Origin of the sequence: Methylocystis sp. H62 (genome assembly GCF_015709515.1) — a bacterium.
Lineage (GTDB): Bacteria > Pseudomonadota > Alphaproteobacteria > Rhizobiales > Beijerinckiaceae > Methylocystis.
Genome location: NZ_JADNQZ010000052.1, coordinates 133964 through 188341, shown reverse-complemented (window position 1 = coordinate 188341; position 54378 = coordinate 133964). Strand labels below are relative to the sequence as shown.

The window sequence follows — 54378 nt, the reverse complement described above, 5'->3', positions numbered from 1 at the left end:
TGGACGCCAGGGCGGTCGAAACCGCGCGCAAGAGCGAAGACGCCGCGAAGCGCAGCCTTGATATCGTGCGCATGCAATTGAAGTATGGCCAGGTCTCGCAGATCGCGGTGTTTACCGCACAGCGGATCTACTTCAGCGCCTCGTTGTTGCGCGTGCAGGCCGAGGCGACGCGTCTCGCCGACACCGCGGCGCTTTTCATGGCGCTCGGCGGCGGTTGGCGGAATCGCGATCCGGATATGCGTCACTAGGGTGACCGGCGCCGCGCATCGCCAGCGAGCAAAACGAACGCGCTAGATGCGAACCCATAGCTGGAGTTGCGTTGGCGTCATCGAACGTCACGCCCGACGACCGCGCCGCGCGCGCCTGCGAGTGTGAAACCGACGACTGTCAGTCGTCGGGCGCGCGCTGGGTCACCGTCGCTTCTGACGAAATTGTAGAGCTCACGGCGTATCAAAATTGCGGCGCGGCCCCTACCACAACTGAGTGACAGAAATATAACTCACCGCATGCGCTCACGTCGTGACGGCGCTGCTGGGAGAGTAAGATGTCGAAAGCAATCTTGGCCGCACTTTTTGTCGTGCTGTTTGGTTCAGGTTCGGCTCTCGCGAAGAGCCCCAGATGTTTTGAAGGTTACGTCAGGGCGCCCTGCGGTCCACCCCCGCCGTACTACGTCGAGGGCATGACGTATTGGGGGTATGCGCTGCCCCATGCCGAGCCGCAGGATCCCACCGGCCGAATAGTGCTTGAAGGCGCGGCAGGGGGAGGGGCGCCGGACGGCGATTAGCCGCCATACTCGGGTGACGGTAGGCGCAGCGCGAGTCGCTGCGCCTACGCACATCGGAAACTCGCACGGTTCTTCCTTTGGCTCACCCGCGTGACCGACCGACGGCGTCGCCATGCAGATGCCCCGGCGCATCGTCGAAAGCGCCGAGCGATGCGCGCTTAAGTCGGACTATTTGCGGCATAGGCTTTAAGCCTTACATTACGCTGAGCGACGACCGCCCCCAAATCGTCGTCGCCCATAGAACGCCCCGACCGTGGATGTAACTGCGGGGCGTTCTTGTTTTGCTTGGGCTACTTGAATTCAATCAACACGCCGTCTGCCCCCAGCGCAGTCTGCAATCCTTGGCGTGTTGCGCTTAATTTCATGGTGACGCCATTCCCATTCGTTAGCCACATCGTCCCTCGCCCGCGCTCAGCAATAGCCCAACCCCGTCGCACCTGAACGTAAGCCCCAGGGAAATCCGAAAGCCTCGTAAGGCCATAAACGGCGCCAGAGGCCGTCAATTTGGAAGCTCCTATACCGCCAATTCCCAATCCCCCAACAGTGATGGGATAGGATTTTCCAGCGTATTCTAGTGTCCCACCGCCAAGCGAGCCGGAGCCAATGAACGCGACCTGGATTTGCTCGATCGTCACTGTGGCGGACGGCTTTCCAGCGGGAGCATCTTGGGCAGACGCAGGGGCGCCAAATGGCGCGAAGGCCGAGGCGAACATTAGAAAGAAGCAGACAGCGCCGGAAGGCAGTGCACAACTATTGAACATTAATTTTCCTCTCTCGAAACACGATGCGCCAGCATCCGCCGACTGGCCACGTCGATTGTCGCCGCCAGATACACGAAGCCGCGCCGCATGGGAATGTCGCTGATGTCCATCGTCTGCATGCTTGGCGCAATCTAGCTGGAAGCTAGATACGGCGGCCAGTCCGGCATGACCTGCACCTCACGGGCGCCGCATTCCCGGCGACGAAGCGTCGCGTCTGGCAGTCGCGATTAAGCACCATACCCGCGCGCCTTGGACGCTCTCGGCGCGAAGGTCGGCGATCGTCGGCGGGGCGGGGCGCTGCATCCGGGGAGCATAGACGACGACCGGGCTTTTTTTGAGAGGGAGGGGGCGCCCGATAATGCCCCGAGCACGGATGAACTGGCGAGGCGTTTTTTCGATTGAACAAGAGGGGTAGGCAGCATCTCTCACGCAGGTCCCATATCTATTTCGGAGGGGGAACCAATCCTAAGCTTTGGCGTTCCTCTTTCGCTGCTTCAGATAAAAGCTGGGTGGGAGACATGCGCAGAACTTCGATTGCCTTAGCCGCCTCTATTCTTTGCTTCGCCGTCACGAGCACCGGAGCGAGCGCCATGACCGGTCCGGGACCATCAAGATCCCTTCCGGCAACCAATTATACCCCTAAGCAGGAAGCCGCGTGCAATGGCACGTGGGGGCGCTATGGATGTGGACCGGGATTTGTCCGTCGATGCAACGGGTGGCGTTGCTGGTGCGGTCCATGCTGGTAAACGTCATCCCTTGGCGTCGGCGCCGGAGAGCCGATTGACGAGCCTTTGCCGGCTCGGATCTTCCGCGAAATAGACATAGACGAGCGCCAAGCCGCCGGCGTCCTCAACAACGAAGGACTCGGCGGCCTTGCGGATCCGTAGCGGCAGGGGTAGCCGTGCTGGCGCATGCTCGACTCGGGTGGCGTTTTTCGAGAATTTGTTCTGCAGGCGCGCCAAGAGCGCTCGAAGTTGGGTGGCTCGCCAAGTCGATCTCAAACTTATCGAAGCGAAGATGTGGGCGGGTAAGATGTTCGAAGGCTTGGGCAAGCCGTTCCCCGCAGAACTCGCAGACGAGGCGAACGTACAATTAATTAGTATCGCCCCCCGCTTTCAGTGACCATGCAAATACGAGGAGCGTGCGGCCATATGTCGCCTGCTAACGTTGGAATAGCAGCACGCCATCCCGTGCTACTCCGCCTCCGACACGCTCTAGCCCGGCATCTTCGTTGAACCACTCAAGGTGTACCGGCGAAGAAAGGTGCAGGTCTGGCTCTCGCCGGAATGCATCAATGAAGTCGAACCAGTCCAAAAATTCCATTACGACAGCTAAGTCGATGTCACTGTCAGGTCTATAATCGCCTCGGGCTCGGCTGCCGTAAAGGTAGACCTCCTGTATCTCAGGGTGGCGATACGCCCACTCGACGATTGCCTTCCGATCCTCCTCGGAAAGGCCTCTCGGGTCTTCAATCGTGGCGCTATCCAACTAATTTTCTCAAAGTTGCGCTTAAGCGTGCCAAACCGTGCAAAATCACATAAGTATTTGGTGCCGGTTAGAGGATTCGAACCCCTGACCTACTGATTACAAATCAGTTGCTCTACCAGCTGAGCTAAACCGGCCCGTGGCGTCATCGAGGCGCATCGCGCGACTTCTCTATGCGTCCAAGCCGGCGGAGAGGTCAATCCCACGCGGGGCGCTCACCCGAACCTCATCCCCAGCCCCCACCTCACCCGAGCCGCGTCGTCACGACGCTCAGCGCGGCGGCGCAGGCGTTCGACACATTGAGGCTCTTGATCGGGCCCGGAAGATCGAGCCGCGCCACGGCGTCACAGCGTTCGCGCGTGAGGCGGCGCAATCCCTTGCCCTCTGCGCCGAGCACAAGCGCCAGCGGCTTTGACAGCGTAATGGTCGAAAGTGATTCGGCGCCGTCCGAGTCGAGTCCGACGCGCGCATAGCCGCGCGCGGCGAGGTCGTCGAGGGCGCGCGCAAGATTGACGACGGAGACGATCGTCGTGAACTCCAGCGCGCCCGAGGCCGCTTTGGCGAGGACGCCGGAAAACTCCGGACTATGCCGTTCCGTGACAATCACCGCGTCGACGTTGAAGGCGCAGGCCGTGCGCAGGATCGCGCCGACATTATGCGGATCGGTGATCTGGTCGAGCGCAAGCACCACGCCGCTGACGCTGACAATGTCGGAAATGTCCGCCTCCGGCAGCGGCCGCGCTTCGAGCAGCAAGCCCTGATGCACCGCCTCCGGGCCGAGCCGCCGCTCGAGATCGCGCGAATCAACGAGGCGCGGCTCGAGTCCCGCCGCCTGCGCAAGCTCGTTGATGCGCGGCAGCGCGGTTTCGGTCGCATAAAGCGTCAGCAGCTTGCGTTTGCGCGCCGTCAGCGCGGCGCGCACGGCATGAGCGCCGTAAAGCGTCACGAGGTCGGGCGAGGCGGCGCGGAAGAGGCTGCGCGTCTCGGACTGTGCGACCGTCGTGCGGCGGCCCCGCTCATGCGCGCTGCGGTCCTTTGGCGGCGGCCGGCGGGTCATCTCAGCACGGCCGTCTTGACCCACCATCCCGGATGCTGGGCGCGAATGACGCTGGCGGCGCGCACAGCCTCGCGCCGCGTCGAAAACAATGCAAAGCACGTCGCGCCCGAGCCCGACATCCGCGCGAGCCGGCTGCCCCGGGCGCCGCGCAACATGGCGAGCGCGTCGACGATCACGGGCGCCTGCAGACAGGCGGCGTCTTCGAGGTCGTTGCGCCCCTTCGCCAGCGCTGCAAGGAGTTCGTCCGCGCTTGGCCGCGCGGCGATGTCGGCATGCGCGGCGCCTGCGCGCAACGCGCCGGGTTGCAATCCGAGCGCAGCGAAGACCGGTCCGGTTGCGACCGGCGCCCCGGGGTTGAGCAGCACGGCCGGCAGGAGCGGCAGGCGAATCGGTTGGCCGAGAGTCTCGCCGGCGCCGCGCATCATTCGCGCTCGCGGGTCGAGGCAGACCGGCACGTCCGAGCCAACCGCGCGCGCGACCTCGACGATGCGCGGGTCGTCCGGCGCGAGATGATTCGCTTTGGCCAAAAGGCGCAGCGCCGCGGCGGCGTCCGACGAACCGCCGCCAACGCCAGCCGCGACAGGCAGGCGCTTCTCGAGTCGAAATCGGCCGAGTCGCAGGCCGCTTATCTCTTCGGCGAGCCGTCGTGCGGCGCGCAGCACGAGATTGTCGTCGCCGGCCCCTGCGGCGGAGGAGGTCGGCCCCGAAATTTCGAGCGACAGCGCGTCGCCTGGCGTGAAGGACAATGTGTCTCCTGCGCCGGAAAAGGCCACGAGGCTTTCGAGCGCGTGGTAGCCGTCTTCCCGACGGCCGAGCACATGAAGCGTAAGATTGATTTTCGCGGGGGCGCGCGTCGTCAGCATCTGACCCCGGTCTCCGCAGTGGGGGATTCGCGGAGCGTTGAATTGGAGCGGGCGAAGGGATTCGAACCCTCGACCCCAACCTTGGCAAGGTTGTGCTCTACCCCTGAGCTACACCCGCATCCGTCGCGCCGGCAAAGCAAGTCGCGCAGCCGTCGCGGCGTCGTTATGCCGGAAACGAATTTGCTTTGCAACTGGCGCGACGCGCCTGCGTCGACGCTCCGGAAGGGACGGCTCCCGGAGCGTCGCGACGTCACTGGATCATGCGCGCCGTGTTGCCGGTCTCTACCGTGATATTCGCGCTGTCCGGCGAGATCCAATGCGGAACCCAGGTAAGCGCGACGATGACGAAAGCGGTGAAGCCGATCAGATACACGAGGATCTTGCCGACCTCGCCGTCGTGAACATTAACGGCCATTTGCCTCTCCCATTCTATTGTTGTTCGGCTTTCGCCGGAAGGACAGGGACGGCGGCGGATGATGCAGCGATGAAAACCGCCGCCGTCCACCAGGACAGCTACAGGGGGACTGCCATGGCTGGGCGCAGTCTGCGGAAACGGCTCGCGGAAACAAGGACCACAGACAGTATTTCTGTTGGTCAAATACTTGGTATCATGAAACTTATACTTTCTGGATCCAGGCGTCGCGCGAGAGGCTGCAAGCCCTGCCGTTCGGCTTATCCGCGTGCTATCGACTTTTCAGCCATCGCCATTCGTTCAAACCGAAGGGGCCGTCATGTCCGAAGCTCTGAGCCATGAAGACATTGTCGATCTGCTCGCGCTCGAGCCCAATGCGACGTGCGGCTTCGTCCGGCTCACCTATACGAGCAAGCTGTCCTTCGGCGCGGACGCCTTACCGCCGCCCTTCGCGCGCAGCGGGCCAGTGGGTTCGGCGCTCTACTTTTTGGTGACGCCGCACGCGCCGGTTCGGCTGCACCGAATCCGCAACGATCAGCTCTATCATTATTACCTCGGCGATCCGCTGGAGCTGTTCCTGCTCCATCGCGACGGCTCAACCGAGCGCGTGGTGGTCGGACCGGATCTGCGCGCCGGCCAGCGCGTTCAGCTGCTTATTCCCGGCGACACATTTCACACGGCGCGGCTTCTGGGCGGCGGACGCTGGTTTTTTGGCGCCAGCACCGAATGGCCGGGCGTGATGCCGCAGGACGTTGAAATCGGCGATCTCGATCAGCTGGCGTCGAAATATCCAGGCGTGGCGCCCGAGATCCGCTCAATCGCGGCTTCGGTCAAAAGCGCTCCGACACCGGCAGGCCAGCCGCGGTAGGAGCTACTTGCATTCCTGGACGGCGCGGGCCAGCGCATCCGACAATCCCTTGAGCGAATAGCTGTCGGTGGTGCTTGTCCCTTTCGACGAAGCGGCCTTCACGGTGAGCTTGGCGCCGCCGCGCAACGCGCCGACGAATTCCTTCTCCCGCGACTGATCCTTCACCCAGGCGTTCGTTCCCTTGGTGATGAGTTCGTAGCTGTCGCCGTCGATGTCGGCGACAGCGGCGGAGCCGTCCTTTGTCGCATAGCCGAGATTGATCGCGACCTCATTGTGGATATTTTCCGCCGGTCGCGTCGAGATAAAGATATAGGCGGATGCGTCTTTGAGCTTCGCTTTCGGCGTACGCTCCTTGGGCTGGCCGAGCGCATAGCAGGTCCTGTTGCGGCCGCTTTGGGCGGCGTAGGCGCCCCATTCTCCGAAGTTTCCGAGTTGTTCCGGCTTGTCGGAGCCTTTGTCCGCCGGTTTCTCGGCTTTCTCGTTTTTTGCCGGCTTTCGCTTTTTGGCGTTGGCGTCCTCTGCCGGGGCGTCTTCAGCGCCCGGCTTGGGCTTCGCTTCCGCAGCGTTGAAAGCGAAGGCGATCGCCAGTCCGGCGGCGACAGCGACGAGAAGACGGGAGCGCGTGCGAGAATCTCTATGCATAGGCTCAGATTTTACCGGCGACGGCGGGTGCGAACAAGAGCTTCAGCGCATTCTCGCAACCCGACCGGCCCGAGCCTAGCCTTCTTTTCGAGCCGCCATCAGGTAATTGACGTCTGTGTCGTGGCTTTTTCGCCAGCTTCTGGTCAGCGGCTGGAAGCTCATCCCGACGCGATCGATTTCCCGCATGCCGCCATGACGCACCCATGACGAGAGTTCGTCCGGGCGGATGAATTTGTCATGGTTGTGGGTGCCTTTCGGCACCCAGCCCAGCACATATTCGGCGGCGACGATGGCCAGCAGATAGCTTTTCGTCGTCCGGTCGATCGTCGCCAGAAAGAGCAGCCCGCCGGGCTTCAGCAGCCGCCCCAGCATGGCGACGAATTCCCGCGGCCCTTCCACATGCTCGATGACTTCGAGCGCCGCCACCGCGTCGAACTGCTCGCCGGCCGCCGCGAGGTCTTCGGCGGTGATATTGCGGTAATCGATGTCCAGACCGGACGTTTCGGCATGCCGTTTGGCGATGGCGATGTTGTTGGTCGCAGGGTCGACCCCGGTCACATGAGCGCCGAGCTGCGCCAGCGACTCGCTCAATATGCCGCCGCCGCAGCCGATATCGGCGATGCGCACGCCCTCGAGCGGCCGGTCCGCCGGCGCGTTGAGCGCGCTGGCGTCATGTCGGATGAGCCGGCGCACGTGATCGCGGATATAGGCGACTCGAATGGGATTGATCTCGTGGAGAATCCCCATCTTGCCATTCTTGTCCCACCAGAGCTCGGCCAGGCGGTTGAAACGCGCGACGTCTTCGGGATCGACGCTGGCGGAGTGGGGAGCGGACTGTTGGGGCAAGAGGAACCTCGTGAAGATGCCGAGAATTATGCGCAAGCTCCTCGTCCTGAGGAGCGTGCAAAGCGCGCGCCTCGAAGGACAAGGAACTTGCGCCTGATTTCCTAGACGGGGCGCTCCCGTTGACAGGTCCGCCGACGCGGACACATATAGCGCCGCTTCCCGTAAGACGCGAGCGTCTCGCCCATTTTCGGTCTTCATGTCACGCCTGGTTATGAAATTCGGCGGCACCTCCGTCGCCACTGTCGAACGCATCCACAATGTCGCGCGCCATGTGAAGCGCGAGGTGGATGCTGGGCGTGAGGTCGCTGTGGTGGTCTCGGCGATGGCCGGCAAGACCAACGAGCTTGTCGCCTGGTGCAGGGAGGCGGCGCCGCTTTGCGATCAACGCGAATATGACGCCGTCGTCGCCTCGGGCGAACAGGTGACGGCCGGGCTTCTCGCCATGGCGTTGCAGAAGGCGGGGATGCCCGCCCGCTCTTGGCTCGGCTGGCAGACGCCGATCTACACCAACTCAACGCATGGCGCGGCGCGGATCGAATCGATCGACGGCTCGGGCATCCTCGAAGGCTTCAGCCACGGTGAAGTCGCCGTCATCGCGGGCTTTCAGGGCGTGCACCGTGAAACCGGGCGGATCACGACGCTTGGACGTGGCGGCTCGGACACGAGCGCCGTCGCCATCGCGGCGGCGATCAAGGCCAGCCGCTGCGACATCTATACGGACGTAGACGGCGTTTACACCACCGATCCGCGTGTCGTGCCGAAGGCGCGGCGCATGGACAAGATCGCTTTTGAAGAGATGCTGGAAATGGCGTCGCTGGGCGCGAAGGTCCTGCAGGTGCGCTCGGTCGAGGTCGCCATGGTGCACGGCGTGCCGACCTACGTGCGCTCGTCCTTCGACGATCCGGAAAATCCGGGGCAGGGGACGTTAATCTGCAACGAGGAGGACATTGTGGAAGCGCAAGTCGTCACAGGCATCGCCTTCTCGCGCGACGAAGCGCAGATCACGCTTCGCGGCGTCGCCGACAAGCCGGGGGTCGCGGCGGCGGTGTTCATGCCCTTGGCCGAGGCCGGAATCAACGTCGACATGATTGTGCAGGTCGTCTCCGAGGAGGGCATGACCGACATGACCTTCACCGTAGGAACCGCTGATTACGAGCGCGCCTTTGCGATCATCGAGAAGGTGAAGGATGCGATCGGCTTCGCGAGCATAACGGGCGAAAAAGACGTCGCCAAGATTTCCGCGATCGGAATTGGCATGCGCAGCCACGCCGGCGTCGCCGCCGAGGCGTTTCGCGCCCTGTCGCAGAAGGGCGTCAATATTCGCGCCATCACCACGTCGGAGATCAAGTTTTCCGTGTTGATCGACGAGGCCTATACGGAACTCGCCGTTCGCACGTTGCACTCGCTCTACGGCCTCGACGCCGCTTAGTCGGGCGGTATAGCGACGCTTGAAGGCGAGCGTTGCCGCGACATCTAGCGCAACCACAATGGTTCGCGTAGAGGATGTCCAATGGAAAAGCTTACCAGTAGCGTCGTCTCCGAGACGAAGCTTGATCCGACAGTCGCCAAAGCGGCTCTCGGCCTTGTGCTCAGTTTTCTTCGCGACAAGGATACGACCGGCAATATGCAGGTCATGATCGCCAAGATGCCGCGCGCGCAAGAGGCGATTGACACAGCTCAGTACACCGGCGACGGCGGGGTCACGCAGGTCATCGAAGGCATGACGAGCTTTATCGGACGCGGCCGCGCCGATGTAAATATTCTCGCCGGACAGCTCGAAAAGCTCGGGATCAGTGAAGCGCAGACCGACGCCTTGGTTCGCCAAGTGATCAATCGCGCAGAAGAAATTCTTGGTCCCGAGGGCGCCGAGAAGATCAGGAACATTCTGCCGGCGCTGCGTGAGCGTAGCGACTCGCCGACGGATCTGCGTCACTCGGCGTAACGATCTGGCTGACGCGCGCCGCGCGCGTCAGCCATCCGGCGCGTGTATAAACGCAATCGGAACGCTTGATTTTCCTTTCTGTCGCGGCGACAGTCCGGCGTCTTTCGGTTTGCGAAGGGGAGCCTGCAATGGATGAACTGGTGGCGCGCGTCTCGGCGGCCCTTGGCGTTGACGCAGAGGTCGCCAGGACGGCGGTGGGGCTCGTTCTGGGCTTCCTTCAAAAGGAATCGCGCGACGGCGCCGTCTCGGAGTTACTCGCTCAGGTGCCCGGCGCCCCTGAGGCGATCCAGTCCGCCGAATCCGCTGGCGGCGGCGGAGGCGGGCTTGCAGGCTTGATGGGGGGCATGGGCGGGCTGATGGGCCTTGCCGCCAAGCTGAACGGCGCGGGCGTCGACATGAGCCAGATTCCAAAACTGGGTCATGAGATTTTCGGCTATGCCGAAGAGAAAGTCGGGCCGGAGAAGCTGCGGGCGATCGTCGATTCGATCCCGGGCATCGCGCAGTTCGTTTGATCCCTATCGTCTAAGGCTTGCGATCGTCACCCCGCTCGCGCGCAGCGCGCCGAGAAGGGCGCCGGCGTAGACGAGCGCGCCGACGAGCGCGAGCGCGGTGAGCGCGACGAGGTTGGCGAGAGCGCCGAAATGCGCGCCGAGCGCCAAGGCGGATGAACGGCCGAAAATGGCGACCGCGGCGAGAAAGGCGCAGGCGACAAACGTCGCGCCGAGCGTCTTCACGAAAACGGCGTCGAATCGCATTCCTTCCTGGGCGAGCGCGAGTCCGACGAGCGCGGCGAGGTTGATCCACAATCCGACCGACGTCGCCGTCGCGAGCCCGACTGCCCCGAGCGGTCGAAACAGCACGATCTTCAACGCGACATTCGCGGCGAGCGCCGCCAGCGCGATGAGCATTGGCGTACGTGTGTCGCCGCGCGCCTGAAAACTCGCGCGCGCCGAGGCGATCAGCACGAGCGCCATCAGACCGGCGCCATAGGCGGCGAGCACGTCCCCGGCGGCGTAGGCGTCGGCCGCCGAGAATTTGCCGCGCTGGAAGAGCCCCGCGACGATCAACTCCGGGATCGTGTCGAAGGCGATAAAAAATGGCGCCGCCAGCGCGACGGTAAGCGCCATTGTCCGGCTCTGCGCGTGAAGCGCGCCCGCCTCATCGCCCGTCGCCAGACGGCGGCTCATCTCCGGCAGCAGCACCGTGCCGGCGGCGATGCCAATGACGCCGACCGGAAGCTGGTACAACCGCTCCGCGTAAGAAATCGACGACACGCCACCGTCGGGAAGCATCGATGAGAGAATTGTGTCGGCGAGCACGGCGATCTGCGGACTGGCCGAACCGATGATCGCCGGCCCCAGGCGAATGAAGAAATCGCGCACGCGCGACCAATGCGGCCTGCGCAAGCGCTGCAGGACGCCAATGCGCCGCGCTTGCCACATCAACAGTCCGAGTTCCAGAACGCCCGAGACGGTGACGCCCCAACTCGCCGCATAGCCGGCGTTTGGAAAAAGGAAGGCGACGGCGAGCGCCGCCATTACCGTAAGATTCATCAGAACGGGGGCGAAGGACGGAAGCGCGAAACGCCCATGAGCGTTCAACGCGCCTTGGTGCAAGACGAAAAGGGTGATGAAGAGCAGATAGGGAAAGGTGATGCGCGTCAGATTGACGGCCAGCGCGAATTTTTCTGGCCGGTCGTCGAGTCCCGGCGCGAGCAGCGAGACGAATTGCGGCGTCAGCGTCCAGACGATGGCGAGCAAGATGATCTGCGAGGCAAGGAGCAGCGTGTAGACTTCGCCGGCAAATTCTTCGGCCGCCTCGTCGCCCTGCTGCTCGATCGCCATCGAATAAGATGGGACGAAAGCCGCGTTGAACGCGCCTTCGCCGAAGATCGCGCGAAAACTGTTGGGTAGCCGCTGGGCGATGAAGAAAGCGTCCGAGACGGCCCCCGCGCCCATGATCGCCGACTGCATGGCCAGCGACAGAAAGCCCGTCACGCGCGAGAGCAGGGTGAAGCCGCCAACCGAGAGCAGATTGCGAATCATCGCAATCGTCCTAGCAGGATTCGGTCAAGCCTGCGCTCCCGTCAGTGCTGCGGGCAGTGCAGGTAGTATCCGCCGGTGATCGTGGCAAGCTCGTCGCCTTCGCCACGAGACCAACGAATGTTGGCGCTGCGTCGGCATTTGTCGGAAATGTCGGCTCGGCGCTCGTATGTGGCGACATCCTGATCCGCATCGACCGTGAACCCGTCGTCGCGCAGTTCATCTATGAGATCGTCGACCTCCGTCGAACCCACGTGAAAGCGTTGGGCGAGCCGCGCCTGGAAGACCCGCTGATCGGCCTCGGTTTTCGATTCGGGGAGGCCGTCGAGAAGGGTCGGCAGGGCGGGGGCCGCCACGAAGCGCCACATGCGGACGCCGAAGGCGGCGAAGAGCGCAATCAAGGCCGCGGCGATCAAGAGGTTTCTGCCGCGCAATGGCGAACGGCGCTCGGTGTTCATGGATTCACGCCTCGTCCCCTTTGTGCCGCTGCCGCGCGTGACGCATCTGCGAAAGCCCGCCCGTATTCGGTTGTCGACCTAGTCGCCCGCTTTGCCGTTGGCTAAGTCGTTCTCGCCCAGCCTCTCGGCGACGAGATAGAGCGGCCTTCCCTTTACCTCATTGAAGATGCGGGCGACATACTCGCCGAGCACGCCCAGCGAAATCAGCTGAACGCCGGAAAAGAAGGCGATTGAGACCACCAGAGTGGGAAAGCCCGGCGTATCCACGCCAAAAACCATGGTGCGGGCCCAATAGTAGCCGGCCATCGCGATCGCGAAGGCGGAAATCGCTAGGCCTACATAGGTCCACACCTTGAGCGGAATCGACGAAAAGGACATCAGCCCGTCGAGCGCAAATCGCGCAAGCCGAAAGAAATTAAATTTTGACGTTCCGCCGGCGCGGCCTTCGACGTCGAAGGGCACGCCGATTGATTTGAATCCGATCCAGGCGAAGAGGCCCTTATTGAAGCGCGCGCGCTCGCGCATCGTCAGCAGCGCGTCGACCGCCTGCCGGTCGAGAAGGCGGAAGTCGCCGGCGCCTGGCGGCAGGCGCACGTCGCCAAAGTCCTCCAGCAAACGGTAAAAAACATGCGTGAACGCTGCGCGCAGCTTGGGGTCGCTCGCTCGGTCGATGCGCTCGCCGTAGACGTTCTTGTAGCCTTCCCGCCACTTTTCGATGAAGAGCGGGATGACTTCCGGCGGGTGTTGCAGGTCGGCGTCCATGATGACGACCGCGCGTCCCAGCGTATCGTCAAGCCCGGCGACGATCGCCACCTCCTTGCCGAAGTTGCGGGAAAGCGACAGGGCGCGAAAGCGCGGCTCCTCGACGCAGAGGTCGCGTAAGATCTCCAGACTCTCGTCGCTGGAGCCGTCGTCGACGAAGATTGCCTCATAGGAGACGTCGCATGCGTCAACGGCCGGGGCGAGTCTGGCCGCGAGAGCGCGAAGATTTTGCGCTTCGTTGAAGACGGGGATCACGATCGATACATCAGGCCTGTTCATGGCGGCGTTTAAACCAATATTTATAGGCAGAGCATAGGATTAACGGGCGCAGCATAGGCGCAGTCGCCTGGGCGGCGCAGAGGAGCGGGCGATGGTTGATAACCAGATTGTTGCGGTATGCGCGGACGATTACAGCCTGTCTTATGGGGTGAGCGCCGGCATTTTGGAAGCGCTCGACGCGGGGAGGCTCACGGCGGTTTCGGCTTTGGTGAATGGTCCCCGCTGGCCTGCCATGGGGCTGGAGCTGTCTCGGCGCGGCCGAAACGCAGACATCGGCCTGCATTTCAATCTCACCCTCGGGCGGCCTCTTTCGTCCATGCCGCAGTTCGCGCCCAATGGCGAGTTTCCCCCGCTTTCCAAAGTTGTCCAGATGGCTTTCGGCCGGCGGCTGCCAATGGACGAGATTCGCAACGAGATCGATCGTCAGTTCGACCGCTTCGAGGCGGTGATCGACCGCCCGCCGGACCATGTCGACGGCCACCAGCATATCCACGTCCTTCCCGGCATCAGGACGGCGCTGCTTGACGCGATGGAGGAGCGAAAGCTCGGCGGCCGGGCCTGGGTTCGCGACGCCGGGGATGGCTTACATCGCATTCTCTTGCGCGGCATCAACGCCCGCAAGGCGCTCTCTGCGCTCACGCTGGCCAGCGGCTTTCGCCGGGAGGTGCGCCAGCGCGGCTTCGGCCTCAACGACGGCTTCGCCGGATTCTCGGATTTTCATCCAAGCTTCGATTACGCGAAGATTTTTCAGAGTTATCTTCGAGCGCCCGGCAGCAGACATCTCATCATGTGCCATCCTGGCCATGTGGACGAAGAGCTGCGAAGGCTCGATCCGGTGACGATCACCCGCGAGCAGGAGCTCGCTTTCCTGCTGTCGACTCGACTGCCGGAGATGCTGGAGAAGCGCGGCCTGCGTTTGGGTCGTCTGTCGCAGGCGGACCGGAACCTAAGCGCCGAGCAATCGGCGGCTCAGTAGATCCCTTCAAAAGAGATCGGCGCCCGTTTCTTGCCATCCTCCAAATAGATGTCTTTCGAGAACGACGCGCGTCGGCGGTTGAAGGCCTGCAGCCACCATCCGTCGCCCAGCGGATCGAAGACCGGGGCGTCGGTTCGGCGGAAGATCGCGGTCGAGCCGACAAACTCCACCTTTTCGAACATCTGGTCTTCGCTCAGGAAGTCCGCGAGCCGGCTGATCGTTGGGATATGAATATCGTCGACGACGAGCAGCCCATCCGTCTTCAGGTGCGGATAGAAGTAGTAATATTCGAGTTCGGGGAACGGAAAGCCGTGCGGACCGTCGATCAGGACAAGGTCGTAACGAGAATGGTCGTCATGTCGCGGCAGCGTCAGTTGAGTCGGGCCAAAGACAAGGTCGAGGCGGTCCGAACGGGTCGCGGGACAGTTCATGAAATAGTCGACGCTTGACGCCTTCTGTCCGCGGTCGTCAAAGCAGAAAACCTTGTGCCGTTCGGCGATGCGCGAAAAAAAGATCGTGGATTTTCCGCAGCCCGTTTCGGCTGAGAAGATCTCCGTTCCGGTCAGCAGGCGCTCGATGCGCAGCAAGGTGCGTAGGGGCATCGATCCCGCGCTATGGGCGTAGCCGAAGGCGCGCTCATAGTCCCCGATTTCGGCGGCGAGGCTTTTGTCGCGCGTCGCCTCGGCCCGCAGGGGCGACGGCATCGATGAGAGCGGTGAGCTCCAAAGCCTTCGCCGCACTCGATTGATCAACTTTCGGGCGAAGAACGAGGGCATGGCTCCTGATGTTTCTCAAGGGTCCGCGAAAGGTTGACGGCTTATAGCAGCGCCAGCTTCGACAAGGAAGCGATCGGCGGCATCGAGCGGCTTAAGTCTCTCTGACGAATAAACTCATACGAATTCAACATCTAAACCGAAATCGAAGACCGGGGCGGAGTGCGTCAGCGCGCCAACGGAAATAAAGTCGACGCCGGTTTTCGCTATTTCCGTCACGCTCGCGAGCGTGACGCCGCCCGAGGCTTCACAGATCATGCGGCCGCCGACGAGGGCCACGGCGCTGCGCAGATCGTCGAGCGTCATATTGTCGAGCAGCACGGCGTCCGCCCCCTCGTCGAGGGCCTCGCGCAACTGGTCGAGCGTATCGACTTCGATCTCGATTTTGACGAGATGGCCGATATTCCGCTTGGCGGCTCTGAGCGCCGGGATAACGCCGCCAGCGATGGCGACGTGATTATCCTTGATGAGCACGGCGTCATCGAGGCCGAAGCGGTGATTGACGCCGCCGCCGCATCGCACAGCGTATTTTTCCAAGGCGCGCAACAAGGGCGTCGTTTTGCGCGTGTCGCAGATTCGCGCGGACGTGCCGGCGATGGCGCTGACGTAGCGCGCCGTGAGCGTGGCGACGCCGGACAGCCGGCCAAGAAAATTGAGCGCCACCCGCTCAGCCGAGAGAATGGGCTGGGCAGGCCCGGAAATTATCGCTGCGAGCGTTCCCGGCTCGACGCGGGCGCCATCGGCCGCCTGCGCTTCGAAGATGATTTGAGGGTCCATGAGCGAGAAGGCGGCGCGCGCCGCCTGAAGTCCGGCGACCACGCCCGAATCGCGCGCGACAATTCCCGCCCGGGCTTGCGCGCTCGGGGGGATTGTCGCCTGCGTCGTGACGTCGCCGGCGCGGCCCAAATCTTCGGCGAGCGCGGCGCGAACCGCCGCCTCGATCAGCATCGGGGGCAAATCGGGGATCATGACTCGACCTCGTCGGCGATGCGCAGGACGGCGTCGAGCGTCGTGAGCGAGCGGCGCGCGAGGGCGGGAGCCGGCTGCGGAAAGTCAGAGCGGAAATGCGCGCCGCGACTCTCGCGCCGTTGGAGCGCGGCCGCCGCAATGAACAGACCCGTCGTCAACATGTTGCGCGCCTCAATGTCGCTCGTTCGCGAGATCATGCGCCGGATCGACCGAACCGCCACGGCGAGCCCGGCGCCGTTGCGGATGACGCCCACATTCGCCGACATCAGATCGCGCAGTTCTTCGATGACCGCGAAATCACGATCGCGCGGCGCTGGCTCCATGCGCTCCGCTTTCGGACGCCAGTCGACCGGCGAGAGGGGCGTCGCGCGCACGTCCGCAGCGACGCGGGCGCCGAAAACGATCGCCTCGAGAAGAGAATTGGACGCGAGCCGGTTCGCGCCGTGAACGCCGGTCGAAGCGACTTCGCCGACCGCCCAGAGGCCATCGAGGTTCGTCCGCCCGCGGCCGTCGGTCCAGACTCCGCCCATATGGTAATGCGCCGCCGGCGCGATCGGAATAAGTTCGCGCGAGGGATCGATCCCGGCGCTCATGCAACTTGCGTAAACGGTCGGAAAGCGCGTCGGGAATTCGGCGCCGATGGCCGAACGGGCGTCGAGAAACGCGCCCTTTCCTGCCTTGACGCTGGCGAAAACGCCGCGGGCGACAATGTCGCGCGGCGCAAGCTCCCCATGTGGATCGATGTCGAGCATGAAGCGTCGGCCATCCCGATCCACGATCGTCGCGCCCTCGCCGCGCAGAGCCTCGGTCGCGAGCGGCGCCGGATCGGCGTCAATGTCGATCGCCGTGGGGTGAAACTGAACAAACTCCGCGTCAGCGATTAACGCGCCCGCCCGCGCCGCCATAGCGACGCCGATGCCGCGCGCCTCCAACGGGTTGGTCGTGACCCGGTACAGATGTCCAACCCCGCCCGTCGCGAGGATGAGCGCCGAACAGGGCGTCTCGTGGATCATGCCGGCGTTGTCGCGGGCGCGCACGCCAACCGCGCGACCTTCGCGCACCATGATCTCCTGCGCCGAATAGCCTTCGACGATCTGGATCGATGGGGTCCTGGCGACTTCCTTGGCCAGAATGTCCATGATCGCCCGCCCGGCGACATCGCCTTGGACGCGCACGATGCGCCGACGCGAATGCGCCGCCTCCTGCGAGGGGAGAAAGGCGCCGAAGGCCGACCGATCGAAGGGGGTTCCCATCGCCGCGAGGTCTTCGACGCGGGCGCGCGCTTCTTGCGCCATGCCGAGCGCGATGTCGCGGTCGACGAGACCGCCGCCCGCCGCCACCGTGTCGTCGGCGTGGCTTTCCGGCGTGTCGCCTTCTTCGACGGCCGCGGCGATGCCGCCCTGCGCCCAAAAGGACGAGCCGCTGTAGCCGACGGGCGTCGGCGCGAAGATCGCCACCGGCGTCGGCGCCATTTTGAGCGCGCAGAACACGCCGGCGAGCCCGCCGCCGATGATGAGGATGGGAGGCAAATTCTCGCGCATCGACCGTCTAGTCGACCGCGACTGCGGCGAGCCGCGCGAGCGCGGCGGCCTCACGGGCGATCGCCGCCTCGACCAGGCTGCGCGCGCGCGGCGGCAAGGGCAGGGCGAGAGCCGCCGCATGACCCTTGGGCGACATTTTGCACAATGTCTTGCCGAGAATGTCGACGAGCTTGTCGTCCTCATAATCCCGGTGCTTTTCGATGAATTCATCGAAGTAGTGCTCGAGAAAGACAATCGCGGCGATGTTTTCGAGCGCCTGCGACTCCGGGTCTTTCTTGAGCTGTTCCTTACGGATCAGCGCGCCGACATGCGCGACCGCCGCTTCGTCGTAGCCATGCGCGCGCATGATATCGGCGGCAAGATCGGCGTGGTGGATGCGGCAGGCGCGCCGCCAATCGTTGTAGCCGCGACGGCCTTCCTCATAATTGCCGCGCGCGATCTCCCAGCGCCGCAAATGTTGCGCGCGCGTCGCAATCTTCAGCAGATCCGTGGCGTCGGGGTAGAGCGCGGCAAGCCGCGCGCTCATGCGCTCGGCGTAGACCAGCTCAAAGGCTCGGCCCTCGAGCCGGCGCGGATCGTCGGCATTGGCGGCGTCGATGGCCGCAATCGTCGCATCGAGCGCCAGCATTGTCCGCCCTGTTCAAGTCAGGCCACAGCCTAGCCCAGATCGATCATACGTTGCACGCTGCGGCGCGCGCGCTCGGCCACTGCGGGGTCAACGGTCACTTCTTCGCGGACGTACAGCAGGCTGTCGAGGATTTTCGGCAGGGTGATGCGCTTCATATGTGGGCAGAAGTTGCACGGCCGCACGAATTCGACGTCCGGCGTTTCGGCGGCGACATTGTCGGCCATCGAGCATTCGGTGACGAGCAGCACGCGGGCCGGCTTCCTGCTGCGCACAAAATCGATCATCGCCGCCGTCGAGCCGGCGAAATCGGAGACTTCCACAACTTCGCGCGGACATTCCGGATGCGCGAGCACCTGCACGCCGGGATGATCGGCGCGATAGTTCTCGATCTCTTCGGCGGTGAACCGCTCATGCACCTCGCAGGCGCCGCTCCAGGCGATGATTTCCACCTTCGTCTGCGCGGCGACGTTCTGCGCCAAATAGCGGTCGGGAACCATGATCACGCGATCGGCGCCGAGGCTCTCGACGACCTTGACCGCGTTCGACGAGGTGCAGCAGATGTCGACCTCCGCCTTCACATCGGCCGAGGTGTTGACATAGGCGACGATGGGAACGCCGGGATATTGTTTGCGGAGGGCGCGCACGTCGGCGCCGGTGATCGACTCGGCAAGCGAGCAGCCCGCCTTCATGTCCGGAGTGAGCACAACCTTGTTCGGATTGAGCAGCTTTGAGGTTTCGGCCATGAAATGCACGCCGCCCTGAACGATGATGTCGGCGTCGGATTTCGCGGCAAGCTTGGCGAGCTGCAGGCTGTCGCCGATGTGATCGGCGACGCAGTGGTAGATCTCCGGCGTCATGTAATTATGCGCGAGGATGGTCGCGTTGCGCACATGTTTGAGATCGTTGATCGCCTTCACGTAACGGGCGTGGAACGGCCATTCGACGGGCGGAATGACTCTCGCCACGCGCTCGTAGAGATGCGCGGTCGCGGCCTGAACCTCCGGCGTCCATTCCAGATCAGGGCGCGGCAGCACGGGAAAGCGGCTCGAGGGGCCAACGCCAACGGCGTTTCCGGGACGCTCGCGTCTTGCGCTCGGCGCGCTTCGAACGTCGCTGGTCAGGAGTGTCATTGTTTGGCGCCTCACGCTTATACTCAGAGTGAGTATAAGTAGCCCCCAATAAATCTCCGAGACGGATCCCCGCTCGGAGCGCTCAAGCTTTCAAGACTAAGCCGCGAACGAGGATCTCGCAACTTCGTCGCGCCAGACATGTGCTCGGCACGAGTATATGTCAAGGGAAAGACGGGATGGGGACCGCTCGGCGCTTCGGCGGATGGCGCTTTCGGCGCTGGTCAAAGCTGCTATAGACGGCGCATGCAATCAGGGGCGACGCCAGCTTCTTTCCCGCACCGCCACCTTCTTGGCATTGAAGGATTGACCCGTCCTGACATCGTCACGCTCCTCGACATGGCCGAGGAGGCGATCGAAGTGTCGCGACGGGTCGACAAGAAGCGTTCGAGTTTGCGCGGGCGGACGCAAATCAATCTGTTTTACGAATCGTCAACGCGCACGCAGGCGTCCTTCGAGATCGCCGGCAAGCGTCTGGGCGCCGACGTGATGAACATGTCGGTCGCGCGCTCCTCGGAGTCGAAAGGCGAGACGCTGATCGACACGGCGGTGACGCTGAACGCGATGCGGCCGGATATCATCGTGGTTCGCCATGCGCATGCCGGCGCGGCGCATCTTCTGGCGCGCAAGGTCGACTGTTCCGTCGTCAACGCCGGCGACGGCGCGCATGAACATCCGACGCAGGCGCTGCTCGACGCGCTGACGATCAGACGGAACAAGGGCCGCATCGAAGGGCTGACGATCGCGATTTGCGGCGACATTCTCCATTCGCGCGTCGCGCGCTCAAACATTCTGCTGCTTGGCGCGCTTGGCGCGCGGGTGCGCGTCGTCGGGCCTTCGACGCTTGCGCCGGACAGTCTGTCGCGGCTGGGGGTCGAGGTGTTTCACGACATGAGACGCGGACTTGAGGCCGCTGACATCGTTATGATGCTGCGCCTTCAGCGCGAGCGCATGGCCGGCGCGCTGACGCCGAGCGCCCGCGAATATTTCCACTTCTTTGGGCTGGACGAAGAGAAGCTGGCCTATGCGGCGCCCGATGCGCTGGTCATGCATCCCGGGCCGATGAATCGCGGCGTGGAAATCGACACCGCCGTCGCCGACAGCCCGCGCTCGCTTATCCGCGAACAGGTCGAGATGGGCGTTGCGGTGCGCATGGCGGTGCTCGAAGCGCTCGCGCAGCATCTGCCAAATGTGTAAGCTTCTCCAAAATCAATGATCGTAGGGGAGTAGAAATGATCAAGCTCATCCGCTTTGTTGGGCTCATCATCCAGTCAATCTTGATCGAGTTTTTGCACGTCTTCGGCCTCGTGGCGTTCGTGCTCGCCGCTGCGCTCGGCTATTTCCGGGCGCCGTCCTGGCTCGTGCCAATCGTCGGCATTGTCTGCGGAATCGTCGCCGACAAATTCATAGACCAGACGGAAGTCATCGCCCTTCTCGAACGGGCGGCGTCCGCCAATCAGCGCGGCGGATTCCTGGTGATCGTCTACATTATCATTGTCGCGGTCGGCTATGTCGCAGGCGCTTATGCGCGCGGGGCGGTCCATCGCCGCAAGATCGCGCAGGCGACGCCGAGCCCCGTGGCGAAGCAGCCGCAGGCGGCGAACCTCGCGGCCAAGCAGTCACAAAAGCGCAAGCGCAGCTGACCGCCAAGGCTTGAGGTATGCGCGCCGATTTCGGCGCGTTTCGGTCACAGCCCTTCGAACAGCGCCGTCGAAAGATAGCGTTCGGCGAAAGAGGGAGGCTTGCGGCGTCGACGCTTCGCTTTGTAAGCTGTTGTCGACGCCGACCCTGACGCGCTCAATTTCCGTCTCGGCTTGCGTCGGACGTTTTGGGCGGCGCCATGACGTATTTTTTAAGAGCTTTCGCATTTCTCCTCGTATTGCTGGCGACGCCCTCGGCGCGCGCCTGTTCCTGCCCGTCGCCGGTCGTGAAGGACTGGGCGGGGAATCTGCGCCAAGCGGATGTCGTCGCCGATTACGTCGTCGAGAAGCTGCGGCCGGGCTCCGACCGTATGTACATAGTCGCGACTGTCAGAGTTACACGGGGCTGGAAAGGCGTGAAAACCGGCGCGCGTCTCGATGTCGAATTCGGCGGCGAAGACACCCATTCCCCAAATCGGCGAGACGGCCCAAAAGGCGCGCTTAATTCTGCTGAAACGCGCTCGCGTGGCCCTCTATTTGTCGCCCATCTGTCTTGGCGGCATGTCGGCGTCGGTTGTCGAGCAATTCGCCGCCGAGCGCGAAGCGCTGGAGGCGAAAGCGCGCGCCGCGCCGGACGACGCCGACGCGCAGCTCGCGCTCCTCGCGCATTTTCTCTATTGGCAGGAGCCTGCGCTGGCCCTTCCCCTCGCGAAAGTGGTTGCGCGTCGATGGCCCGATAATCCGTTGGCTCAGCTGCATCTTGCCGAAGCGCTCACGGCGACTGGAAAGCCCGACGAAGCGTACGCCGCGAAACGCAAACTGTGGGGGTCGCGCGGGCTGCGAGCGCGTGTGGAATTGCTCGCAATAAAGCTGGAGCAGGCGTATAAAAGGACGTCTGAAGCCGCCAGAACCAGCATTTTCCCGCTCAATGGTCGGAACGATTTCAGCCGCTCCGATCTAGCGAACAGTATTTTGAGCCATGCGCTGTTTAGTCCTAATTTCGATGCGCGCGGATCAGATTTCACCGGCGCACGGTTTACCGATGTCGGCTTCAAGGGCGGTGATTTCGTCGGCGCTCGATTGAACAAGGCGTTCTTCGAGTTCGTCGAATTCAACGCCGCCGATCTATCAGGCGTCGAAGCTTTAGAGTTCACTTGCGTTGTATGCGCCTTCGCCGGCGCCGATCTTCGCGATTTCGTCGCGCCGCAGGCGTCTCTCTTCCGCGCCGAGCTCACGCGCGCCGATCTCTCCCGCGCCAACTTGGAAGACGCGGATCTGCGCTATGCCGATCTGCGCGCCGCGCGGCTGGTCGGGACGAAGCTCGATGGAGCCAATATTTCCGAAGCAAATTTGCGGGAGGCGACGTTAGACGGAACGTCGCTTCACGGCGCCAATCTTCGCAACGCCGATTTGCGCGGCGCAGATTTGCGTGGCGCCGATCTGTCGCGCGCGGACCTGTCCGGCGCCAATTTGAAAAACGCGTCGGTGGATTGCGCAACAAAGTTTCCCGAGGGGTTCGATGGCTCGAGGTTTGCGCTCATTCGCACGCAGGCATGCCCGTAGGAAAGCCGCTCATCGCCAGAGTGCGCGTAGCGGTCGGAATCCACATCCTGCTTTTTCGCGAAAGTTCGCCTCGCTCGGAGCCTCGAACAAACTCGAGGACGATTGCGCCAGCGCGATCGAGCTTTATCTCTCCGACTCCTGCAAACCCGGCAGGGCGAAGGCGGGCTTCGCCTATGAATGCCCGCCCGCGCCGTGACTGTCACAGCCCTTCGAACAGCGCCGTCGAAAGATAGCGCTCGGCGAAGGACGGGATGATCAGGACGATATTCTTGCCCTCGGCCTCAGGGCGCCCGGCGATCTCCAAGGCGGCGGCGACGGCGGCGCCCGACGAGATGCCGCCGGGAATTCCCTCCACCCTGGCGAGCAGCCGCGCCGTCTCGAACGCCGTCTGATTGCCGATGGTGATGATCTCGTCGATGACGCTGCGATCGAGAATGGGCGGCACGAAGCCCGCGCCGATTCCCTGAATCTTGTGGGGACCGGGCGGACGTCCGGAAAGCACGGCGGAATCTTCGGGCTCCACAGCCACGACTCTCAAGCCGGGCCGGCGCGCCTTCAGCGTCTGGCCGACGCCCGTGATCGTGCCGCCCGTGCCGACGCCCGACACGAAATAGTCGACCTCGCCATTGGTGTCGTTCCAGATTTCCTCCGCCGTCGTCACGCGGTGAATATCGGGGTTGGCCGGGTTCTCGAACTGTTGGGGAATAACGGCGTCGGGATTTTGGGCGGCGAGTTCACTGGCCTTGGCGAGGGCCCCTTTCATCCCCTGCGAGGCGGGGGTGAGCACAAGCTCGGCGCCGAGCAGCGCCAGCATCTTGCGCCGCTCGATCGACATCGATTCCGGCATGATGAGAATGAGTCGATAGCCGCGCGCGGCGGCGACAAAGGCAAGCGCGATGCCGGTGTTGCCCGACGTCGGTTCGATCAGCACCGTTTTCCCCGGCGTGATCTTGCCGCTCGCCTCGAGCGATTCGATCATGCTCACGCCGATGCGGTCTTTGACGCTCGCGATCGGGTTGAAGAATTCGAGCTTGGCGAGGAGATTCGCCTTTACGCCGCGCTCTCGCGCGAACCGATCGAGCCGGACGAGCGGCGTATCGCCGATCGTCTGTGTGATGGAATCATAGATTCGGCCTCGGCCAGGTTTGGCCGGCGGCGTGAAGCTTGGTGCTGCCTGCGACATGTTTCGCCCCCAGGGAAAGAAGAATGAGGTCTAGATTGAGAGTTTGATTCCGACCAGAGCCATGACGCTCGCAAGAGCCGGCCGCAAATAGCGGTCGGGAACCCGAGCAGCGAAATGGGCGCCAATGGCGATGCCTGGAAGAGATCCGATGAGGAGCGAAAGCAGCAGCAACCAGTCGACGCCGCCCATCAGCCAGTGCCCGAAGCCGGCGATCAGCGTCAGCGGCACGGCATGGGCGATGTCGGAGCCGACAAGACGCGCCGTCGGCGTGTGCGAATACAGCGCCAGCAGCACGGTCATGCCGATCGCCCCGGCGCCGACCGAAGAGATCGAGACCAGCACGCCGAGAAGAACGCCGAGAATCGCCGTCAGCCACAGCAGGCGCCGATCGCTCATGTCGTTCGTGTGTTTCGCGATGTGATCGAGGATCCACCGCCGGAAGAGAATCGAGAAGGCGGTCAGCAGCAGCGCGAATCCAAGCGCCGAGGTGATGAGCCCATTCGCCGCATGGCCGCCGGACTTGCCGAGCCAAGAGAGGACGAGAAGACTCGCGACGCTCGCAGGCACGCTGCCGTAGGCCAGCCGGCGGGTGATGCGCCAGTCGACGGTGCCGTGCAGGGCGTGAACGAGCGTGCCATTCGTCTTGGTGACGGCGGCGTAAAGCAGGTCGGTGCCAACGGCGGTCGTCGGGGGCACGCCGAAAACCAGCATCAGGATCGGGGTCATCAGCGAGCCGCCGCCGACGCCCGTGAAGCCGACAAGCGCGCCAACGAAGAAGCCAGAAGCGGAATAAAGGAGATTGATCGCGCTGAGCGCGTCCAAAAAGGCGGGCATTTCTTTCTTTCGTCGGCAGTGCTAATTCTACTCTATAAATCTAGTCAACTTTGTCAAATCTGACGCGCCACATTTGGGAAAAGATGAACATGCCGGTCGACTGCAGTAGTATGACGGCGCAAAAGGGCGTCCGGTCCGGACCTAGGCCCTAAAGGTCAAAACGGGAAATGCTGACAAAAAAAGCCAAATACGGACTCAAGGCCATGGTTCACTTGGCGGGGGTGCGGCCGGGAGAAACCGCATTGGTCGCGGAGATCGCCGCCTCCAACCAGATCCCGAAGAAGTTTCTCGACGCAATTTTGGGCGAACTGCGCAATGCCGGCTTCGTCCATTCGAAAAAAGGCAAGGGCGGGGGCTATATGTTGGCGCGGCCGCCTTCAGAGATAGGCGTCGGCAATATTGTGCGGGCGCTCGACGGACCGCTGGCGCCCATCCAATGCGCCAGTAAGACCGTGTATCGTCGTTGCGACGACTGCACGGACGAGACGCGATGCGCGGTTCGCCTGGTCATGCTGCGCGCGAGAGAGGCGATCGCCGAAGTGCTCGACAAGACATCGCTTGAGCAGATGCGCGGATTGGGCGAGAGCGGCGACGGCGTCCGTCTGCTCGTCGGTGGGGAAGCTGCGCGCCAAGCCATGGACATGGCGTGAGCCGGCGCCTATAAAACGCCGGCGCGGTTCCGCGCCGCAGCATCTCCTCCAAGGGGCCGGCTAAGGCCGGAAAGCGAATGTTGGACAGGGTGGCGCAAGTGACGAAGACGGGCGAGGCGACAGCGATTTTGCGCCACACCATGGTCGAACGCCAGCTTCGTCCGTTCGATGTGACCGATGTGCCTTTGCTTGAGCGCTTCCTCGAGACGCCGCGCGAGATTTTCCTGCCGGACTCACGCGCCTCGCTCGCCTATTCGGATATGGCGATTTCCCTTAAGGGCGACAACGGACTCATACGCAACCTGCTGCCGCCGCTCGTGTTGGCCCGGATGCTTCAAAGCGCCGATGTCAAAGCGACGGATAGGGTGCTCGATATCGGGGGCGTGGGATACTCGTCCGCATTGCTCTCTGGCCTCGCCGACAAGGTTGTCGCGCTGGAATGCGATTCCGGTCTGGCCGCCCGCGCCAAGGCTGGCCTGGCGGCTCTGGGCTGCGAAAACGTGCAATTTGAGCTGGGGCCTATGGAAAAGGGCTTCGCAGGCGGCGCCCCTTACGACGTCATCATCATTCAAGGCCGTGTTCAGGCGGGACTCGAGGCGTTGTTCGAACAGCTGACGCCCGATGGTCGGCTGCTGGCGATCGTCACGCCGGAGACGCGCGCCGGCCAGCAGGTCGTACGCTTCGAGCGCCAGGACGGCCGTTCGGCGGGCGACTTGCCGTTGTTCTCGGCGACGGCGCCGGTGCTCGATGGCTTCGAACAGGCTCCCGCCTTCAACCTCTAGCGCCGCCATTTCGCCTTAATCGCGTTCCTAGCGTAGCGTTCGGGTGTCATCGTCGAGACTGATCGCTGCCGTAGATTGGCGTGCACGTCGACGCGCGAAGATAGGTTGAGGACATGAGAATCGACGGGTTTGGCCTCGGGTGGCGGCGGTCGGCCAGCGTCCTGTCCTGCACCGCGGCATTTGCGCTTGCAGCCGTCGCTCTTTCGCCGGGTCGGGCCTCAGCGGAGAGCCTTCTGTCGGCTCTGGCGCGGGCCTATTACGGCAACCCGGATCTCAACCAGAGCCGCGCCAATGTGCGGGTGCGCGACGAAGACGCGCCGAAAGCAAAATCGGGCCTTCGACCGAAAGCCAGCATCACCGCACAGGCTGGCGCGCAATATGCGGCGATCAAGATTCCCTTTGGCGGCAGCAGCAGCCAGCAGGCCGGCGCCGCGGCCGGCGCGAGCGGCGATTTTCAGGACACCTACGTGGGTTACCCACGCGGCGCGACTCTGAACATGTCGCAGACGCTGTTCGACGGCTTCCGCACGGAAAACTCCGTGCGCCAGGCGGAGTCGGGCGTCTTCGCGGCGCGCTCGACGATGCGCCTGACCGAGCAGGCGACCCTTCAGAACGGCGCAACCGCCTATATGAACGTGCTGCGCGACACGGCGGTGGTGTCGCTGCGCAAAAACAACATTTCGGTGCTTGAGGAACAGCTCAAGCAGAGCCGCGACCGTTTCCAGGTCGGCGAAGTGACTCGAACCGACGTCTCCCAGGCGGAAGCCTCGGTCGCGCTGGCGCGTTCGGAATTCTATGCCGCGCAGGCGCAGCTCAAGAACAGCATGGCGAACTACCGCCAAATCATCGGCGCCGAGCCAAAGCACCTTGAGCCGGGGCGCAGCCTCGAACCGTTATTGCCCAGGTCTCTGGAGCAGGCGATCTCCATTGCATTGGTGGAGCATCCCGGCGTGACCGCGGCCTTTCATCAGGTTGACGCGGCGGCGCTCGCGGTCAAGGTCGCGGAAGGCGCGCTGGCGCCCAATCTCTCCGTCAACGGCCAGGTATCAAATCAATACGACTCGTTTCTCGGATTGCCGGGATCGAAGCAGTTCACTGCATCAGCGACAGCGCAGTTGAATGTCCCGCTCTATCAGGGCGGCGTCGAATATGCCTCGATTCGCCAAGCCAAGGAGCAACTCGGCCAGGCGCGGCTTAATGCCGACGTTCAGCGCGAGAGCGTTCGCGCCAGCGTCGTTTCGAGCTACGGGCTCCTCGACACCGCCAGGGCGTCGATTATCTCTGGGCAGGCGGCGGTGAAGGCGGCGGAGACCGCGCTCGCCGGGGTGCGCGAAGAGGCCAAAGTCGGGCAACGCACCACCCTCGATGTGTTGAACGCGCAGCAGTCGCTGCTCAACGCCAGGGTCAACCTCGTGACGTCGCAGCGCGATCGGGTCGTCGCCTCTTATGCGGCGCTGGGGTCGATCGGACGCTTGTCGGCGCAGGAACTCGACCTCGCGGTCGCGCTCTATGACCCGAGCGTTCATCTCAATCAGGTGCACGACCTGTGGTTCGGTCTCGACACGCCCGACGGCCGATAAGAATTTCGCGAATGCGGGTGACATCATAGCGCGAAAAGTGTGGAATTCGTTCGGACCGAGTTGATTCGCGGGTTTCGCGCGGTCAGAGATCCAGTCCACCCTCATGCGCGGCCTTTCCCCGCAAAGCGGCAGAACTCCATGAGCGCAGCGAACGCATCCGCCCCGTCGCACTCGTTGCAGGACGAGGCGCGCGCGAACGAGCCGTCGATGGAGGAAATTCTCGCGTCCATCCGTCGTATCATCGCCGACGACGACAGCCTGCCCGACGCGCGTCGCGAAGACCGCCGGCGTGCGCGCGACATCGAGGGGGCGCGCAGCGCCTATCCGGCGCCCGTGCTTGAGCGACGCGAGGACGAACCGCCGTTGTCGCTCCTCGATGACGACCTGGACGACGACCTGGACGACGACTTGCACGACGACCTGCACGACGGGATCGACGACGCAGGAGAGGTGCGGCTGGTGTATGTCGCCGGCGAGGCTGCTGGGCAGGAGACGGGAGCTGAACTGTCGGAGCGCCAAGAATCCTCGGAGTTTGAACGCGTGACTGAGCACCAAGAGGCGGGCAAGGAGATCGGCGATGTTACGCCGGTTGTCGAGCAGGCGTTGCTGTCGGATGAGTCCGCTGCGACGGTCGCGTCAAAATTTCAAGCTCTCGCCGCTGGCGTGGCGTTCAGCGAGAGCGACGTTCTCGACAGATGCGCAAAAGAATTGCTGCAGCCGATACTGCAGCAATGGCTCGAGGCGAATCTGCCGTCGCTCGTGGAGCAGCTGGTGCGCGCTGAAATCGAACGGATCGCGCGGCCTGCAAACCGTCTGGCGGCCTCGGCGCGCAAATCGAGTCAGCCTTAACGACGCTTTAAACGGGTCGAAGCTATCCTCACGGTCATGCATCGGCTCCGAGTCCTGATCCATACGCTCGTCCTCCCGCTAAGCCTCTACACGGTGGCTGGCGTGATGGCCGCCTATTTCGTCTGGCACGGCGTTAACGGTCAGCGCGGGCTGAAGATCGGCGAGGAATACGAGCAGAAGCTCGACCAGCTGCGTCTGGAGCGCAACCTGCTCAAGCTTCAGCGCATGCACTGGGAAAGCCGCCTGGCTCTTATCAAGGGCGAGACCGTCGACGCCGACATCCTCGACGAGGAGGCGCGCAAGCGACTGGGGCGGGCGCACAAGAACGACGTCGTGATCTTTTTGCCGGCGCCCGGCGCGCCCTAACCTCGGCGCGGCGAGAAACGCGCCTGCAAGCCTGGCGATCCAGCGCAGTCGACAAGGTTCCGCGAGATCAGATCTTCAAGATGGGCGAGGGCGGTCATCGCCGCCGCGACGTGGAGACGTTTGTCGACGCCTTCGTAAATGTGGGTGACGATCTCCGCGATCGTTTCGTCCCCCAATTCGAGACGCTGAAGAATGGCGGCCTCGCGCGCGCGCCGGTGATGAAGCAGGGCGCGCAGAAAACGCTGGGGATCGTGCACCGGTTCGCCGTGCCCTGGCCAATAGATGCGGTCACTGCGCCCGCGCAGCCGTTCGAGCGACGCCATATAGGCGCCCATGGAGCCGTCCGGCGGCGCGATCACGGTGGTCGCCCAGGCCATCACATGGTCGCCGGTGAAGAGCGCCTGCTCCTTCGCGAGCGCGAAGCAAAGATGATTCGCCGTATGACCCGGCGTCGCCAGGGCCACAAGTGAAGCGTCGCCGATTTCGAGCGCGTCGCCGTCGCTCAGCACGATATCCGGCGCGTAGGTCCGATCGTGGGCTGCGTCGAGGTTTGGGCCGCCGACGCGTCCCGCCTCGCTGGGCAGGTAGGGAGCGCAGCCGGCGATTATTGCGCCCGTCGCCTCCTTCAGGGCGCGCGCCGCCGGCGAGTGATCGCGATGCGTATGGGTCACCAGCACGTAGCGCAGTCTTTCGCCGCCAATGCTTGCAAGCAGCGCCCCGATGTGACGCGGGTCGTCAGGTCCGGGGTCGATGATCGCCACATCGCCGTTTCCGACGAGATAGCTGCATGTTCCCGTGTAGGTGAACGGACCGGGATTTGGCGCCAGCGCGCGTCGCGTCAGCGCCGAGACGCGCGCCGAAACGGCTGGGTGTGTTCCGGCTTGAATGACGGCGCCCTCATCGCGACCGAGGGGCCGCACGGCATCATAAGGCGTCGGAGGCGCGCTCGAAAGAGCGGCGCGGCGGTGGGACGTTCCAGCGCCGCGCCGCGCAGATCACATCGGGAAAAGGGAGTTCTGACGCTGCAGCTCGGATTGCAGAGCGTAGCCCTTTTTTCCGCCGTAGTTCACCTTGCACCAGGTCGTCTCGCCCCAGCCATAAACGCAGGAGCCGATGTTGACCGTCGTGTTCTCGGGGATGCTGCCGAGGATCTTGTAATTGACCCCAGGGCCTTTGTAGATGGCGACGTCGTTGTTGGTGGTCACCGGCGCGATGTCGACGGTGTTGCCCTGTGTGCCGAGCACGCCCGCAGCCACGAAGCCTTTCACGTTCCCCGCCTGAATCTGGCACCAGTCGCGTTTCCAGCCACCGCCACAATCGAGCACCGTCACGTCGACGCCGGCGGGCAACTGGCCGATGACCGGCCATTTGGGGCTGGGGCCGGACCGGACGTTCGCGGCGCTGGTCAGCGGGCTGGCGAAAGCGGAAGCGCCGAATAGTACGGCTGCCGCTGCAGCGAATCCGATAATTTTCTTCATTTCTATCCTCCCAGATGAAAACTGGGCCGATTTAGCAAGGCCCGTTTCCGAAGACGAACGAAACCGGAGCGAAACGCTTCCGCCCAAGACCGTAGTCCCCGGAATACACATATTCCTACGCCTGGCTTTAGCAAAGCGAAAGGCCGAGCTGTCGCCGACCAAATTCCATTAGAGTTATCGATCGCGCTCGGGGGCAGGGCGAAAGATCGTGGCGAGCCAAAAAAGAAGCGGCTTCGCCTGCCGGTTAAGGAAGACTCAGCCGCCAAGTTTCTCACGCGCGAACTCGAACGCACGCTCCCGAGCCAGACGCGCACGCACGCGACGCCCGGCGCGAAATTCTTTAGAGCGCGGCTCGCGAAAAAGTGGGAACCGGTTTTTCGCGTAGAGCGCGCTCTAAACTTTGGCAATCGATCAATTTATCTGCATTTGGGCGATTTCGCCCAAATGCAGCGTGATCTAGTCGAACACCGCGCCCAGCGCGACGCCAAGCAGGCCGACGACGACCGCCGCCGGCAAGATGGCGTAACTGCCCATCAGCAGCGCGCCGATCGTGCCGCCGATCGCCGCGGCGATTGCGCCGCCGACGATCTTGCCGGTGTTGCTCTCAGGTTTTTCCGTCGCCGAACCGCCGGCGTTCTGCATCGCCTCTTTCGACATGGCATCCTCGCGAGACATCACTGATCGCCGCATCCATGCGTCGGTAGCAAAGTCGTGTGAGAGCGTGATGAGAGTTTCGTGAAGGCCGCGTCACCGAGGCGCCACTTTAGGTTCACACGCGCGGGCGTCGCGGCGGCCGCCATTGCGGACCCGACCAAGGCTGCCGAAGTTTTAGCGACCTTAGGATACGCGCCCGCGCACCACCAGAACCGAGCATTGCGCGTGATTGACGATGGTCGTTGCGTTGGAGCCGATGAGAAAACGGTCCATGCCCGGCCGATGCGAGCACATCACGATGAGATCGGCGCCCCAGTCCTCGGCCTCGGCCAGGACTTTCTGATAGACCGGACCAAACAGCAGCGTCGTCGACACGCGTTCGGGCGCGCAGTCGATCTTGGCGGCGATCGCCGCTATTTCCTTCTCCAAGCCGCGACGCACCTGAACGTTAAAATTTTCAGGCACGTAGTCGAGAAAAGAGATGGGCAGGAGCGACTGAACGTTGACGACGCGCATCTCGCTGTCGAACGTCTTCGCCAGCGCCTGCGCGACGGAGATCGCCCGGTCGGTCATCTCAGATTCGGTGAGATCGATCGGCAGCAGAATTTTGCGATACATCGGCGCGCTCCGGGAGATTCTCACCGGATATGGCGCGGGACCCGCTCGAAACAATGATGAGGCGGCGCGGGTTTTGCGGACCGCGCCCGTTGTCCGGGGCGATCGCATGACGTGCGCCATCCGTCGATCGGGTGGTGGAGCTGCGGGGAATCGAACCCCGGACCTCTGCAGTGCGATTGCAGCGCTCTCCCATCTGAGCTACAGCCCCGTTCCGGCGCGTGGGGTACACGGGGGGCGATATCCTGTCAATTGGCTTGGCGCGCCGACACGCCTCCAAGCGCTTGCCATCGCGAATTCTTGTATCGTCGGGTTCATCATCATTTTTGACTGCGCGATGGCGCTTTGCTTCAGCGCTGAAAAGGCGCGAGAGACGTCAAAGTCTCGGCTGACGAAGCGGCTTGTTGCGGTTAAGGCCGCGGACAATTCCGAAAAGAAGGTCTCTCAGCTCGAGACTCTCCTCAAACTGGTCGATGGATTACGCCAAGGCTCGTTCGTGCCGCTTTCGCAGCAGCCGCCCATTCGCGCGCTGCTTCTGCCGATCGGCGGGCTCGGCTGGACGGCGCTGCTCGACTATCGGCTGCTGCCGGGACTGTAGCGGGGCAGGCTTGTGGGGAGGGGCCGGCCAAGGATTGCCGCGACGGGGCAGGGAGGCTAGACAGGGCGGAACCTCATCCGCTGGAAGCCGGTCATGTCCTACGCTATGGTCAAACTTCTTCTCACGATCATCGATATTTACTGGTGGATTCTGCTGGCCACGGTGGTCGTGTCCTGGCTCACCGCCTTCGACGTCATCAATATGCGCTCGAACGTCGCCTATTCGATCTGGAAATGGCTGAACGCCATGACCGAGCCGCTGCTGGGTCCAATCCGCTCGGTGCTGCCCAGCGTCGGCGGCCTCGACATCTCTCCGCTCATCCTGCTGCTGCTTATGCAGTTCCTGCGCGATCTCATCGCCAACAGCGCCAGCGCCTACGCGCTTGGGTGAAGGAGGCGCGGAGAAAGCATCCTCCGCCTGGGCGATCGAATCGGGGGGCGTCGCGCTTTACGTGCGCCTGACGCCAAAGGGCGGGCGCGACGCCGTCGACGGCGTGGAGACTCTCGCCGACGGACGCAGCGTCCTGAAGGCGCGGGTGCGCGCCGCGCCGGAGAACGGCCGGGCGAATACGGCGCTGATCGCGCTGATCGCCGCGACGCTAAGAACCCCTAAAAGCGCGGTTTCGATCCGCGCCGGCGCGACCAGCCGCGTCAAAACAGTTTTCGTTGCGGGCGCGCCCGCGATTTATCTCGATGCGCTGGCGAAGCTGGCGCCAACAAGCGGTTAGGACATGAGCAAGTCGAAGATCAACGTCGGCAATTTCTTCGAGGACTTCAAAATCGGTCAGATCATTCGCCACGCGGCGCCGCGGACGGTCACGGTCGGCGAGGTCGCACTGTATACGGCGCTGTATTTGCCGCGCTTCGCTGTGCAGTCCTCGACCGCTTTCGCGCAGGCGATCGGCTATGAGCACGCGCCGATCGACGATCTGCTCGTCTTTCATCTCGTGCTCGGCAAGACCGTGCCCGACGTCTCGCTCAACGCCATCGCCAATCTCGGCTACGCCGATTTCAAATTTCTGATCCCCGTCTATCCCGGCGACACGCTGTCGGCGACCTCAGAGGTCATCGGCCTGAAGGAAAACTCCAACAAGGAGACGGGCGTCGTCTATGTGCGCACGACAGGCGCCAATCAGCGCGGCGAGACCGTGCTGAGCTATGCGCGCTGGGTGATGGTGAAAAAGCGCGACAGGGACGCCCCAGTGGGACCGGAGGTCGTGCCCGATCTGCCGAAGTCCGTCGCCCCTTCCGAACTTGGCAAAGCCGCGCCGCCGATCAATGTCGGCGCCTATGACAAGGCGCTCGCCGGCTCCCGCTATTTTTGGGGGGATTATGACCAGGGCGAGAAAATCGACCATATCGACGGCATGACGGTCGAGGAGGCGGAGCACCAACTTGCGACCCGGCTCTACCAGAACAACTCGAAGGTCCATTTTAATCAATACTATGAGGCGCAGGGCCGTTTCGGCAAGCGCATCATCTACGGCGGCCATGTGATTTCCCTCGCCCGGGCGCTGTCCTTCAACGGCCTCGAGAATGTCTTCCATATCTCGGCCGTGAACGGCGGACGCCACGTCAACCCGCTGTTCGCCGGGGGCACGGTCTTCGCCTGGTCGGAGGTTCTGGAGAAGGCCGAGATCCCCGGGCGCCAGGATATCGGCGCGTTGCGCCTGCGGCTCGTCGCGACGAAGGACAAGCCCTGCGCCGATTTTCCGCTCCACGGCGCCGACGGCAAGCCCGATCCGGCGGTGTTGCTTGATCTTGATTATTGGGGCGTGCTGCCGCGATGAATCAGCTATGATCGCCGTCGTATCAAGGATGTTGGGGAGATTGGTCGAATGAACAGAACTTTGCTTGTTGCGCTCTCATTCTGCATGGCCATCGCGGTCGCCCATCCGGTCCGCGCGGAAACCGCCGCGCCGGACAGCAAGGTCGTCGTGCCTATGGAAGCGTTGCCGCGTTATGGCTCGCTGGTTTCCGCTTGGTACAAAAAACCCGTCTACGATTTGAACGATAAGAAGGTCGGCGTGATTACCGACATGCTGTTTTCAGGCGGCGAGATCAACGCCGTCATGCTCGACGTCGGCGGCTTTCTCGGCATCGGCGCGAAGCACGTCGCCATTCCCGCCAACGACATCACGGTCACAGAAAAGAACAACAAGACGTGGCTGACCATCAATACGACAAAGGACATCGTGAAGAAGGCGACCGGCTACAAATATGATGCGGCCGAACACGCCTGGAAGGTGAAGTAGCAAGGGCGCCGCGCCGTGAGAATTTCGCGTAGCGCGCAGTCCGGCTGCCGCTCGTTCCAAAAAGGATTCTTTCTATGCTGAAACGCGTCTTCGTCGCAGCCTCGCTCGCTCTCGCCGCTTTCGCGCCGCTTCCGGCTGGCGCGCAGGGGGCTCAAACCGAAACCGTTGTCGTCGTGCCGCTCGAAAGGCTGCCGGTCTATGGTTCGGTGGTCTCCGCCTGGTACAAGCAGCCAGTCTATGATCCCAATGAAAAGAAACTCGGCTCGATTGCGGACATGCTGTTTTCCGCCGACGGCTCCATAAACGCCGTGATGCTCAACGTCGGCGGCTTTCTCGGTCTCGGCGTCAAGCATATTGCGATTCCCGTATCCGCGATCACCATCACCCAAAAAAATAACAAGAGCTGGCTGACGCTCAATACGACGAAGGACCTGCTGAAGAAGGCCCTCGCGTATAAGTTCGACAAAGCCACCGGTCTGTGGGACCCGATTTGATCGGCTGAACTGTTCCAGACGCGCGCGGCGGCCTGTCCTCCTGTTGGATATCTGCCGCGAAGCTTGGAACATCGATCGTCGATGCTTGTTCTAGGCACACACACGAACGCCGTTCGTGTGGCGCTAACAACATGCACCGGAGACAGCCATGCTCAAGTCCTACCTCCTCGCAGGCGCGCTTATCGCGACGCTGTCAGGCGCGGCTTTGGCCGAGCAGATGAATCGCACGACTGACCGTCCCGCCGGGGCGATGGACCGCTCAACGACCGGGACGATGGATCGTTCGACCACTGGGGCCGCAGCGGGCCGGCCGGATTTCCTGACCACGCTTCCGCAGAATGCGCTGCTGGTCTCGAATATCCATGACCAGAACGTGTACGATCCGCAGGAGAACAAAATCGGCGAAGTGAAGGATCTCGTGCTGGATCGCGGCGGCAAAGTCACCGCGGCTATCCTTTCAGTCGGCGGCTTCCTTGGCATGGGCGAAAAGGACATCGCCGTCGCCTTCAGCGATCTCCGCGCCACTGAGCGCAACAACAAATGGTGGCTGACGATCAACGCCACCAAGGACGAGCTGAAGAACGCAACGGGCTTCCGCTTCGACAAGAACAAGGGTCTTTGGACCCTCGGCAGCAAGTAACGCCGCCTTCGACGCTCTAGCTAGGCCCCGCCGCAGGGCGGCGGGGCTTTCTCACATACGCGCCGGCAGCTTGTCCTCGTCCGCAAGATTGGAGAAGCGCGTCATCTCAGCCTCGAAAGCGAGCTGCACCGTCCCTGTCGGACCGTGACGCTGCTTGCCGATGATCGCTTCGGCGCGACCATGCGCGCGCTCCATCTCCGCCATCCATTGAATGTGTTCTTCAGTGCCTTCGCGCGGCTCGCGGTTACGCAGATAATACTCTTCGCGATAGACGAAGATGACGACATCGGCGTCCTGCTCGATCGAGCCTGACTCGCGCAGATCGGACAGTTGCGGCCGCTTGTCGTCACGGTTCTCGACCTGGCGTGACAGCTGCGACAGCGCGATGATCGGCACATTGAGCTCTTTGGAAAGCGCCTTGAGGCCGGTCGTGATTTCCGTGAGTTCCTGCACGCGATTTTCATTGCGGGAACGCGAACCGGCGAGCAATTGCAGATAGTCCACGACGAGCAGGTCCAGGCCTCTCTGCCGTTTGAGGCGCCGCGCCCGCGCTGTGAGCTGCGCGATCGAGATGCCGCCACTCTGATCGATATAGAAGGGAATGCTCTGCATTTCCCGTGCGGCGTCGGCGATGCGGCGAAAATCATCCTCATTGATGTCGCCGCGGCGGATCTTGTAGCTCGGCACCCCGGACTGCTCGGCGATGACGCGCGTCGCCAATTGTTCGGCCGACATTTCCAGAGAGAAGAAGCCGACGATGCCGCCATTGATCGTCTTATGCGTGCCGTCGGGCTCAGCTTCGGATTGATAGGCGCGTGCGACATTGAAGGCGATGTTGGTGGCGAGAGCGGTCTTGCCCATGCCCGGTCGCCCGGCGACGATGATGAGGTCGGATTTTTGCAGACCGCCCATCTTTTCGTCGAGATCGAGCAGGCCCGTGGCGACGCCGGACAGATGCCCGTCGCGCATATAGGCGCTGCTCGCCATGTCGAGCGCAGTGGTGAGCGCTTCGGCAAATCGCTGAAAGCCGCCGTCGTAGCGACCCGTCTCGGCGATCGAATAGAGCTGCCGTTCGGCTTCTTCGATCTGCGCGCGCGGCGGCGAGTCGATCGGCGAATCATAGGCCGTGTTGACGATGTCCTGCCCGATGACGATGAGATCCCGGCGAACCGCGAGATCGTGAACGGTGCGGCCATAGTCTTCGGCGTTGATGATCGTCGTCGCCTCGGCGGCGAGTCGCGCAAGATAGGCCTGGATCGTCACGCCGGCTGGAAGCTCGATGTCGGCGAGAAACGTCTTCAGCGTCACGACGGTCGCGAGCTTGCCGGCGCGAATGAGCTGCGCCGCGATTTCATAGATGCGGCGGTGCAAGTCCTCGGAAAAATGCTCGGGCTTCAGGAAGTCCGAGACCCTGTCGAAAGCGTCATTGTTGACGAGAATCGCGCCGAGCAACGCTTGCTCAGCCTCGATATTGTGCGGCGGCGCGCGATAGGCAGGCGCGTCCGGCTGCGCGACCTGAAACGCGCGCCGGCCCGCCAATTGTTCGATTGGTGGCATCGATGATCGGACTTGTTTGAGACTGTTCCGGGCTGCGAACGCGACGCGCGAGCCTGAGACGCGTTAACAATACATTAACGCGTCGGCGCCGCCATAGGCTTTTGTCCGCCGCGGCGAGAAGCGAGTCTTTTCCACATGGTGAAAAAGATTCGTTCAGCGCCTGTCCGACTCTTCTTGCATTCAGAAGAGAATCAGAGATGGGCCCGGGAAAACGAAAACCGGCGGCCGAAGGGCCGCCGGGATGGACGCGTGCGCGCTTATGGGAGCTTACATCTCGACGTCGCCGGCTTCCGCCAGAGCCGCGCCGACTTCCAGGCCGAGATCGTCCATCGACGTCTCTTCCCGGATCGTAGCGCTTTCGCCGCGCGCCTGCCGCTCGGCCTCTTCTTCCGAACGGGCGACGTTGATCGTGATCTTCACATCGACTTCCGGATGCAGATGCACGGGCGTCTGGTGCAGGCCGAGCGTTTTGATGGGGTGCACCAGCACGATCTGATCGCGACTGACCGAGAAGCCGCCCGCCGTCGCCGCCTCGGCGACATCCCGCGCCGAAACCGAGCCATAAAGCTGGCCGCTCTCGCCCGCCTGGCGAATGATGTTGAAGCTTTGTCCGTTGAGCTTTTCGGCGACGGTTTCGGCTTCTTTCTTAGCCTCGAGATTGCGCGCCTCGATCTGCGCCCGCTGGGTCTCGAAATGCTTCTTGTTGTTTTCCGTGGCTCGCAGCGCCTTGCCGCGCGCCAGCAGGAAATTGCGGGCGTAGCCGTCGCGCACGCGCACGGTCTCGCCCATCTGGCCGAGCTTGGCCACGCGTTCCAGCAGAATGACGTCCATCTTTGCTACTTCTCCGAGATTGCGGGCTATGTCGAGAAAAACCGGGCGAAAGTCAATCCGGTTTTTGCATCGCGGTGGGCCCGGCGTCCGTCTTTCGGACGCGATAGTTGAAGATCAGGTCGGCGACGCCGAGTGCGGCGAAAAACAGCAGGGGCCACCCCAAAAATCCGAGGGTGAAATAGATGACCGCCAGCACCAGGGCGCTCGAGCGCGACCCGCGCAGGTAGATATGAGCGACGGCGAGCCCTTGGAACGCAAGCAGCAATCCCATGGTCGTCGCCAGCACCAGTCCAATCGCGCCGGCGAGGCCCTGGAAGAAGACCAGCGCGATTCCGCTCAGGAACAGGCCGCCCACCGGCTTCGGCAGGCGGAATTCATTGGCGATGTCCGGCCAGGGGCGGCTGAGCAGCTTGGATGCTTGCGCGATCCTTGCCGCGAGCCACAAATTGATGACGTGGATCAGCAGGCCATAGCCGGCGAGAAAGGCGGGGACGGCGCGCGCGACGGACCCGGAAAGCGTCGTCGGATCGATCTTATCGCCAAGGTCGCGCTCCTTGACCATAATGTCGAGCAGGATGAAGGCGCGCGCCCGGATCGGATTCAGCGCTTCGTCGAGCGATCCGAACGCGAGAGTGGCGACGATCAGCCAGAGAATGATCGCGCTCGCCAGAAAGGTCGCAGGCGCGAGCGCCGCCCAGCCCGGCAGATTGCGCGTCAGCCTGTCCCGGCCGCCGCGGGGCGCACCAAGCGCCGCATAGACAGCGGACCAGGCCGGGGCCGCGATCAGCAGAGCATATCCCATGCCGATCACCGGATGCGGCCAGAAGATCAGGATGATCGATGCGAGGATCGCCGCCGTCGCGCCGTGGATCAGGCCGAAGGCGAAGGCGACGATCATGATCGGCAGGGGCGCAAGATGCGCTAAGAGGAGCCCGCCAAAGCCGCCGCGCGCGACGACGGCGAAGATCACCGCCGCTGCGACGCCGCCGAGAATCGACACCGCGAAATTCGGCCAGGAGAGGGCGTTCTTGTCGGCCAAGATTGGGTTCCGCTGACGGCGCGTCGCGCATTTTGGCGCATAACGCAAAAGGCGCCGCCCGGCGGGCCGTCGACGCTCAAGCGTTTTAGGAGGTCGCAGCCCAAAGGGCAAGGCAGCGCAGCCCAAAGGGCAAGGCGGCGCAGCCGTTGGCGAATTTTGCGCGAATTTTCGTCGCGTCGCCGCGCTCTTGCGTACGCCCGCGCTCGAACAAATCGCGCGTGGGAAGTTATTTCTCCAGACATCGAGGCGGGCGGCGGTTCGCCGGTCAGGAGAAAGACAATGAAGCTCATCAGATACGCTTGGGCGGCGTTCCTCGCCGCCGGGCTAGGCTTGTGCTCTGCGACGGCCGGGCTGGCTCATCATCAGTTCCTCGTCGAATCTTTCCCTGCATCGAGACAGCGGGTCGTTAAGCCTGTGCGTCAAGTTAAGCTGGTGTTTGAGGGGAAGGCTGACGCCGTCATCTCAACGATAACGCTCAAGAGCAGAAACGGCCTGGTGATCGCTAAAGCGACGCAGAAACAAGCCTCCAAAGAGTTGATCCTCGACACGCCGGTTCTGCAGCCCGGACTTTATGAAGTCGACTATCGTGTGCTCGCAACGGATGGAACGATCGTCGAGGGCGCGTTTCCTTTCATCGTCGAGCCTTCCCTCTCCGCCTGAGCAGGTTCCGAAAAAGTTGACAGACTTTTTCGATGAGAACCTGCTCCACCATTTTGATTTGAGCGAGTCCTTATCGATCACATGATTTCATATGATCGGGACGCGCTCTAAGGCTGGCGCAACTCTGGACCGGGACGGCGGGAGAGCGCCCGCCACGTCCCGGCGAGGCCGAGGCCAACGGTGATGGCGAGGGTCGCGAGCGAGATCAGCGCCGTGGTCCAGGGCAGGAAGGCGAAATCAATCTTCATGAGGATCGTGGTCATCGCATAGGCGGCGGCGGATCCGGCGGCGACCGCGATCAGGGTGGCGGCGAGGCCGACCAGCCCAAATTCCAGAGCATAGGCTGTGGCCAGCCAGAGGCGGGCCGCGCCGAGAGTCTTCAACACCACCGCGTCGTGCAGCCTTGCGCGCTGGCCGCTGGCGAGCGCGCTCGCAAGCGCCAGCACCGCCGTGACAATGGCGAGACCCGCCGCGGCGCGCGCGGCCAGCGCCAATTGTCCGGCGATCTTGTCGATCGCTGCCAGCGCATCCTTGACGCGCACCGAAACGATGCTCGGAAAGCGTTTCGCCGCCTCCCGCGCGAGGCGTGCGTCTTTGGCGTCGCGGGCCGCCACGGACGGCGCGCCGTACGCCACGGTGAAGAGTTCGGTATAGGGCGCTCCGGCAAAGACATTGGGCGAAAACACCATGATGAAATTGATCGCGTAACTGCGCCAGTCCACCCGGCGCAGATTGGCGACCTGCGCTGTCACCTCCCTGCCGAGCACATTGACTCGGATCGAGTCGCCGATGCTCAGGCCCAATCCTTCGGCGACCTTCTGCTCCAGTGATACGAGCGGCGGACCGACGTAGCTCGCCGGCCACCATTCGCCTTCGGCGAGCGTGGAGTTCGCCGGAATCGTGGGGGAAAACGTCACTCCGCGGTCGCCCTCGAGCGCCCATTTGGCGTCGTCGGCCACCGCGGTCTTGTCGACGGCCGCGTCCTTCACGGCGACGATCCGCCCGCGCATCATCGGCACGTGTTCGATGCGCGCGCCGGGCGCTTCGCCAGAGAGAAAACCGCCAAAAGCCTCAGTTTGCGCCTTCGGCACGTCGATGAAGAAGAAGTTGGGAATCTCGCCGGCGTCGGCCCGCGCCAGCTCCTTGTGAATTGCGCCTTCAACCAGCGCCAGCGAAATGAGCAGCGTTTGCGTCAGGCCGATGGAGATCATCAGCGCCGGTGTCAGGCTTTTCGGCCGCCAGATATTGGCGAGCGCGAACCGCAGCTGCGCGTCACGCAAACGCGGAAGGCTGCGGGCCAGCCGCATGGCGACCCATGCCGCGCCGCGCAGCAGGGCGAAGGCCGCGACAGCGGCGGCGACATAGGCCGCGCCGAGCTTCACGTCGAAAGACGTGGCCATGACCAGGGCGGCGAGCGCGATCGCCGCCGCCGCCGCGCCGGCGCGGTAGCGTGAGAGCGACGCGCCCCGCTGGTCGTCGCGCAGCAGCGCCGCGACGGGAACTTCATGGGCGCGGCCGAGGGGAACAAGCGCGAAAACGAGGACGACGAGCAGCCCGTACAGAGCGCCATAGAGCGCGCCTTGCGCGTCGAGCGACGCCGATACGGGGAGATCGGCGAGATCGCGCAGCGCTTGCGCCGCGCCCCAGGGAATCGCCGCGCCGACGACGAGTCCCATCAGGATAGCCAAAGACGCCGCCGCGAGAACCTCGGCGAGGGCGATCCTGAAGACCCGAGAGCCCTCGGCGCCGAGCGCCTTCAAAATCGCGAATTGCGCGCGCTTGCGCTCGACGAAGCCCTGCACGGCGTTCGCGACGCCGGCGCCGCCGGCGACAAGGGCGGTGAGCGCGACCAGGGTGAGCAGTTGGGCGAACCGGTCGAGATTGCGCGAGAACTGCGGCGAGACGGCGTCCCGTGTGCGCGTCTCCCATCCGGCTTGCGGAAAGGCGCTCGCAGAGTCGGTGGCGAACGCCTTGAGGTCGGCGTCAGCGCCCTCGCGGAGCGTGACGCGGATGACATGCCGGACGATGGAGCCCGGCGTCGCCAGTTCCGCGCCTGAGAGCGCGGCGCGCGTCATCATGATGCGCGGCCCGAAGCCAATGCCGCCCGCGAGCTTGTCGGGTTCGCTGCGCAGAATCGCGCGCAGCGAAAAGCGCGAAACGCCGATCATCACCGTGTCGCCGAGCTTGGCGTCGAGGCGCGCGAGCAGCATCGGATCGACCGCGACGCCCGGCAGCCCGTCTCGTAACTCCAGCGCCTCGACCAAAGCCATGTCGGGATCGAGCGCGACCGCGCCGAACGTTGGATAGGTCGCAGGATCAACGGCTTTGATCTCCACCAGCGCGGCCTCGCCGTCGTCGCGCCGGGCCATCGCCCGCATCAGCGAAATTTCGGAAAGCCGGCCGCGCGCCTCGAAGAAGGTGCGTTGCTCCGGCGAAAACTCCCGCGAGACGAGGCTGAAGGAGGCGTCGCCGCCCAGGATCGTTCGGCCCTCCCGCGCGAGCCCTTGCGCCAGCGAGCGTGAAAGGCCGGAGACGCCGGAGATCGCGGCGACGCCGATGACGATGCAGGCGATGAAGACCCCAAACCCGCGCGGGTCGCCGAGAAGGTCGCGCAAGGCGAAGCGCAACGCGAAGGGCAGGGCGGCGAAGCGCATCGGCTTCATGACGGCGCCCGCTCGCTCGCCTCGATGCGGCCCGAGCGCAGCAGAACGCGTCGGCTGCAGCGGGCGGCGAGCGCCGCATCATGGGTGACGAGCACGAGCGTCGCGCCGCGGCGGCGTTGTTGCGTGAAAATAAGTTCGATCACCGCAGCCCCGGTCTCCGAATCGAGATTGCCCGTAGGCTCGTCCGCCGCGAGAATCAGCGGGTCGGGCGCCAGCGCCCGGGCGAGCGCCACCCTCTGCTGTTCGCCTCCCGACAGCTGAGCCGGGTAGTGGGCCAGGCGCTCAGCGAGCCCCACCGCCGCAAGCTCGGCCTCGGCGCGCGCGAAAGCGTCTGATTTCCCGGCGAGTTCCAGTGGAATGGCGACATTCTCCAGCGCCGTCATGGTGGGGATCAACTGGAAAGACTGGAAGACGATCCCTATGTTTTCTCCGCGGAAACGCGCGAGCGCGTCTTCCGAAAGGGCGCCAAGGTCGCGCCCGTCGATCCTGACGCTTCCAGCGTCTGGTCGCTCCAATCCGGCGAGGGTCATGAGCAAAGTCGATTTGCCCGAGCCGGAGGGTCCCAGAAGAGCGACAGTTTCGCCCTGCGCGACGCTCAGGCTGACAGACTTGAGCACATGCACGCGGGCGGCGCCTTCGCCGAGCGTGAGATCGACGTCTTCCACTTCGATGACTTGTCGCAGCACGGAGTAAAACCTTGAATGATGCGCCGCATTCGACGCCCGCAGTTCCGTCGCCTTATTGCGCTTTCCGCCGTTCTCTCCAAGCCGCGGCTCTCGCGTCCTTGGCCCTGTTGACGATGGCGCTGACATCCGCGCGCGCCGAACCTGTGCGCATCCTGGCCTTTGGCGACAGCCTGACGGCCGGGCCGGGCATCAGCGCCGAAGATTCGCTTCCGGCGCAGCTCAAGAGACGCCTGAGCGAGGACGGATATAATGTCGAGGTCGTCCAAGGGGGCGTTTCCGGCGACACGACGACGACCGGGCTCGCGCGCCTCGACTATACCCTTGGCGCCGGGCCATTCGACATCGCCGTCGTCGAACTTGGCGCCAATGACATGCTGAACGGGCATGATCCGAAAATTACGCGTGCCAATCTGGATCGGATTCTTGCGATACTGAAGCAAAAAGGCGTCCGTCCGGTGCTGACGGCGATGGTCTCGAGCGCGAATCACGGGCAAGCTTACAAGAAGGAATTCGATTCGGTTTATCCGGATCTTGCCGCCAAACATGAGGCGCCGCTTGTGCCCTTTATCTTGGAAGGCGTCTGGGGCTCGCCCGCGCTCCTCATCTCGGACGGCATTCATCCCAACGCCGCCGGCGTTGCGAAGATCGTCAAAAAACTCGCGCCCTATGTTGAAAGAACGCTCGTTTCCATGGGGGCGCGTAGGACCTCGCGCGCGCAATGAGGCTGCGCGATCCCGCTTGGGGAGGATGTCATGCCCAGACTGTTTACGGCCCTGGAGATTCCCCGATCAATCGCCGAAAGCCTCGCGCGCCTGCGCGGCGGAATCCCCGGCGGCCGCTGGATCGACGTTGAGAATTATCATGTCACCTTGCGCTTTATCGGCGACGTCGATGACGCTTTCGCGCGGGACGCGGCGAATGCGCTGTCCTTCATCCGCCGTCCGGAAGTCACCGTCACCTTCGACCAGCTGACGTCGTTCGGCGGCGACAAGCCCCGGGCGATCGTCGCGCGCGCGCGGCCGGAGCCAAGTCTCATGGACATGCAGGCGGAGCAGGAGCGGCTGCTTCGCCGGCTCGGCGCGCCGCCCGAACCACGCAAGTTCATCCCGCATGTGACGCTCGCGCGTCTGCGCGGCGCCAGCGCCGGCGCTGTCGCCGCTTATCTCGGCGCGCGCGGCTATTTCCCGCCGCTGCGCTTCACCGCGGAGCGCTTCGTGCTCTATTCGTCGCGCGACTCAGTGGGCGGGGGGCCGTATATCGTCGAGGCGGAATATCCGCTGCACGTGGCGCCGCAAGCCCTGACAGGAACAGCGCGGGGTTAGGCGCGCGCAGAAACGGGTAAATAATTGCGGGAGCTTAAAAGAGCCGCTTAATATGCTCGCGTGAAAGGTAGCCGATTTTGGCCGAGGCGCCCGAAAATCTGATCCTGCAGCTGCTTCGCGACATGCGCGCGGAAATGGCCACCAAGAATGACCTAGCGGAGATAGCTGCTGAGTCGCGCTCCTTGCGCGCCGATGTCGCCTCGGATCTGACGTCGCTCGACGCCAAAATCGATGCAACGCGCAAGGACCTAAGCGAGCAGATCGTCGGATTGCGCCGAGCGGTGATCGAATATCATACATCCGCGATCGGCCACGGCGTCCTCATCAGCCAACGTGAAGCGCGTCTTCGGCGGGTCGAGCAGCATCTCAACCTTCAACAGGACACTCTTTAGGTTCGTCCGAAGGAGCGGCGTCCTTCATTCCTGCGCCGGCGCCATACTTTGAGCGTTTGCACGGCCCTTCTCGACGATTTCCGCCAAGGACGGGTCTTTCGCCAGCGCTTCGGCGATCAATCGGTCGGACGCCGCCTCGATCTCCATCGAGAGCGTGTCGAAAAAGGCGCGCGGCTTCATGCCCGGCGCGATCAGCGGCAGGAATTCGATCACGACCGTCCCGGGTCGGATGAGAAAAGAACGGCGCGGCCAAAACAGCCCGGAATTCACGGCGACTGGAAGCACTGGCGTTTCGGTCGCCGCGTAAAGCTGCGCGATGCCGAATTTATACTGCGGCGGGGCGCCGGCCGGGCGGCGCGTGCCTTCGGGAAAAATGAAGAGCTGCCGTCCCTGGGCGAAAATCTTCTTCGATTTGGCGATCAGCTGCGGCAGCAGCTTGCCGCCCTTGGCGCGATCGATGGCGATCTGCTCGGCCGCCAGCAGGTACCAGCCGAACAAGGGCAGCCAGATCAGTTCGTGCTTCAAGATGTAGCTGAAGTCAGGAAATCTGATCGGCAGAACGAAGGTCTCCCAGATCGACTGATGTTTGCAGGCGACGATCACCGCGCCTTTGGGGATATTCTCGAGACCTCGCCAGTCGATCTTCGCACCGCAGATTTTGTCGAGCAGCCAGAGATTCGTGCGCCCCCAGGTGCGTCCAAGCTCCTGGTTGATCTGGCGTCGCATCATCAGGCCTGGCAGCCAGACGATCATGAGCGCGAACATGTTCAGGAAGAACATGATCTGGAAAATGAGGGACCGCAGGAGGAGCATGGGCGAGATCTGGGCGAAGGGGCGTGGCGCGCTTTTACGACGCCAGGCGGCGTTGAAACAAGATTTCACTCAGATGCGACGCTGTGGCGAAGCTGCGGGGGAGGCTCCGACTCCTCGGATTCCCTGAAAAGCTTGGTGCGCAGCAGCGATCCGACGTATTTCACATATTCCTTTCCGATAAAACGGGCGACGCGAAGATCGCTGACCCAGTCGGCGACGTTGATGTGTTCGCTGACGACCGGAAAGGGATAGAGCTCGACGTTCGGCAGGGCGGCTGAGATTTCGACCAGCGCGCGCGGCATATGGTAGTTCGACGTGACGACGATGAGCGTGCGGGTGATATTGTGCGCGCGCGCCCAATCGCGCGTCTCTCTGGCGTTGCCGGCGGTGTCGAGCGCCTGGTAGCCGAGGTCGACGCAGCAGTCGAAAAGCTCGCGCGACACTGGCAGTATTTTCGCCAGCAAGGAGCTGCGGGTCGAGGGATTGACGCCGGTGATCAGCATGCGTCGCGCCTGCCCGCTGGCGAGCAGGGTCGCCGCGTCGAGCACGCGATCCGAGCCGCCGGTCAGCGCGACGACGCCCTCCGCCTGCACCGGAATGGAGAACTCCTCGCGCGGCAGCGACAGCGCGAAGCTGGTGAAACCCAAGAGGAGCGCCATAGCGACAAAAGCGCCGCAGGCGAAGATCGCGCAGGCGGCCTTGCGGACGGCGCTAGCCATTCTTCACTCTCTGACGTGCGGGAATGGTCAATCTTGGGGTCCTTCGCCCATGCTTCCTGCCCAGAACGCGCGAGGCGCGATTCTGATATGACTATAGGGCTATTTCAGCGCCGATGTTATCGGGGGCGGCCGATTTGGGCGAATGCGCTTAACCGAGCCGCTGCAGGTGGCGCAGCACAATGAACTGCGAGAGATAGCCGGTCAGCGCGGCGACGCCGCCCGCGAGCAGAAAGATGACGACAAAGCCGCTCGGGCCAATTGTGAAATCGCCGAACATGGCCTCCATCTGATCGCCGCCGCCGGTCGCGCGCCACCGCTGCGCGAAGAACTGCGCCAGGGCGAAAAAAGCGATGGCGCCGCCGCCGCCGATCAGCGCGCCGCGAAAGCCGAGCGCCATGAAGCGGTGCTGAAATTCGCGCGCGATGAACGGGTCGGCCGCGCCGACGATATGGAGCACTTCCACGATTTCGCGGTTTGTCGCGACGGCGGCGCGGGTGGCTGAGGCTACGGCGACGGCCATGGCCGCGAGGATAAAAACGAAGATGAGGGCGGCGATGGCTACGGCTGCGCGCGCCATATCGCCCAGACGCTCGATGAAGACATGATGATCGTCGAGCACGGCGTTGGGAACGGCGCGCTCGAGCTCCATGCGCAACTTGTCGAGATCCGCCCGATTTTCCGCATCGAGCTTCAGCACGATCATGCGGGGGGTGGGCAGTTCGGAGAGATTCAGGCCCTCGCCGAGCCACGGCGTCAGCAGCGCCTCGGATTCCGACTTGGCGTAGACTCGCGCTTCCCGCACGCCGGGGGTTCGTCGCATCGCCTCCGCCGCGTCCTTGACATCGGCCTCGACGTTGCGGCCGGGGATCGGACGCACCTGGACGGTCGCTTCGCGCGCGACGTCGCTGCGCCATTCGACGCTGGCGTCGGCGACCAGAATGGCGACGTTAGCGGCGAGCGCCGCGAGGAACGTCATGATCGCGATGACGATGACCAGCGAGCGGCCGGCGACGGAATCGGCGGGCACCAGCGCGCTTTGTGACGGAATCTCTTCGGCGTCTTCATCGACGTCGGACGCGGCCGGGCGAATCGAGGACCAAAATCGCATCAGGGCCATCTGCTCATTCGAACCATCGTCTGCTCATTCGAAGATGTGAAGCCGGCCGTCGGCAAGCACAAGACGCCGCGCATCTTCATACTGGTCCATGAGGCTCAAGTCATGAGTGGCGATAATGACGGCGGTTCCGGATCGGTGGAGCTCGATGAAGAGGCGCAGGATCCGGCGTGCGAGAGTCGGGTCGACATTGCCCGTCGGTTCGTCGGCCAGCAGCAGTTTGGGTTGCGAAATCAGCGCGCGGGCGATCGCCGCGCGCTGCTTCTCGCCGCCCGAAAGGACCGTTGGGAATGCATGCGCGCGCTCGCCGAGGCCGACCCAGCGCAACAGTTCGAGCACCTCGGCGCGATAGGTTGACTCTTCACGCCCGAGCACGCGCAAGGGCAGGGCGACGTTTTCGTAAAGCGTCAGATGATCCAGAAGGCGGAAGTCCTGGAAAACGACGCCGATTTTGCGGCGTGTCTCGGCGACGTCTTCATTGCTGAGCGCCGCCGTGTCCTTGCCGAAGATGTTGATCAACCCGCGCGTCGGCCGCAGCGCCATGATGATCAATCGCATCAGGGTGGTCTTGCCTGCGCCTGACGGGCCGGTCAGGAACTGGAAAGAACGCGGTTCGATCTGGAAATTCACGTCTCGGAGCGTCTCGGCGCCGACGCCATAGCGCAACCCGACATTCTCGAAGGTCAACACGACGCCGTCTCTCCCTGAAGATGGCCCCAACGGCGGGGATTCGAATGACGCTCGGGACGGATGCGCGACGCGCGACAATAGCAGTTCATCCCTGCTTAACCATAATGACTCCTAACGATCTCTTGCTTTTCGGAACGGCCCTGGCGCTTTTTTACGCGGCTCGGCTGACGCAAGCGTGCTGATTGCGCCAGCGCTGGCGACAGTCTCCGTCGCCGATCCGCGGCGTCGCCGTCTCCGCCTGACCGCCGGTCAGCGATCTTTCAGAGGCAAGACGAAGCTGAAGATGGTTCCGCCCCCGGGGTTGGGCTCCGCCCAGATCTTCCCATTGTGCGCTTCGATGATCGAGCGCGAAATGGAGAGGCCGACGCCCAGACCGTGCGGCTTCGTCGTCGTGAACTGCTCAAAAAGCCTGTCTTCGATCTCCTCGGGCAGCCCTGGACCGGTGTCCGTGACATCGGCGCGAATGAGGTTGCCGTCAACGAGGCGGGTCGACACCCGCATCTCGCGCCGCTCGCAGTTCTGCATCGCCTCGACCGCGTTCCTCTTAAGATTGACGACCACCTGCTGAATCTGAACCTTGTTGATCACCACCGTGTCCGGCGACGCTTCGAGGTCGATTGAGGTTTTGACATGATGCTCCTTGGCGAGCGCATCGGTGAACTCGCAGGCGGTTCGGATGACGGCGTTTAGATTTTGGGGAGCTTTCGACGTCTCTCCGCGCGCGATGAACTGGCGCAGATTGTCCATAATTTCGGCGACGCGGAAGACTTGCGCTTCGGCGTTGTCCAACATCTCCTCGACCTTCTCGATCGAGAGGTCCTTTTCGGTCAAATGCCGACGCGCGAAATTGAGATAGGCGCCGATCGCCGTCAACGGCTGCTTGAGCTCATGCGCCAATCCGGTCGCCATATTCTCAATCAACTCAAGGCGATTCGCCTGAAGTTCCTGAACTCCCTGCTCGAAGCGGCGCCTGGAGCTGAGATCGCGGATCAAGGCGATAAAAAGCCTTTCTCCGTCACAGGCGACTTCGCTGACGACTAGCTCCACACTGAAAACCGAGCCGTCCTCGCGCAAGCCTTCGATCTGTCGGCGAATGCTTGGCGTTCCCCGCCGCAGAAAGTCGCGGTGGCGCTGGTTCGCCTCTGGCGTCAGCATGCCGAAATCCCGCCCAACAACGTCGCCAGGCGCATAGCCGAACAGTGAGGCCGCTTCCGCGCTGATCGAGCGCACCACGCCACGCTCGTCGAGCGCAATGATTCCGTCGAAGGCGGCGTTCATCATCGCCGGCAGATTAGGGCGTTCTTCGCCGTGCGCGACGCTTGGCGCGAGTGGGGAGTCTTGACGGCTGAGGGAACGCATACGTTTTCCCCCGGGGGCGCCCGGCACGCGCCGCTCGCAGCCCCAACTCGCGGTAGCTAGGCGCTGGCGAGACGAGTTCAACCCCAATACCCCCGACCCAGGCGCATTTTCAACCTACGAGAAATGGCCTAAGCAGAGGCCATGTCGCCGACACAAGCTGCAACGCCGCTGTTCTTTCTCAACGCACGGCTGATCGATCCGGGCTCGGGTCGCGACATGCGCGGCGGTCTGGTGACGAGGGACGGCGTCATCGCGGAACTCGGCGAATCCGTTCGACAGGGCGACGCTCCCGAAGGCGCGCGCGTCATCGACTGCTCTGGCGACGTCGTCGCGCCGGGCCTCATCGACATGCAGGCCTTCGTCGGCGAGCCGGGCGCGGAACATCGCGAAACCATCGCCAGCGCGACTTTCGCCGCTGCGGCGGGCGGCGTGACGACCATCGTTTCGACCGCGGCCACCGCGCCGCCGGTCGACGATCCCGCCGTCGTCGATTTCGTTCTGCGCTGCGCGCGCGACACCGGTCGCGTGCGCGTCGCCCCGATGGCGGCGCTGACCAGAGGCCGCGAGGGCAGGGAAATCGCCGAGCTGGGCCTGCTGCAGCAGGCCGGCGCGATCGCTTTCTGCGACGGCGCGCGCTCCGTGCGAAGCGCGCTGGTCATGCGACGGGCGCTCACCTATGCGCGGGATTTTGATGCGCTCGTCATTCATTTCGCCGAAGACCCGGATCTTTCCGTCGGCGTCATGAACGAAGGCGAATTTGCGCATCGGCTGGGCCTATCCGGCGCGCCGCGTGAAGCAGAGGCGATCATGCTCGATCGCGACTTGCGGCTCGTCGCGCTCACTGGCGCCCGCTATCACGCGGCGATCGTGACGACGACCCTATCGTTGGACGCGTTGCGCAGAGCCAAGGACGAGGGCTTGGCCGTCACCTGCGGGACTTCAATCAATCATCTGACGCTGAACGAGAACGACATCGGCGATTATCGCACCTTCCTCAAGCTCAGACCGCCGTTGCGCCATGAGGATGAACGCAAAGCGCTCGTTCGCGCGCTCGGCGAAGGCCTTATCGACGTCATCGTGTCCGACCACGATCCGCAGGACGTCGAAACCAAACGGCTGCCCTTCGCCGAAGCCGAATATGGAGCGATCGGCGTCGAAACGATGCTGGCGGCGGGGCTTCGGCTCGTGCATTCGGGCGACGTTACGCTGATCCGCCTGCTCGAGGCGATGACGTCGCGACCGGCGGAAATTTTAGGGCTGCGGCAGGGCAGACTGCAAAAAGGCGCCCCCGCTGACGTCATTCGCTTCGACCCGGACGCGCCCTTCGTCGTCGATCCCGCGACGCTTCATTCACGCTCCAAGAACACGCCGTTCGATGGCGCGTTGCTGCAGGGCGTGGTCAAGACGACCGTGGTCTCAGGCACAGTCGTCTACGAGGAATAAAGGCCGCGACAGCGCTTGGCGCTTGTCGCCGGCCAGAGTCAGCGGACGTGTCGGTTCGCCGACCGGACGGCTTCCGCGATCATCAGAAGAAACGGGGCGCCCAGGATCCAGGCGGGAACGAACCAGCCATAGCTATCAGTCATGACATTCTCCTTGGTCGAATCCCCAGCGGGGCTTAAACCGCGGCGGCTGATCGAGGTTCCTTCAGGGGCGATTTTTTGGCGGGCTTTCGATCCTCATCCCAATGCGACAGCGAACCTATGTCGCGCCTTCAGCGCCTGCATACTCAGCCAGACCGCAGCTCCAACCCCAATGAAATGAGCAAGTAGCAAGTTAAAGTTCGCCATTAAGATGAAGACGTCGAGCGCGCGTACGATCCTGTCTGGATCGGTAATCGCGATTCCCGGCGGCTGCGAAACGGTCTTGGCGACAAGCAGGGCGATGCTCAAGCCGACGCCGATGAACGAGACGACCGAGCCGAGCGCGTTGACGAGTGAACCGGCCCCTAAAAACCACAGCGCCGTGGACTGGTCGGCGCCGAGCACGCTGGCCGGATCGCGCATCAGCCTGCCGGATGCGATCGTCGAAAATAGATCCAGGAACAGCGAAGCGAATAAGAGTCCCAGTCCGAAATAGCCCCAATGGATCGGATCGCTGACCCAGACGGTGGAGCTGATGGATTGGCCAACCGCGCCAAAGGCGAGGAGCGGGGCGGTCAGGAACGCCAGGACGAAATCCAGCCAAAATCCCATCCAACCCATGAGGCGGATGCGACGGCCAAGATCCTGCCCGATCAGGACCGATTCCGGCGAAATCGCCAACGCCATCCTTGGCGGCGCGGCGGCGACAAGCGCCGTCGACGTCGTGCGCCGCGCCGGTCCGGCCAGCGCGACGAAGCCGAGATAGGCGATCAATCCGGCCGGCAGCGCGAAGGCGGCGATCTGGTTCAATGCGCGTGCGACGGCGGCGAAGCCTACGTCCGCCAAACCCGGCGATCCGGCCGAAACGCCCATCACGTCGAAAGAAGCGCCGCTGAAAATCGCTTCGAATCCGCCGCTGACGATGAGCAGGCCCGCGGCCGCATAGACGAACTGGCGCAGCGGATAGGCGGCGAACCGCCTCCAGGCCGGGCCGACGCCGAAAGGGTAGTTCGAAAACCAGGCGCGCCACAGATATTGAGCGGCGAGCAGGACGACGATCAGCGCGGCGAAGTTCAGCGCCAGATTTGTGAGCGGTCCGCCGATCGACGGCTCCCAGAGCCGCAATCCCCACGCGACGAGGGCGAGCAAGGCGAAGAGGGCGGCGAACGCCCAATCGACCGGATCATCGAAGAAATCGTAGCGCAATTTTTAAAGCCGCATTTACGCCCCGCCACACAACCAGTTGGCGCGCGCGCCGGCGATTTCAACGCGCAGAGCTTCAGCCGCGGCCGTAGGCATCGCTCGGCGCTTGAACAAACGCCAGACAAGGCGAGGGCTCCTGGATTATGCTCGAATGCTATCGGCGGCTCTTGAGGATGCGTGAGCCGCCTTATGAACATACGAATGCTTTTAAGAATTAAGCCTTCTCAGAATTAGGAGTGAATTTATGAAAGCGCTTTTCGCTGCAACAGCCGTTTTTGTCGCGCTGTCCTTATCTTCAAGCGCGCTCGCGCACGTTCCGAGCTTCCCAAAGGATGAGCCTTACGCGAAGGCGCGCAAGGCTCTCCTCAAAAAAGGTTGGAAGTCTGTCCACGCGCCCGAGGCTGGATTCGTCTGTCAAAAGGACGATCCTCGCTGCAAGGGACGGCCCGAGACGGTCTCTTGCGCCGGAACGGGGAACGCCAATTGCATTTTTCGCTGGAAGCGCAAGGACGTCGTGATCGACGTCAATACGGTAGGCGAAACGACGCCGGTGATCACGGAAGTGACCTGTCATTCCGGATGTAGCTGATCTCTCGGCCGCAAACCGACCCTTCGCGCTGCGATGATATGAACGTGGCGACGGGAAATCGCGCAGGCGCTATTTTGAATAGGCCGCCAAGGGCGCCTTGAGGCGCGGCATCCGGCGTCGGGCCGGTTATCCGCGGAACGATTTCACGCGTTCGCACGTTAGCCTAAGCGAACGATTGTTCGATGAGAGGTCTATTTTGGGCGCCCGATAATCTCGGCGCCGAAGGCATTGGGGCTGGGTCGGGCGACAGAACAGATATTTCGCAACCCCCATATTTCGTGGAGTGCGGATTATGAAACGCGCACTTGCCTTCAACGGCGCTCTCCTCGCGCTGAGCCTTGCTTTCGCTGGAATTCCCGCGAGTTCACGCGCGCAGGCGCTGAAATCCAACGAGACGATAAAGACCGAATATCAATATGCCGCGAAAGTTGTCTGTTCGCTGCGGTTTCCGCATCAGGACGGGACGTTGGCGAAGGGCGTCTATCGGACCATCGTCAACATTCATAACCCGACCAGGAAACGCTTCGCCATCGCCGCGAAAGTGGCGCTCGCGACGGAATTCGGGTCAGACCCCGGTCCGTTCAGCGTCACGCCGTTCAAGAAGGCTGAACTTCAGGCCGACGGCGCGACGGAATTGAATTGCTTCGACATCGCGGGCTATTTCTGCCCGATCAACGGCGCGTGCGTCGATTTCGCATTTCTTGAGGGGTTCGTCGTGATCAAGAGCCCCGAGCCTTTGGACGTGGTCGGGGTCTACACGGCCAGGCATTCCGATGGCGAAGTGGAAACCATGGACGTCGATGCGGTTCGCGAGCGGCAGATCAGCGAAGCGGTCGAATTGACCGCGCCGGAGCCCAAATCCGAGATCAAGAGACATATGGACTTCCCGGCCAAAGGAAGTCCCGCGTTCGGCGGCAAGGAGCAAACGAAATAGAGGCAGGCGCATGTTTGCAGCGTGTGTCACGCCATCATGTCCGCGCAACGCCAAACGGCCGGTGACTCGGTTAGGGTCCGCATTCCGGATGCAACTGCGAATTGCCGGCGCCCCAGCCGGGTCCGGATAGCCCAGGGCCAGCCGCGCCCCCTTGAAGAATCCCCTCGATAGCCTTAAAGCCTCGCCGCGCGCGAGCGACGGGCTCGTGACCACTCGGAACGAGGATCATGGCCAAGGAAAAGTTTTCACGCACGAAGCCGCACTGCAACATTGGGACGATTGGGCACGTCGACCATGGCAAGACGTCTTTGACGGCGGCGATCACCAAGGTTCTGGCGGAGACGGGCGGCGCGACCTTTACGGCCTATGATCAGATCGACAAGGCGCCGGAAGAGAAGGCGCGCGGCATCACCATTTCGACGGCGCATGTCGAATATGAGACGAAGAACCGCCATTACGCCCATGTCGATTGTCCCGGCCACGCCGATTATGTGAAGAACATGATCACCGGCGCGGCGCAGATGGACGGCGCGATCCTGGTGGTCTCGGCCGCCGACGGCCCGATGCCGCAGACCCGCGAGCACATTCTGCTCGCCCGTCAGGTCGGCGTGCCGGCGCTGGTCGTGTTCTTGAACAAGGTCGACATGGTCGACGACCCGGAGCTTCTGGAGCTCGTCGAGCTCGAAGTGCGCGAGCTGCTCAGCAAATATGAATTCCCCGGCGACGACATTCCGATCACCAAGGGTTCGGCGCTGTGCGCGCTCGAGGGCAAGAACCCCGAGATCGGCCATGACGCGATCCTGAAGCTGATGGAGACGGTCGACGCCTA

Annotated in this window: 61 protein-coding genes, 3 tRNA genes and 1 pseudogene (1 of these 65 running past the window's edge); 30 read left to right on the top strand and 35 right to left on the bottom strand. The window is 63.3% G+C overall.

Going from position 1 to position 54378, the window contains the following annotated elements; translation table 11 throughout:
* A pseudogene (locus IYY11_RS10775) lies at nt 1-248 on the top strand (TolC family protein); its annotated part reaches 460 nt to the left of the window's first position; the annotation flags it as partial.
* A gap of 296 nt (nt 249-544) precedes the next feature.
* Nucleotides 545-784, top strand: a complete 240-nt coding sequence (locus tag IYY11_RS10770) for a hypothetical protein (RefSeq protein ID WP_196403845.1) — start codon at nt 545-547, stop codon at nt 782-784.
* A gap of 1510 nt (nt 785-2294) precedes the next feature.
* Here IYY11_RS10770 and IYY11_RS10765 read toward each other — a convergent pair.
* The 7 genes from IYY11_RS10765 to IYY11_RS10735 all read right to left on the bottom strand — a co-directional run bounded on the left by IYY11_RS10765 (nt 2295) and on the right by IYY11_RS10735 (nt 5365).
* Nucleotides 2295-2507, bottom strand: coding sequence for a hypothetical protein (locus tag IYY11_RS10765; RefSeq protein ID WP_196403844.1), 213 nt, complete (start codon nt 2505-2507; stop codon nt 2295-2297).
* A gap of 199 nt (nt 2508-2706) precedes the next feature.
* Nucleotides 2707-3033, bottom strand: coding sequence for a nucleotidyltransferase domain-containing protein (locus tag IYY11_RS23825; RefSeq protein ID WP_210331300.1), 327 nt, complete (start codon nt 3031-3033; stop codon nt 2707-2709).
* A gap of 58 nt (nt 3034-3091) precedes the next feature.
* Nucleotides 3092-3167: transfer RNA gene (locus IYY11_RS10755), tRNA-Thr, on the bottom strand.
* A 107-nt stretch (nt 3168-3274) separates the two neighbouring features.
* A complete protein-coding gene (locus tag IYY11_RS10750; RefSeq protein WP_196403843.1) occupies nt 3275-4087 on the bottom strand; it encodes a TrmH family RNA methyltransferase in 813 nt (270 codons plus the stop codon).
* Nucleotides 4084-4950 carry a 4-(cytidine 5'-diphospho)-2-C-methyl-D-erythritol kinase gene (locus tag IYY11_RS10745; RefSeq protein WP_196403842.1) on the bottom strand — a complete coding sequence of 289 codons (867 nt, stop codon included), beginning with the start codon at nt 4948-4950 and terminating at the stop codon, nt 4084-4086. Before IYY11_RS10745 ends, IYY11_RS10750 begins: the two co-directional genes overlap by 4 nt.
* A gap of 43 nt (nt 4951-4993) precedes the next feature.
* Nucleotides 4994-5068: transfer RNA gene (locus tag IYY11_RS10740), tRNA-Gly, on the bottom strand.
* Between the two features lie 132 nt (nt 5069-5200).
* On the bottom strand, nt 5201-5365 hold the full coding sequence (locus IYY11_RS10735) for a hypothetical protein (protein ID WP_018408438.1): 165 nt from the start codon (nt 5363-5365) through the stop codon (nt 5201-5203).
* Nucleotides 5366-5681: 316 nt separating this feature from the next.
* Here IYY11_RS10735 and IYY11_RS10730 point away from each other — a divergent pair, with 316 nt between their 5' ends.
* Nucleotides 5682-6230: a cupin domain-containing protein gene (locus IYY11_RS10730; RefSeq protein WP_196403841.1), complete on the top strand. Its 549-nt coding sequence runs from the start codon at nt 5682-5684 to the stop codon at nt 6228-6230.
* 3 nt (nt 6231-6233) lie between these two features.
* Here the strand turns inward: IYY11_RS10730 and IYY11_RS10725 are convergent, their stop codons facing one another.
* A complete protein-coding gene (locus tag IYY11_RS10725) occupies nt 6234-6872 on the bottom strand; it encodes an invasion associated locus B family protein (protein WP_196403840.1) in 639 nt (212 codons plus the stop codon).
* Nucleotides 6873-6947: 75 nt separating this feature from the next.
* Nucleotides 6948-7718, bottom strand: coding sequence for a bifunctional 2-polyprenyl-6-hydroxyphenol methylase/3-demethylubiquinol 3-O-methyltransferase UbiG (ubiG, locus tag IYY11_RS10720; protein ID WP_196403839.1), 771 nt, complete (start codon nt 7716-7718; stop codon nt 6948-6950).
* A gap of 196 nt (nt 7719-7914) precedes the next feature.
* On the opposite strand from ubiG, the gene IYY11_RS10715 reads away from it, so the two are divergent.
* The 3 genes from IYY11_RS10715 (at nt 7915) to IYY11_RS10705 (ending at nt 10172) form a co-directional block, all read left to right on the top strand.
* Nucleotides 7915-9147 (top strand): aspartate kinase, encoded by a 1233-nt coding sequence (locus IYY11_RS10715; RefSeq protein ID WP_196403838.1) that lies wholly within the window; start codon nt 7915-7917, stop codon nt 9145-9147.
* An 81-nt stretch (nt 9148-9228) separates the two neighbouring features.
* Nucleotides 9229-9660 (top strand): hypothetical protein, encoded by a 432-nt coding sequence (locus tag IYY11_RS10710; protein ID WP_196403837.1) that lies wholly within the window; start codon nt 9229-9231, stop codon nt 9658-9660.
* Between the two features lie 128 nt (nt 9661-9788).
* Nucleotides 9789-10172 carry a DUF2267 domain-containing protein gene (locus tag IYY11_RS10705; RefSeq protein WP_018408432.1) on the top strand — a complete coding sequence of 128 codons (384 nt, stop codon included), beginning with the start codon at nt 9789-9791 and terminating at the stop codon, nt 10170-10172.
* A 3-nt stretch (nt 10173-10175) separates the two neighbouring features.
* On the opposite strand, the gene murJ is transcribed toward IYY11_RS10705, so the two are convergent.
* The 3 genes from murJ to IYY11_RS10690 form a co-directional block, all read right to left on the bottom strand.
* On the bottom strand, nt 10176-11705 hold the full coding sequence (murJ, locus tag IYY11_RS10700; RefSeq protein ID WP_196403836.1) for a murein biosynthesis integral membrane protein MurJ: 1530 nt from the start codon (nt 11703-11705) through the stop codon (nt 10176-10178).
* Nucleotides 11706-11746: 41 nt separating this feature from the next.
* Nucleotides 11747-12118 carry a hypothetical protein gene (locus IYY11_RS10695; protein ID WP_246719854.1) on the bottom strand — a complete coding sequence of 124 codons (372 nt, stop codon included), beginning with the start codon at nt 12116-12118 and terminating at the stop codon, nt 11747-11749.
* A gap of 120 nt (nt 12119-12238) precedes the next feature.
* Complete coding sequence (locus IYY11_RS10690) at nt 12239-13201, bottom strand: glycosyltransferase family 2 protein (RefSeq protein WP_196403834.1); 963 nt, start codon at nt 13199-13201, stop codon at nt 12239-12241.
* A gap of 91 nt (nt 13202-13292) precedes the next feature.
* Between IYY11_RS10690 and IYY11_RS10685 the strand changes: the two genes are divergently transcribed.
* A complete protein-coding gene (locus IYY11_RS10685; protein WP_196403833.1) occupies nt 13293-14177 on the top strand; it encodes a ChbG/HpnK family deacetylase in 885 nt (294 codons plus the stop codon).
* On the opposite strand, the gene IYY11_RS10680 is transcribed toward IYY11_RS10685, so the two are convergent.
* The 5 genes from IYY11_RS10680 to nadA form a co-directional block, all read right to left on the bottom strand.
* Nucleotides 14171-14881, bottom strand: coding sequence for a class I SAM-dependent methyltransferase (locus tag IYY11_RS10680; RefSeq protein ID WP_196403832.1), 711 nt, complete (start codon nt 14879-14881; stop codon nt 14171-14173). The two genes, IYY11_RS10685 and IYY11_RS10680, sit on opposite strands and share 7 nt — an antisense overlap.
* Before the next feature lie 186 nt (nt 14882-15067).
* Complete coding sequence (gene nadC, locus IYY11_RS10675) at nt 15068-15919, bottom strand: carboxylating nicotinate-nucleotide diphosphorylase (protein ID WP_196403831.1); 852 nt, start codon at nt 15917-15919, stop codon at nt 15068-15070.
* Nucleotides 15916-17460 carry an L-aspartate oxidase gene (locus IYY11_RS10670; protein ID WP_196403830.1) on the bottom strand — a complete coding sequence of 515 codons (1545 nt, stop codon included), beginning with the start codon at nt 17458-17460 and terminating at the stop codon, nt 15916-15918. Before IYY11_RS10670 ends, nadC begins: the two co-directional genes overlap by 4 nt.
* A 7-nt stretch (nt 17461-17467) precedes the next feature.
* Nucleotides 17468-18088: a DUF4202 domain-containing protein gene (locus IYY11_RS10665; RefSeq protein ID WP_196403829.1), complete on the bottom strand. Its 621-nt coding sequence runs from the start codon at nt 18086-18088 to the stop codon at nt 17468-17470.
* 29 nt (nt 18089-18117) lie between these two features.
* Nucleotides 18118-19218 (bottom strand): quinolinate synthase NadA, encoded by a 1101-nt coding sequence (nadA, locus tag IYY11_RS10660; protein ID WP_196403828.1) that lies wholly within the window; start codon nt 19216-19218, stop codon nt 18118-18120.
* Nucleotides 19219-19461: 243 nt separating this feature from the next.
* Between nadA and IYY11_RS10655 the strand changes: the two genes are divergently transcribed.
* From IYY11_RS10655 to IYY11_RS10645, 3 genes are all read left to right on the top strand, one after another.
* The gene (locus IYY11_RS10655; RefSeq protein ID WP_018408422.1) at nt 19462-20412 is read left to right on the top strand and encodes an aspartate carbamoyltransferase catalytic subunit; all 951 of its coding nucleotides are present in this window, start codon (nt 19462-19464) and stop codon (nt 20410-20412) included.
* Nucleotides 20413-20447: 35 nt separating this feature from the next.
* Nucleotides 20448-20858 (top strand): hypothetical protein, encoded by a 411-nt coding sequence (locus IYY11_RS10650; protein WP_196403827.1) that lies wholly within the window; start codon nt 20448-20450, stop codon nt 20856-20858.
* 522 nt (nt 20859-21380) lie between these two features.
* Nucleotides 21381-22418, top strand: a complete 1038-nt coding sequence (locus tag IYY11_RS10645; protein ID WP_196403826.1) for a pentapeptide repeat-containing protein — start codon at nt 21381-21383, stop codon at nt 22416-22418.
* A gap of 199 nt (nt 22419-22617) precedes the next feature.
* Here the strand turns inward: IYY11_RS10645 and cysK are convergent, their stop codons facing one another.
* Nucleotides 22618-23601 carry a cysteine synthase A gene (gene cysK, locus IYY11_RS10640; protein WP_018408420.1) on the bottom strand — a complete coding sequence of 328 codons (984 nt, stop codon included), beginning with the start codon at nt 23599-23601 and terminating at the stop codon, nt 22618-22620.
* 30 nt (nt 23602-23631) lie between these two features.
* Nucleotides 23632-24435: a sulfite exporter TauE/SafE family protein gene (locus tag IYY11_RS10635; protein WP_196403825.1), complete on the bottom strand. Its 804-nt coding sequence runs from the start codon at nt 24433-24435 to the stop codon at nt 23632-23634.
* Nucleotides 24436-24602: 167 nt separating this feature from the next.
* On the opposite strand from IYY11_RS10635, the gene IYY11_RS10630 reads away from it, so the two are divergent.
* The 5 genes from IYY11_RS10630 (at nt 24603) to IYY11_RS10610 (ending at nt 28662) form a co-directional block, all read left to right on the top strand.
* Nucleotides 24603-25085 (top strand): RrF2 family transcriptional regulator, encoded by a 483-nt coding sequence (locus tag IYY11_RS10630; RefSeq protein WP_196403824.1) that lies wholly within the window; start codon nt 24603-24605, stop codon nt 25083-25085.
* Nucleotides 25086-25162: 77 nt separating this feature from the next.
* Nucleotides 25163-25867, top strand: coding sequence for a protein-L-isoaspartate O-methyltransferase (locus IYY11_RS10625; RefSeq protein ID WP_196403823.1), 705 nt, complete (start codon nt 25163-25165; stop codon nt 25865-25867).
* Nucleotides 25868-25980: 113 nt separating this feature from the next.
* Nucleotides 25981-27447, top strand: a complete 1467-nt coding sequence (locus tag IYY11_RS10620; RefSeq protein WP_196403822.1) for a TolC family outer membrane protein — start codon at nt 25981-25983, stop codon at nt 27445-27447.
* A gap of 138 nt (nt 27448-27585) precedes the next feature.
* Complete coding sequence (locus tag IYY11_RS10615; protein WP_246719853.1) at nt 27586-28296, top strand: PopZ family protein; 711 nt, start codon at nt 27586-27588, stop codon at nt 28294-28296.
* Nucleotides 28297-28401: 105 nt separating this feature from the next.
* Nucleotides 28402-28662 (top strand): FtsB family cell division protein, encoded by a 261-nt coding sequence (locus tag IYY11_RS10610; protein ID WP_246719851.1) that lies wholly within the window; start codon nt 28402-28404, stop codon nt 28660-28662.
* Here the strand turns inward: IYY11_RS10610 and IYY11_RS10605 are convergent.
* From IYY11_RS10605 to IYY11_RS10585, 5 genes are all read right to left on the bottom strand, one after another.
* Nucleotides 28659-29582: an MBL fold metallo-hydrolase gene (locus IYY11_RS10605; RefSeq protein ID WP_196403819.1), complete on the bottom strand. Its 924-nt coding sequence runs from the start codon at nt 29580-29582 to the stop codon at nt 28659-28661. The two genes, IYY11_RS10610 and IYY11_RS10605, sit on opposite strands and share 4 nt — an antisense overlap.
* A gap of 75 nt (nt 29583-29657) precedes the next feature.
* Nucleotides 29658-30140, bottom strand: a complete 483-nt coding sequence (locus IYY11_RS10600) for an SH3 domain-containing protein (protein WP_196403818.1) — start codon at nt 30138-30140, stop codon at nt 29658-29660.
* Between the two features lie 456 nt (nt 30141-30596).
* Nucleotides 30597-30815 (bottom strand): hypothetical protein, encoded by a 219-nt coding sequence (locus tag IYY11_RS10595; protein ID WP_246719850.1) that lies wholly within the window; start codon nt 30813-30815, stop codon nt 30597-30599.
* 162 nt (nt 30816-30977) lie between these two features.
* Nucleotides 30978-31412, bottom strand: a complete 435-nt coding sequence (locus tag IYY11_RS10590; protein ID WP_196403817.1) for a universal stress protein — start codon at nt 31410-31412, stop codon at nt 30978-30980.
* Between the two features lie 132 nt (nt 31413-31544).
* Nucleotides 31545-31620 (bottom strand) — tRNA-Ala (locus tag IYY11_RS10585).
* A gap of 126 nt (nt 31621-31746) precedes the next feature.
* On the opposite strand from IYY11_RS10585, the gene IYY11_RS10580 reads away from it, so the two are divergent.
* The 7 genes from IYY11_RS10580 (at nt 31747) to IYY11_RS10550 (ending at nt 35395) form a co-directional block, all read left to right on the top strand.
* Nucleotides 31747-32007 (top strand): hypothetical protein, encoded by a 261-nt coding sequence (locus tag IYY11_RS10580; RefSeq protein WP_196403816.1) that lies wholly within the window; start codon nt 31747-31749, stop codon nt 32005-32007.
* 93 nt (nt 32008-32100) lie between these two features.
* Nucleotides 32101-32397 carry a YggT family protein gene (locus IYY11_RS10575; protein ID WP_175095475.1) on the top strand — a complete coding sequence of 99 codons (297 nt, stop codon included), beginning with the start codon at nt 32101-32103 and terminating at the stop codon, nt 32395-32397.
* Complete coding sequence (locus IYY11_RS10570; protein ID WP_196403815.1) at nt 32390-32734, top strand: DUF167 family protein; 345 nt, start codon at nt 32390-32392, stop codon at nt 32732-32734. Before IYY11_RS10575 ends, IYY11_RS10570 begins: the two co-directional genes overlap by 8 nt.
* Before the next feature lie 3 nt (nt 32735-32737).
* The gene (locus tag IYY11_RS10565) at nt 32738-33796 is read left to right on the top strand and encodes a MaoC family dehydratase (protein ID WP_196403814.1); all 1059 of its coding nucleotides are present in this window, start codon (nt 32738-32740) and stop codon (nt 33794-33796) included.
* Between the two features lie 48 nt (nt 33797-33844).
* Complete coding sequence (locus tag IYY11_RS10560) at nt 33845-34261, top strand: PRC-barrel domain-containing protein (RefSeq protein ID WP_040573441.1); 417 nt, start codon at nt 33845-33847, stop codon at nt 34259-34261.
* Nucleotides 34262-34335: 74 nt separating this feature from the next.
* Nucleotides 34336-34755: a PRC-barrel domain-containing protein gene (locus tag IYY11_RS10555; RefSeq protein ID WP_196403813.1), complete on the top strand. Its 420-nt coding sequence runs from the start codon at nt 34336-34338 to the stop codon at nt 34753-34755.
* 148 nt (nt 34756-34903) lie between these two features.
* A complete protein-coding gene (locus IYY11_RS10550) occupies nt 34904-35395 on the top strand; it encodes a PRC-barrel domain-containing protein (RefSeq protein ID WP_196403812.1) in 492 nt (163 codons plus the stop codon).
* A gap of 51 nt (nt 35396-35446) precedes the next feature.
* Here the strand turns inward: IYY11_RS10550 and IYY11_RS10545 are convergent, their stop codons facing one another.
* The 3 genes from IYY11_RS10545 to IYY11_RS10535 form a co-directional block, all read right to left on the bottom strand.
* Entirely contained in the window at nt 35447-36952 is a 1506-nt protein-coding gene (locus tag IYY11_RS10545; protein ID WP_196403811.1) for a replicative DNA helicase, read from the bottom strand.
* 267 nt (nt 36953-37219) lie between these two features.
* Nucleotides 37220-37783, bottom strand: a complete 564-nt coding sequence (gene rplI / locus IYY11_RS10540) for a 50S ribosomal protein L9 (RefSeq protein ID WP_196403810.1) — start codon at nt 37781-37783, stop codon at nt 37220-37222.
* A gap of 52 nt (nt 37784-37835) precedes the next feature.
* Nucleotides 37836-38822 (bottom strand): DUF2232 domain-containing protein, encoded by a 987-nt coding sequence (locus tag IYY11_RS10535; RefSeq protein ID WP_196403809.1) that lies wholly within the window; start codon nt 38820-38822, stop codon nt 37836-37838.
* A gap of 279 nt (nt 38823-39101) precedes the next feature.
* Between IYY11_RS10535 and IYY11_RS10530 the strand changes: the two genes are divergently transcribed.
* Complete coding sequence (locus IYY11_RS10530; protein WP_196403808.1) at nt 39102-39482, top strand: copper resistance CopC family protein; 381 nt, start codon at nt 39102-39104, stop codon at nt 39480-39482.
* 107 nt (nt 39483-39589) lie between these two features.
* On the opposite strand, the gene IYY11_RS10525 is transcribed toward IYY11_RS10530, so the two are convergent.
* A complete protein-coding gene (locus tag IYY11_RS10525) occupies nt 39590-42145 on the bottom strand; it encodes an ABC transporter permease (protein WP_196403807.1) in 2556 nt (851 codons plus the stop codon).
* Nucleotides 42142-42831 carry an ABC transporter ATP-binding protein gene (locus tag IYY11_RS10520; RefSeq protein WP_196403806.1) on the bottom strand — a complete coding sequence of 230 codons (690 nt, stop codon included), beginning with the start codon at nt 42829-42831 and terminating at the stop codon, nt 42142-42144. The genes IYY11_RS10525 and IYY11_RS10520 overlap by 4 nt, the downstream gene beginning before the upstream one ends.
* A gap of 113 nt (nt 42832-42944) precedes the next feature.
* Between IYY11_RS10520 and IYY11_RS10515 the strand changes: the two genes are divergently transcribed.
* The 3 genes from IYY11_RS10515 (at nt 42945) to IYY11_RS10505 (ending at nt 44545) form a co-directional block, all read left to right on the top strand.
* Nucleotides 42945-43553: an arylesterase gene (locus IYY11_RS10515; RefSeq protein WP_246719848.1), complete on the top strand. Its 609-nt coding sequence runs from the start codon at nt 42945-42947 to the stop codon at nt 43551-43553.
* A gap of 30 nt (nt 43554-43583) precedes the next feature.
* Entirely contained in the window at nt 43584-44153 is a 570-nt protein-coding gene (gene thpR, locus IYY11_RS10510) for an RNA 2',3'-cyclic phosphodiesterase (RefSeq protein ID WP_196403804.1), read from the top strand.
* A 77-nt stretch (nt 44154-44230) separates the two neighbouring features.
* Nucleotides 44231-44545, top strand: a complete 315-nt coding sequence (locus IYY11_RS10505; protein ID WP_196403803.1) for a hypothetical protein — start codon at nt 44231-44233, stop codon at nt 44543-44545.
* Between the two features lie 24 nt (nt 44546-44569).
* On the opposite strand, the gene IYY11_RS10500 is transcribed toward IYY11_RS10505, so the two are convergent.
* From IYY11_RS10500 to IYY11_RS10480, 5 genes are all read right to left on the bottom strand, one after another.
* Nucleotides 44570-45358 carry a 1-acyl-sn-glycerol-3-phosphate acyltransferase gene (locus IYY11_RS10500; protein WP_196403802.1) on the bottom strand — a complete coding sequence of 263 codons (789 nt, stop codon included), beginning with the start codon at nt 45356-45358 and terminating at the stop codon, nt 44570-44572.
* A 65-nt stretch (nt 45359-45423) separates the two neighbouring features.
* A complete protein-coding gene (locus IYY11_RS10495; protein ID WP_196403801.1) occupies nt 45424-46077 on the bottom strand; it encodes a YdcF family protein in 654 nt (217 codons plus the stop codon).
* 148 nt (nt 46078-46225) lie between these two features.
* Nucleotides 46226-47185, bottom strand: a complete 960-nt coding sequence (locus tag IYY11_RS10490; RefSeq protein ID WP_196403800.1) for a cell division protein FtsX — start codon at nt 47183-47185, stop codon at nt 46226-46228.
* 33 nt (nt 47186-47218) lie between these two features.
* Nucleotides 47219-47881: a cell division ATP-binding protein FtsE gene (gene ftsE, locus IYY11_RS10485; protein ID WP_018408375.1), complete on the bottom strand. Its 663-nt coding sequence runs from the start codon at nt 47879-47881 to the stop codon at nt 47219-47221.
* Nucleotides 47882-48130: 249 nt separating this feature from the next.
* On the bottom strand, nt 48131-49240 hold the full coding sequence (locus IYY11_RS10480; protein ID WP_246719846.1) for a nitrogen regulation protein NR(II): 1110 nt from the start codon (nt 49238-49240) through the stop codon (nt 48131-48133).
* 141 nt (nt 49241-49381) lie between these two features.
* Between IYY11_RS10480 and pyrC the strand changes: the two genes are divergently transcribed.
* The gene (gene pyrC, locus IYY11_RS10475; protein ID WP_196403799.1) at nt 49382-50683 is read left to right on the top strand and encodes a dihydroorotase; all 1302 of its coding nucleotides are present in this window, start codon (nt 49382-49384) and stop codon (nt 50681-50683) included.
* A gap of 236 nt (nt 50684-50919) precedes the next feature.
* On the opposite strand, the gene IYY11_RS10470 is transcribed toward pyrC, so the two are convergent.
* The gene (locus tag IYY11_RS10470) at nt 50920-52029 is read right to left on the bottom strand and encodes a DUF3611 family protein (protein ID WP_196403798.1); all 1110 of its coding nucleotides are present in this window, start codon (nt 52027-52029) and stop codon (nt 50920-50922) included.
* A 241-nt stretch (nt 52030-52270) separates the two neighbouring features.
* Between IYY11_RS10470 and IYY11_RS10465 the strand changes: the two genes are divergently transcribed.
* From IYY11_RS10465 to IYY11_RS10455, 3 genes are all read left to right on the top strand, one after another.
* A complete protein-coding gene (locus IYY11_RS10465) occupies nt 52271-52615 on the top strand; it encodes a hypothetical protein (RefSeq protein WP_196403797.1) in 345 nt (114 codons plus the stop codon).
* A 292-nt stretch (nt 52616-52907) separates the two neighbouring features.
* Nucleotides 52908-53549, top strand: a complete 642-nt coding sequence (locus IYY11_RS10460; protein ID WP_196403796.1) for a Kazal-type serine protease inhibitor domain protein — start codon at nt 52908-52910, stop codon at nt 53547-53549.
* Nucleotides 53550-53776: 227 nt separating this feature from the next.
* Nucleotides 53777-54378 (top strand): GTP-binding protein (locus IYY11_RS10455; RefSeq protein WP_196403795.1); only part of this gene is annotated, 602 nt, incomplete at its 3' end.

Coding starts and splice junctions, on each gene's coding strand:
- IYY11_RS10525 (WP_196403807.1), bottom strand. CDS start 42,145: ATGAAGCCGATGCGCTTCGCCGCCCTGCCCTTCGCGTTGCGCTTCGCC.
- rplI (WP_196403810.1), bottom strand. CDS start 37,783: ATGGACGTCATTCTGCTGGAACGCGTGGCCAAGCTCGGCCAGATGGGC.
- IYY11_RS10655 (WP_018408422.1), top strand. CDS start 19,462: ATGCAATCAGGGGCGACGCCAGCTTCTTTCCCGCACCGCCACCTTCTT.
- IYY11_RS10665 (WP_196403829.1), bottom strand. CDS start 18,088: ATGCTGGCGCTCGATGCGACGATTGCGGCCATCGACGCCGCCAATGCC.
- IYY11_RS10615 (WP_246719853.1), top strand. CDS start 27,586: ATGAGCGCAGCGAACGCATCCGCCCCGTCGCACTCGTTGCAGGACGAG.
- thpR (WP_196403804.1), top strand. CDS start 43,584: ATGCCCAGACTGTTTACGGCCCTGGAGATTCCCCGATCAATCGCCGAA.
- IYY11_RS10745 (WP_196403842.1), bottom strand. CDS start 4,950: ATGCTGACGACGCGCGCCCCCGCGAAAATCAATCTTACGCTTCATGTG.
- IYY11_RS10725 (WP_196403840.1), bottom strand. CDS start 6,872: ATGCATAGAGATTCTCGCACGCGCTCCCGTCTTCTCGTCGCTGTCGCC.
- IYY11_RS10580 (WP_196403816.1), top strand. CDS start 31,747: ATGGCGCTTTGCTTCAGCGCTGAAAAGGCGCGAGAGACGTCAAAGTCT.
- IYY11_RS10650 (WP_196403827.1), top strand. CDS start 20,448: ATGATCAAGCTCATCCGCTTTGTTGGGCTCATCATCCAGTCAATCTTG.
- IYY11_RS10770 (WP_196403845.1), top strand. CDS start 545: ATGTCGAAAGCAATCTTGGCCGCACTTTTTGTCGTGCTGTTTGGTTCA.
- cysK (WP_018408420.1), bottom strand. CDS start 23,601: ATGTCGCAGGCAGCACCAAGCTTCACGCCGCCGGCCAAACCTGGCCGA.
- IYY11_RS10750 (WP_196403843.1), bottom strand. CDS start 4,087: ATGACCCGCCGGCCGCCGCCAAAGGACCGCAGCGCGCATGAGCGGGGC.
- IYY11_RS10705 (WP_018408432.1), top strand. CDS start 9,789: ATGGATGAACTGGTGGCGCGCGTCTCGGCGGCCCTTGGCGTTGACGCA.
- IYY11_RS10515 (WP_246719848.1), top strand. CDS start 42,945: ATGGCGCTGACATCCGCGCGCGCCGAACCTGTGCGCATCCTGGCCTTT.
- IYY11_RS10555 (WP_196403813.1), top strand. CDS start 34,336: ATGCTGAAACGCGTCTTCGTCGCAGCCTCGCTCGCTCTCGCCGCTTTC.
- pyrC (WP_196403799.1), top strand. CDS start 49,382: ATGTCGCCGACACAAGCTGCAACGCCGCTGTTCTTTCTCAACGCACGG.
- IYY11_RS10590 (WP_196403817.1), bottom strand. CDS start 31,412: ATGTATCGCAAAATTCTGCTGCCGATCGATCTCACCGAATCTGAGATG.
- nadC (WP_196403831.1), bottom strand. CDS start 15,919: ATGATCCCCGATTTGCCCCCGATGCTGATCGAGGCGGCGGTTCGCGCC.
- IYY11_RS10480 (WP_246719846.1), bottom strand. CDS start 49,240: ATGCGTTCCCTCAGCCGTCAAGACTCCCCACTCGCGCCAAGCGTCGCG.
- IYY11_RS10610 (WP_246719851.1), top strand. CDS start 28,402: ATGGCCGCCTATTTCGTCTGGCACGGCGTTAACGGTCAGCGCGGGCTG.
- IYY11_RS10710 (WP_196403837.1), top strand. CDS start 9,229: ATGGAAAAGCTTACCAGTAGCGTCGTCTCCGAGACGAAGCTTGATCCG.
- IYY11_RS10690 (WP_196403834.1), bottom strand. CDS start 13,201: ATGAACAGGCCTGATGTATCGATCGTGATCCCCGTCTTCAACGAAGCG.
- IYY11_RS10495 (WP_196403801.1), bottom strand. CDS start 46,077: ATGGCTAGCGCCGTCCGCAAGGCCGCCTGCGCGATCTTCGCCTGCGGC.
- IYY11_RS10550 (WP_196403812.1), top strand. CDS start 34,904: ATGCTCAAGTCCTACCTCCTCGCAGGCGCGCTTATCGCGACGCTGTCA.
- nadA (WP_196403828.1), bottom strand. CDS start 19,218: ATGACACTCCTGACCAGCGACGTTCGAAGCGCGCCGAGCGCAAGACGC.
- IYY11_RS10630 (WP_196403824.1), top strand. CDS start 24,603: ATGCTGACAAAAAAAGCCAAATACGGACTCAAGGCCATGGTTCACTTG.
- IYY11_RS10460 (WP_196403796.1), top strand. CDS start 52,908: ATGAAACGCGCACTTGCCTTCAACGGCGCTCTCCTCGCGCTGAGCCTT.
- IYY11_RS10530 (WP_196403808.1), top strand. CDS start 39,102: ATGAAGCTCATCAGATACGCTTGGGCGGCGTTCCTCGCCGCCGGGCTA.
- IYY11_RS10635 (WP_196403825.1), bottom strand. CDS start 24,435: ATGCCCGCCTTTTTGGACGCGCTCAGCGCGATCAATCTCCTTTATTCC.
- IYY11_RS10500 (WP_196403802.1), bottom strand. CDS start 45,358: ATGCTCCTCCTGCGGTCCCTCATTTTCCAGATCATGTTCTTCCTGAAC.
- IYY11_RS10595 (WP_246719850.1), bottom strand. CDS start 30,815: ATGTCTCGCGAGGATGCCATGTCGAAAGAGGCGATGCAGAACGCCGGC.
- IYY11_RS10625 (WP_196403823.1), top strand. CDS start 25,163: ATGTTGGACAGGGTGGCGCAAGTGACGAAGACGGGCGAGGCGACAGCG.
- IYY11_RS10680 (WP_196403832.1), bottom strand. CDS start 14,881: ATGCCGTCGCCCCTGCGGGCCGAGGCGACGCGCGACAAAAGCCTCGCC.
- IYY11_RS10620 (WP_196403822.1), top strand. CDS start 25,981: ATGAGAATCGACGGGTTTGGCCTCGGGTGGCGGCGGTCGGCCAGCGTC.
- IYY11_RS10575 (WP_175095475.1), top strand. CDS start 32,101: ATGTCCTACGCTATGGTCAAACTTCTTCTCACGATCATCGATATTTAC.
- IYY11_RS10735 (WP_018408438.1), bottom strand. CDS start 5,365: ATGGCCGTTAATGTTCACGACGGCGAGGTCGGCAAGATCCTCGTGTAT.
- IYY11_RS10560 (WP_040573441.1), top strand. CDS start 33,845: ATGAACAGAACTTTGCTTGTTGCGCTCTCATTCTGCATGGCCATCGCG.
- IYY11_RS10545 (WP_196403811.1), bottom strand. CDS start 36,952: ATGCCACCAATCGAACAATTGGCGGGCCGGCGCGCGTTTCAGGTCGCG.
- IYY11_RS10490 (WP_196403800.1), bottom strand. CDS start 47,185: ATGCGATTTTGGTCCTCGATTCGCCCGGCCGCGTCCGACGTCGATGAA.
- IYY11_RS10715 (WP_196403838.1), top strand. CDS start 7,915: ATGTCACGCCTGGTTATGAAATTCGGCGGCACCTCCGTCGCCACTGTC.
- IYY11_RS10730 (WP_196403841.1), top strand. CDS start 5,682: ATGTCCGAAGCTCTGAGCCATGAAGACATTGTCGATCTGCTCGCGCTC.
- murJ (WP_196403836.1), bottom strand. CDS start 11,705: ATGATTCGCAATCTGCTCTCGGTTGGCGGCTTCACCCTGCTCTCGCGC.
- IYY11_RS10670 (WP_196403830.1), bottom strand. CDS start 17,460: ATGCGCGAGAATTTGCCTCCCATCCTCATCATCGGCGGCGGGCTCGCC.
- IYY11_RS10465 (WP_196403797.1), top strand. CDS start 52,271: ATGAAAGCGCTTTTCGCTGCAACAGCCGTTTTTGTCGCGCTGTCCTTA.
- IYY11_RS10685 (WP_196403833.1), top strand. CDS start 13,293: ATGGTTGATAACCAGATTGTTGCGGTATGCGCGGACGATTACAGCCTG.
- IYY11_RS10600 (WP_196403818.1), bottom strand. CDS start 30,140: ATGAAGAAAATTATCGGATTCGCTGCAGCGGCAGCCGTACTATTCGGC.
- IYY11_RS10565 (WP_196403814.1), top strand. CDS start 32,738: ATGAGCAAGTCGAAGATCAACGTCGGCAATTTCTTCGAGGACTTCAAA.